Origin of the sequence: Pseudomonas sp. KBS0707 (genome assembly GCF_005937945.2) — a bacterium.
GTDB lineage: Bacteria > Pseudomonadota > Gammaproteobacteria > Pseudomonadales > Pseudomonadaceae > Aquipseudomonas > Aquipseudomonas amygdali.
This window is the reverse complement of the sequence record NZ_CP041754.1, coordinates 5809387-5867057: the sequence shown is the minus strand read 5'-3', so window position 1 is coordinate 5867057 and position 57671 is coordinate 5809387. Positions and strand designations below refer to the sequence as shown.

Genomic DNA, 57671 nt, shown 5'->3' with positions numbered 1-57671 from the left:
AGGTAGAACAGTCGACCTACAACTTCGAACACGCCAACGTCGACAAACTGTTCGAACTGTTCGATTTCTATGAGAGCGAAGCCGCACGTCTGATCGAGCTGGAGCTGCCGTTGCCGGGCTATGAAATGGTCCTCAAGGCCTCGCACACCTTCAACCTGCTGGATGCCCGCCGCGCGATTTCCGTGACCGCGCGTCAGCAATACATCCTGCGCGTGCGCACGCTGGCCCGCTCGGTGGCTCAGGCCTACCTGCAGGCCCGCGCCCGTCTCGGTTTCCCGATGGCGCCGCCCGATCTACGCGATGAAGTGTTGGCCAAGCTGGAGGCAGCGCAATGAGTGCTCAAGATTTTCTGGTTGAACTGGGCACTGAAGAACTGCCACCCAAGACCCTCGTTTCCCTGGCAGATGCATTTCTGGCCGGTATTGAAAAAGGCCTGTCGGGCGCAGGTCTGACCTACAGCGCCAAACAGGTCTACGCTGCACCGCGTCGCCTGGCCGTGCTGATCACCGCGCTGGCCACACAACAGCCGGATCGCAGCGTCAACCTCGACGGCCCACCGCGTCAGGCAGCCTTCGATGCGGACGGCAACCCGACGCAGGCAGCACTGGGCTTCGCCAAGAAGTGCGGCGTCGACCTGAGCGAAATCGATCAGAGCGGCCCGAAACTGCGCTACAGCCAGACCATCCTCGGCAAGCCGACCACGTCGCTGCTGCCAACCATTGTCGAAGACTCGCTGAACGACCTGCCGATTGCCAAGCGTATGCGCTGGGGTGCCCGCAAGGAAGAGTTCGTGCGTCCGACCCAGTGGCTGGTGATGCTGTTCGGTGATCAGGTGGTTGACTGCACGATCCTTGCCCAGAGCGCGGGTCGTCATTCTCGTGGTCATCGCTTCCATCACCCGCAAGACGTGCGTATTTCTTCGCCTGCCGGGTACCTCAGCGACCTGCGCGCCGCGCACGTACTGGCCGACTTCAATGAACGTCGGCAGATCATCAGCAAGCGCGTCGACGAGCTGGCCACCCAACAGGAAGGCACCGCCATCGTGCCGCCAAGCCTGCTGGACGAAGTGGCCGGTCTGGTCGAGTGGCCGGTTCCGCTGGTGTGCTCTTTTGAAGAACGTTTCCTGGAAGTACCTCAGGAAGCGCTGATTACTACCATGCAGGACAACCAGAAATACTTTTGCCTGCTGGATGCCGAAGGCAAGTTGCTGCCGCGCTTTATCACCGTGGCCAACATCGAGAGCAAAGACCCGGCGCAAATCGTTGCCGGTAACGAGAAGGTGGTTCGTCCACGCCTGACTGATGCCGAGTTCTTCTTCAAGCAGGACAAGAAGCAGAAGCTGGAAACCTTCAACGATCGTCTGAAAAACGTCGTGTTCCAGGCACAATTGGGTAGCGTGTTCGACAAAGCCGAGCGCGTCTCGAAACTGGCTGCCTACATCGCCCCGCGCATCGGCGGCGACGCCCAGCGTGCGGCACGGGCTGGCCTGCTGTCCAAGTGCGACCTGTCGAGCGAGATGGTCGGCGAGTTCCCGGAAATGCAGGGCATTGCCGGTTACTACTACGCCAAGGCGGACGGCGAACCTGAAGATGTTGCGCTGGCGCTCAACGAGCAGTACATGCCACGTGGCGCGGGCGCCGAACTGCCGACAACGCTGACTGGCGCTGCGGTGGCCATCGCCGACAAACTCGACACGCTGGTCGGTATCTTCGGTATCGGCATGCTGCCCACCGGCAGCAAAGACCCCTATGCGCTGCGTCGTGCTGCGTTGGGTATCCTGCGTATTCTGATCGAGAAGAAGCTCGACCTGAACCTGGTCGAAACGGTGAAATTCGCAGTCACGCAGTTTGGCGCGAAGATCAAGCCTGCCGGTCTGGCGGAGCAGGTACTCGACTTCATCTTCGACCGTCTGCGTGCGCGTTATGAAGACGAAGGCGTCGATGTGGCTGTGTACCTCTCGGTACGTGCGCTGCAACCTGCTTCGGCGCTGGATTTCGATCAGCGTGTTCAGGCGGTCCAGGCTTTCCGCAAACTGCCACAGGCCGCTGCACTGGCCGCGGTGAACAAGCGCGTATCGAACCTGTTGAGCAAGGCCGAGGGCAGCATTGCCCAGACCGTCGAGCCCAAGTATTTCGACAACGCCAACGAGTTTTCGCTGTACTCGGCTATTCAGCAGGCTGACCACGCGGTCCAGCCGATGGCTGCCGAGCGTCAATACAGCGAATCGCTGGCGCGTCTGGCGATGCTGCGTGAGCCGGTCGATGCATTCTTCGAAGCGGTAATGGTCAACGCGGAAGACGCCAATGTGCGCGCCAACCGTTATGCCTTGTTGTCGCGTTTGCGCGGCCTGTTCCTTGGCGTTGCCGATATCTCGCTGCTGGGCTGAGAAGGAGTCGATGGTGAAACTGCTGATACTTGATCGAGACGGAGTCATCAACCATGACTCCGATGCTTACATAAAGTCAGTGAAGGAGTGGGTGCCCATTCCCGGCTCGATCAAGGCTATCGCAGATCTGAGCAAGGCCGGCTGGACGGTGGCCGTCGCCACTAACCAGTCGGGCATTGCCCGAGGTTATTATGATCTGGCCACGCTGGACGCCATGCATGAGCGCTTGCGCAAGCTGGTGGCAGAGCAGGGTGGCGAGGTCGGTTTGATCGTCTACTGCCCGCATGGGCCAGACGATGCCTGTAGCTGCCGCAAGCCCAAACCCGGCATGCTGCAGGCCATCGTCACTCATTACGCAGTAGACCCCAAAGGTCTCTGGTTCGTGGGCGACAGTAAAGGTGACCTACAGGCCGCTTTGGCCGTCGATTCTCAGCCTGTGCTGGTGATGACCGGCAAAGGCCGCAAGACGATGGAAGGCGGAGTGCCGGCAGGCACGTTGATTTTTGACGATCTGGCGGCAGTTGCCGCAGAACTTATCCACAACAGCGCTCACTGAACAGTCAGCTCTTCAGGTTCAGGGCGCTCAAGGAGCGGGCACCTGCCCGTACGGTAAACGTAACTATGTCGATCATGCAGGCAATCAGGACCTTCTTTTTCTACCTGTTGCTGGGCACCAGCTCGCTGTTGTGGTGCACGTTGAGTTTTTTCATTGCGCCTTTTCTGCCGTTCAAAGCCCGCTATCGCTTCATTAACGTCTATTGGTGCCGCTGCGCCATCTGGCTGACCAAGGTGTTTCTGAACATCCAGGTTGAAGTGACTGGCGCCGAAAACGTACCGACCCCCCCCTGCGTGATCATCTCCAACCATCAGAGCACCTGGGAGACTTTCTTCCTGTCGGCGTACTTCGAGCCGATGAGCCAGGTCCTCAAGCGTGAGCTGCTGTATGTGCCGTTCTTCGGCTGGGCCATGGCGATGCTGCGCCCCATTGCCATTGACCGTGATAACCCTAAAGCCGCACTGCGGGAAATCGCCAAGAAAGGCGACGAACTTCTAAAGGATGGCGTCTGGGTGCTGATATTCCCGGAGGGTACACGCGTACCTTATGGCCAAGTCGGAAAATTCTCTCGCGGCGGTACTGCGTTGGCGGTAAACGCTGATCTGCCAGTCCTGCCTGTCGCGCATAACGCTGGCAAATACTGGCCTCGAGATGGCTGGGCGAAAAAGCCAGGCACTATTCAGGTAGTGATTGGCGAACCGATGTACGCAGAAGGTACAGGCCCGCGCGCCATTGCTGCGTTGAATGACCGTGTGCAGGCCTGGAATGAGGAAGCGCAGCGCGCGATGGGCTCGCCTGTTACACCAGCAGCAAGTCCTGAAAAAGTCCCGGCGTGATTTTGTGGATAACCTGTGTACAGTTTTTCTTAAATCCGTCAAAAACCCTGGCTAACTCTTTAATTCGTATACATATTTTTTCAGGCTATAAAAACCGGAAAAACGTGCATAAGTTTTGGTGATGTATCAAAAACCGACCTCAAAAAGGTCGGTTTTTTTTGCGTGGGTTAACGCCCGAGGCGAAGCCAACTTCGCTTAGGCCAACGTACCGCTCCAATATTTCTGAAAGGGCAGAAGGGTGGCCGGATCCATTAATGCGTCGAATAGTCACTGATGTCCCAAAACTGTGGTGTTCCACGTGGAACACCGGTCGTAAGTTTTCTCAGCTTCAACACGCACACAGTTGTTGACGGTGCCCACGCTGATTTAAGCACGGCAGTCGCTGTGGAACAAGCCTGGCGGCTTCGATTGCCCCAGTTGCTCCTGGCCGGACCCAAAGAAACCGCACACGTTTGAATACTGTGAGAACGGTGCAAAAGCGCTGGCCTGGGAATCGACCAAAAAACGCGTGACGCCTGAGTTTTTCGCCCGGCATACGGTCAGCGAACTGGCGACCTGGAGCGATCACGAGCTGGAAGCAAAAGGCCGTATCACCGAGCCGATGCGCTACGACGCAGCCACTGACAAATACCTGCCCGTCACCTGGGACGAGGCGTTCGCCGAGATCGGCGCAGAGCTGCGCGGCCTGAGCGATCCGTGGAAGCTGGAGCTGTACACCTCCGGGCGCACGTCGAACGAAGCCGCCTTTCTGTATCAGCTGTTCGGTCGGCTGTACGGCATGGCCAACTTCCCTGACTGCTCGAACATGTGCCATGAAACCACCACTGCGGCGCTGCCCGAGTCGATCGGGGTCGGCAAGGGCACCACGACGCTGGAAGATTTCGAGAACGCCGACGCGATTTTCATCATTGGTCAGAACCCCGGAAGCAACAGCCCGCGCATGATGTCCGAGCTGCATGCGGCCGCAAAACGGGGTGCCAGCATCATCTCGTTCAACCCGCTGCGGGAAAGGGCGCTGGTATGCTTTGCGGCGCCGCAGGACCCGCGCGACATGCTCAGCCTTCATGGCGTAGAGATCAGCTCGCAGTACCATCAGGTGAGAATCGGCGGCGACATGATCGCCCTGCAAGGCGTTTGCAAGGCCGTGATCGAAGCCGACGACGTGGCCCACCGTGAAAACCTGCCGCGCGTCCTCGATGTGGCGTTCATTGAAGAACACACCCATGGTTTTGAGCAGTACGCCGATTATTGCCGACAGTTGCCCTGGGACACCATCGAGCGCCATTCGGGCCTGACGCGCCAGGCCATCGAAGAGGTGGCTGCGGTTTATAAGCGCTCGAAGGGGGTCATCTGCTGCTGGGGGATGGGCATCACTCAGCACAAGCGTGGCGGTGATGCCATGCAGCAGATCATCAACCTGCTGCTGTTGCGCGGCAACATCGGCAAGCTCGGTGCGGGGGCTTGCCCGGTGCGTGGGCATTCCAACGTACAGGGCGACAGGACGATGGGCATCTATGAAAAGGCCGGCGAACCGTTTCTGGCCAGCATGAGCAAGGTGTTCGGTTTCGAAGCGTCCAGAAAAAAAGGCCATGCCGTGGCCCAGACCTGCGAAGCCCTGTTGCGTGGCGAGGTGGAAGCACTCATTTCCATGGGCGGTAATTTATTCCGCGCCATCCCGGACACCGATGTGATCTGCCCGACCGTCAGCCGTTTGAAAATGACGGTGCTGGTCAACACCAAACTCAACCGCAGCGCGACGGTGCATGGTCAGAAGGCCTTTCTGCTGCCATGCGTGGCGCGTTCGGAACGCGACCTGCAGAACAGGGCAGCCTGCGGCTGCAAATCGCCCGTTCTTACGATCGCGTAGCAGCAGAAACATCGATTTGAGCTTTGCCATGAGGCCCGTTATTGACCATCATGAAGCCTGCTTACCCACCGCTGCTGCTTCAGATGAGTCCTGCCTACACACCTCGACCGCTCAAAAACCTCTTCACCGCTAACCAGTGCTGGGCACACCTCCTCGAGGAGGGCGGCTTACGCGACATCGAAGTCGAGTCCGTCACCAAAATGCTCGCCTGCGGCACCTCGATACTGGGCGTCAAACACTACACCTGCGGCAACCACAGCTGCCCGCACGTCAAATACCTGTGCAACACCTGCCATTGCCGGGCCTGTCCCTCCTGCGGCAAAAAGGCCACCGACCAGTGGATCACCGTGCAAAACAACCGTCTGCCCGACTGCCCCTGGCAGCATCTGGTGTTCACGCTGCCCGACACGCTATGGCCCCTGTTCTTCTACAACCGCTGGCTGCTCGATGCGCTGTTTCGGCTGGCGGCCGATAACCTGATCTACGCCGCCAAGCGGCGCGGTTTGCGCGTCGGGATTTAAGGGGCGCTGCACACCTATGGCCGGCGGCTCAACTGGCATCCCCACGTCCACCTGTCGGTGACCGCGGGCGGCCTGGATGAGCAGGGCGTCTGGAAAAATCTGTCGTTCCACAAAGAGGCCCTGCGGCGGCGCTGGATGTGGCTGGTGCGCGATTACCTGCTGGGACAGCCGCTTTCGCAACTGACGATGCCGCCGCCGCTGGCCCACATCCTCTGTGAAAGCGACTGGCGCCGTTTGATACTGACCGCTGGTGGCCAGCACTGGCACATCCACTTGTCGAAGAAGACGAAAAACGGCCGAAAGACCGTCAATTACCTGGGCCGCTACCTGAAAAAACCGCCCATCTCGGGCAGTCGTCTGGCGCATTACACCAACGGGGCCACGTTGAGCTTCACCTACCTGGATCACCGCACACAGACCTATCAGCAGGAAACGCTGAGCCAGGCCGACATGCTTTTCCGGGTGGTGCAGCACATCCCGGAGAAGCACTTTCGGATGATCCGGTATTTTGGATTTCTGGCCAATCGGGTCTGCAGGCAGTACCTGCCAAAGGTCTATGAAGCACTGAAGATGGCGACGCCAGGACCGACACCGAAGCTGTATTTTGTGCAGATGGCCAAAGCCTTTCTAAACGTCGATCCGTTCCGCTGCGTGCTGTGTGGCGCGCGGATGGTATACACGGCGGCAATCAGCGGGCTGACGGTGCAGGGACTGAACCTCAACGCTCAGGCGATTGCGCAGATGAGGTACGTGAAGCCCTGACAGGGCCTAGGTGCGTCCGCACCTAGGCTTCGCGGTGAAATAACCTGCATTAATACTTGTTGATAGGGATTTTCACTGCATAAGTAACGCATCAGCGTCTTCCTACCCATCGCTTTGAAGGCATGACGCCTCCGTCATAGCGTCAGCCTGATGCATAGGCATTTTGAAATTCCTATGCATGAACAGGGCAGCCTGCGGCTGCAAATCGCCCGTTCTTACGATCGCGTAGCAGCAGAAACATCGATTTGAGCTTTGCCATGAGGCCCGTTATTGACCATCATGAAGCCTGCTTACCCACCGCTGCTGCTTCAGATGAGTCCTGCCTACACACCTCGACCGCTCAAAAACCTCTTCACCGCTAACCAGTGCTGGGCACACCTCCTCGAGGAGGGCGGCTTACGCGACATCGAAGTCGAGTCCGTCACCAAAATGCTCGCCTGCGGCACCTCGATACTGGGCGTCAAACACTACACCTGCGGCAACCACAGCTGCCCGCACGTCAAATACCTGTGCAACACCTGCCATTGCCGGGCCTGTCCCTCCTGCGGCAAAAAGGCCACCGACCAGTGGATCACCGTGCAAAACAACCGTCTGCCCGACTGCCCCTGGCAGCATCTGGTGTTCACGCTGCCCGACACGCTATGGCCCCTGTTCTTCTACAACCGCTGGCTGCTCGATGCGCTGTTTCGGCTGGCGGCCGATAACCTGATCTACGCCGCCAAGCGGCGCGGTTTGCGCGTCGGGATTTAAGGGGCGCTGCACACCTATGGCCGGCGGCTCAACTGGCATCCCCACGTCCACCTGTCGGTGACCGCGGGCGGCCTGGATGAGCAGGGCGTCTGGAAAAATCTGTCGTTCCACAAAGAGGCCCTGCGGCGGCGCTGGATGTGGCTGGTGCGCGATTACCTGCTGGGACAGCCGCTTTCGCAACTGACGATGCCGCCGCCGCTGGCCCACATCCTCTGTGAAAGCGACTGGCGCCGTTTGATACTGACCGCTGGTGGCCAGCACTGGCACATCCACTTGTCGAAGAAGACGAAAAACGGCCGAAAGACCGTCAATTACCTGGGCCGCTACCTGAAAAAACCGCCCATCTCGGGCAGTCGTCTGGCGCATTACACCAACGGGGCCACGTTGAGCTTCACCTACCTGGATCACCGCACACAGACCTATCAGCAGGAAACGCTGAGCCAGGCCGACATGCTTTTCCGGGTGGTGCAGCACATCCCGGAAAAGCATTTCCGGATGATCCGGTATTTTGGTTTTCTGGCCAATCGGGTCTGCGGGCAGTACCTGCCAAAGGTCTATGAAGCACTGAAGATGGCGACGCCAGGACCGACACCGAAGCTGTATTTTGTGCAGATGGCCAAAGCCTTTCTAAACGTCGATCCGTTCCGCTGCGTGCTGTGTGGCGCGCGGATGGTATACACGGCGGCAATCAGCGGGCTGACGGTGCAGGGACTGAACCTCAACGCTCAGGCGATTGCGCAGATGAGGTACGTGAAGCCCTGACAGGGCCTAGGTGCGTCCGCACCTAGGCTTCGCGGTGAAATAACCTGCATTAATGCTTGTTGATAGGGATTTTCACTGCATAAGTAACGCATCAGCGTCTTCCTACCCATCGCTTTGAAGGCATGACGCCTCCGTCATAGCGTCAGCCTGATGCATAGGCATTTTGAAATTCCTATGCATGAACGTCGCTCCTCGTTTCACTCAGAAATCTGCCACCTTGCCCCAGGCTGAACCGTGGAAACGGTCTGGATGATAAGGTTTAGGGTCGACGATAGGGGCGACACCGCTGACAATGTGAGCGATCAAATGACCTGCTCCTGGTCCAATACCGAAACCATGGCCACTGAACCCGGCGGCCAGCACCAGCCCGGGCAGGCTGGCGATTTCGCCTATTCCCGGCACACCATCAGGGGTGCTGTCGACATAACCGGCCCAGGCTGCGTTGACCGATGATTGCTTGAGAGCGGGGACCATCGCCACCGCGCGCTTGTAGGTCAACTCCACCGCAGATGTATCTACCTTTGGATCGAGTATGCGCATTTTCTCCATAGGTGTCGGCTGGTCGAGACGCCACCTGCCACGGCCCTCGTGACCTGAGCGCAAGCCTTCCAGACCTCCCGGCGCCAGATTGCGCCAACGGCGCCCAAACATGGGCAGAAACTGCGCAGCAAACCCGAACAGCTGTGGGGTAGGATCAACCCTTCCACGGCCACTGATTGCCAGGGTGTAGCTACCGTCATGACGGCGAGTCATGGAAACATTTGAAGTATGCAATGCGGGCACCAACTCACCGGTCGGCGGGGAAACTGACATCACCGTCTGGCGAATAGTGGCCTGGGGAAAACTAATACCGTACTGGCGACAGAATGAGGAAGCCCACGCGCCTCCGGCAAGTACCGCGAGCCGGGTACGAATGGTGCCGTTCTCGGTGACCACGGCAGACAATCGCCCACCTTCGGTTTCCAGCCCCCGAGCGGCGCAACCTTGATGCACGGTGCCGCCCAGCGCCATGATCGCTCGCGCAACAGCTGGTGCTGCACGAGATGGATCGGCAGTACCATCCGTAGGCGCATAGACTCCGCCCTTCCATTGCTTGCCTGTAGCCTTTCCGCGTTCAGCAGCCTGCTGGGCGGTCAACATGTAAGTCTGGACACCTACAGTACGGGCAAATTCTCCCCAGCGTGCCCATCCCGCAAGTTCTTTCTCGTCGTTGCTCAAGTAAAGCAGGCCGCAGCGGGTGAAGCCTGTCTGCTCGCCGCTCTGCTTGGCAAACTGCTCCCACAGGTCCAGGCTTTTGGTTGCCATCGGCAGCTCCCGGGCATCCCGATTCTGCTGCCGGCACCACCCCCAATTACGACTCGATTGCTCGGCACCGATACGGCCTTTTTCAACCAGAGCGACCTTCATGCCGCGCAGGGCGAGGTAGTAGGCGGTGAAGCTGCCTATTATGCCGCCGCCAATTACAACTACATCTGCCTCCAAGGGAAGCTTGGGGGAGGTCTCGACGGGGATCAGAGGTGCGGGCATTTTTGCTATTCCTGCCAATATCGTAGTAATACGTGCAGCCTTGAGCGGCTGCGATATTGATCAGGTTAATCGGTCAGCGAAATCATCTGCGCTGAAGTTCTCCGCGCAAACGTACGGATCGACTGTTTTGGCCACTATAAACGGCAGATTCATTCAACGTTCATCGTGGCCAAGTCCATAAGATCGTTGCGACACAGGATAGGCCTGAAAGACACTCAAATGAAAAAGGCCAACCCTGGGGTTGGCCTTATCAAGCCGAAATCACCATGGCGGGATAACGGCTAGCTTTTCTGTGAAGCTACATGTCCATCAGAAGTCCAGGTTGGACACTGCCAGCGCATTGCTCTCGATGAAGTCACGACGTGGCTCGACCGCATCACCCATAAGGGTGTTGAAGATCTGGTCAGCGCCAATGGCGTCTTCGATGGTCACTTTCAGCATACGGCGCACACTTGGGTCCATCGTGGTTTCCCACAATTGGTCCGGGTTCATTTCACCCAGTCCTTTGTAGCGCTGGATGGTGTGGCGCTTGGTGCTTTCGGCCATCAACCAGGCGAGGGCTTCCTTGAACTCGGTGACAGGCTTCTTGCGCTCGCCACGTTGTACATAGGCACCTTCTTCCAGAAGTGTGCTGATCTGCAGTCCCAGAGCGGTAACGGTCTTGTAGTCATTGCTGCCGAAGAAGTCACGGTTGAAGGTGACGTAGTTCGACAGACCATGAGAGATCAGTTCTACCTCTGGTAGCCAGACGTTACGTTCACGGTCTTCACGCAGGCTGGCCTTGTAGACCAGACCCGATTTCTCGCCGGTGCGCAGACGCGCGTCGAATAGTGCCAGCCAGGCCTGCATGCCCTCGTGGTCGGACAGTTGGTCCAACGAGATCGGCGGCAGGTAGACGAAGTGTTCGGTCAGTTCCTGTGGATAAAGACGCGACAGACGCTTGAGAGTCTTCATGACCATGCGGAAGTCATTGACCAGTTTCTCCAGCGCAGTACCAGAGATGCCCGGTGCCGATTCGCTGAGGTGCAGGCTGGCGTCTTCGAGGGCCGATTGGGTCATGTACTCTTCCATGGCCTCGTCGTCCTTGATGTACTGCTCCTGCTTGCCTTTCTTGACCTTGTACAGCGGTGGCTGAGCGATGTAGATGTAGCCACGCTCGATCAGCTCAGGCAACTGACGGAAGAAGAAGGTGAGCAGCAGGGTACGGATGTGCGAGCCGTCGACGTCAGCATCGGTCATGATGATGATGTTGTGATAACGCAACTTGTCGATGTTGTACTCTTCACGGCCGATGCCACAGCCCAGCGCGGTGATCAAAGTGCCCACTTCCTGGGAAGAGATCATTTTGTCGAAACGCGCTTTTTCAACGTTCAGGATCTTGCCCTTGAGTGGCAGGATCGCCTGGGTTCTACGGTTACGCCCCTGCTTGGCTGATCCGCCAGCAGAGTCCCCTTCCACCAGGTACAGTTCGGAGAGGGCAGGGTCCTTCTCCTGGCAGTCGGCAAGCTTGCCCGGCAAGCCAGCGATATCCAGTGCACCTTTGCGGCGAGTCATCTCGCGAGCCTTGCGCGCTGCTTCGCGGGCACGGGCTGCGTCGATCATCTTGCCAACAACTGCTTTGGCTTCGTTCGGGTTTTCCAGCAGGAAGTCGGAGAAGTACTTGCCCATCTCTTGTTCCACTGCAGTTTTGACTTCGGACGAAACCAGTTTGTCCTTAGTCTGCGAGCTGAATTTCGGATCAGGTACTTTGACCGAAATGATCGCAGTCAAACCTTCACGCGCATCGTCGCCGGTGGTCGCGACCTTGTGCTTCTTGGCCAGACCTTCCTGCTCAATGTAGTTGTTCAGGTTACGCGTCAGAGCGGAACGGAAGCCCACCAAGTGAGTACCACCGTCACGCTGTGGGATGTTGTTGGTGAAGCACAACAGGTTCTCGTTGAAGCTGTCGTTCCACTGCAGGGCAATTTCGACACCGATTCCATCATCACGCTGGATGTTGAAGTGGAACACTTCGTTGACCGGCGTTTTGTTGGTGTTCAGGTATTCAACGAAGGCACGCAGACCGCCTTCGTATTTGAACAGTTCTTCTTTGCCGCTGCGCTCGTCCTTGAGGACAATGCCAACACCGGAGTTCAGGAACGACAGTTCACGAATTCGCTTGGCCAGAATGTCCCAGCTGAAGTGGATATTCTTGAACGTGTCAGCAGAAGGCTTGAAGTGGATCTGAGTACCGGTGGTATCACTTTCACCGACGATTTTCATCGGCTCCTGTGGAACACCATGCACGTAGGTCTGTTCCCAGATCTTGCCGCTACGACGAACCGTCAGCAGCAGAAGCTCTGAAAGGGCGTTAACAACCGACACACCTACACCGTGCAAGCCGCCGGATACTTTGTAGGAGTTGTCATCGAACTTACCGCCAGCGTGGAGCACGGTCATGATGACCTCGGCTGCCGACACGCCTTCTTCTTTATGCACGTCTACCGGAATACCGCGGCCGTTGTCGCGCACGGTGATAGATTCGTCTGGATGGATGATAATGCTGATGTCGTCGCAATGGCCTGCCAATGCTTCGTCGATCGAGTTATCAACCACCTCGAACACCATGTGGTGCAGACCGCTGCCATCGTCTGTATCACCGATGTACATTCCGGGACGCTTGCGTACGGCATCAAGTCCTTTCAGCACCTTAATGCTGGACGAGTCGTACGTTTGGTTTTCGCTCATGCAATCACTCCCGATGGTCGTGGGTCTGGGTGATACGGCCTTGTTCCACGTGGAACAAAGCGACTGGCGTTTCCGTCTGCCAGCCTTCCCTCAAAAATTCTTGATCTACACAGGTGATAAACACCTGGCAGCGTAATTCTTCCAGCAAGCGGCAAAGCGCGCGTCGATGGTTGTCATCCAGTTCGGAGGGCAAGTCATCCACCAGGTAAATACACTGGCCGCGACGGACCTGGCTGACCAGGTGTCCCTGAGCAATACGCAATGCGCAGACCACCAACTTTTGCTGACCGCGAGACAATATATCCGCCGCGTTATGAGCGCCTAATCTAAGGCGCAGGTCAGCTCGTTGTGGTCCAGCCTGGGTGTGGCCCATTTGCTGATCACGATGCAGGGAAGAGGCGAGCACTGTACTCAGCTCTTTTTCCTTGTCCCATCCTCGGTAATAGCTCAGGGTCAAACCTTCAAGCTCAACAAGTTCGCTCAAAGTCTGTTCAAAAACGGGCTTCAATGCCTTGATATAGGCGCGACGGAATTCATCTATTTCGTCACTTGCATAGCACAGCTCTCGGTCCCATGCCGCCTGTGAAGCGGCGTCAAGTGTACCATGCCGAAGCCACGAGTTTCGCTGCTTGAGGGCCTTCTGCAGGCGCTGCCAAGTGACCATAAAGCGAGGTTCCACGTGGAACACTCCCCAGTCCAAAAACTGCCTGCGTATCTTCGGTGCACCTTCCAGCAATCTGAAGCTGTCCGGATTGATCAGTTGCAGCGGCAATATTTCAGCAAGCTGAGCGGCACTTCTCGCATTCTGCCCGTCAATACGAATCTGGAATTCGCCTTGTCGGTCGCGCGAAACTCCGAGATTGCTGTGACCACCTTGCGCAAGATCGACCTGTCCAAAGACGGTGCAAGAGGGCTGCACGTACTGGATAACAGGGAGCAGGCGACTGCTACGAAACGAACGCGCGATCCCCAGCAGGTGGATGGCTTCCAGAACACTGGTTTTGCCACTGCCGTTTGCGCCGTAGAGGATATTGATACGCGGGGAGGGGGAGAGGGTCACCGGGTGCAGATTGCGCACCCCGGTGACCGAGACGCGACTAAGAGACATCTAGGTTGCGCTGGACATGAAGTTACAGACGCATCGGCATGACAACGTAGGCGGAATCGTCGTTATCCGACTCTTGCACCAAGGCGCTGCTATTGGAGTCCGACAGAATCAGGCGTACCTGCTCGGTCGTCATCACACCCAACACGTCGAGCAGATAGCTCACGTTAAAACCTATCTCCAGCGAATCGCCGTTGTACTCGACGCTGATTTCTTCCTCTGCCTCTTCCTGCTCTGGGTTGTTGGCCTGAATTTTCAATTGACCACTGGCCAATTGCAGGCGGATACCGCGGTACTTCTCGTTGGACAGAATTGCGGTGCGACTGAACGCTTCGCGCAATGCCTGACGGTCACCCAGCACCAGTTTGTCGCCGCCTTTGGGCAACACGCGCTCGTAATCCGGGAATTTGCCATCGACCAGTTTGGAAGTGAAAGTGAACTCGCCGGTAGTCGCGCGGATGTGATGCTGACCCAGAACGATGCTGACCATACCGTCCTGCTCAGTCAGCAGGCGCGCCATCTCGAGAATACCTTTGCGCGGGACGATCACCTGATGACGATCGGCATGTTCGATATCGGCAGACATCGAGCACATCGCCAGACGGTGACCGTCAGTGGCGACGGCGCGCAAAATACCGGCACTCACTTCAAGCAGCATGCCGTTGAGGTAGTAGCGAACATCCTGCTGGGCCATCGCAAAGCTGGTGCGTTCAATCAGGCGGCGCAACTTGCTCTGCACCAGATTGAAGGTCAGCGAGCCCGGGCCTTCTTCCACTGTCGGGAAATCATTGGCAGGCAACGTGGACAGAGTAAAACGGCTACGACCTGCCTTGACGATCAGCTTGGAGTCATCGAGTTTGATATCGATCAGCGCGTCATTGGAAAGGCTTTTGCAAATGTCCATGAGCTTGCGCGCAGGAACCGTGATTTCTCCAGGTTCGGCGGGCTCTTCCAGCTGGACGCGGCCAACCAGTTCGACTTCCAGATCCGTACCGGTCAGCGACAGTTGCTGACCTTCGACGACCAGAAGCACATTGGAAAGAACCGGCAAGGTCTGGCGGCGTTCTACCACGCCGGCGACCAATTGCAGGGGTTTCAACAGGGCTTCGCGTTGAATGGTGAAATGCATGGTCTAGTCCCTTGCCTTAATAAGCTGCACTGGCGTTATCACGTAGTCAGAGTGCGCAGCAGGTTCTTGTAGTCCTCGCGGATATCCGCATCGGATTCCTTGAGCTCGTTGATCTTTCTGCAGGCGTGCAAGACAGTCGTATGGTCCCGACCACCAAATACGTCACCGATTTCCGGAAGACTGTGGTTGGTGAGTTCCTTGGAAAGCGCCATTGCAACCTGGCGAGGCCGGGCAACAGAACGGGAACGACGCTTGGACAGCAGATCGGAGATCTTGATCTTGTAGTACTCGGCGACAGTACGCTGAATGTTATCCACACTCACCAGCTTGTCCTGCAACGCCAGCAAATCTTTCAGCGATTCGCGAATCAGTTCGATGGTGATGTCGCGGCCCATGAAGTGCGAGTGAGCGATGACACGCTTGAGCGCGCCCTCCAGCTCTCGAACGTTGGAGCGAATCCGCTGGGCAATGAAGAACGCCGCGTCATGAGGCAGATCGACCTTGGCCTGATCCGCTTTCTTCATGAGGATAGCCACGCGGGTTTCCAGCTCCGGAGGCTCGACAGCAACTGTCAGACCCCAGCCGAAACGCGACTTGAGCCGTTCTTCAAGGCCTTCGATTTCTTTCGGATAGCGGTCGCTGGTCAGAATGACCTGTTGCCCGCCCTCCAGCAGCGCGTTGAACGTGTGGAAAAACTCTTCCTGTGAACGTTCCTTGCGAGCAAAAAATTGAATGTCATCGATCAGCAATGCATCGACTGAACGGTAAAAGCGCTTGAACTCGTTGATTGCATTGAGCTGCAAGGCCTTGACCATGTCTGCGACGAAGCGCTCCGAGTGCAGGTAGACAACCTTGGCGTTCGGATTCTTCTTCAGCAGGTGGTTACCCACAGCATGCATCAAGTGAGTTTTACCAAGACCTACACCACCATAAAGGAACAGCGGGTTATAGCCGTGCTTGGGATTATCGGCAACCTGCCAGGCTGCAGCGCGTGCCAGCTGGTTGGATTTACCCTCGACAAAATTCTCGAAAGTGAACGTGCGGTTCAGGTAACTGGTGTGCTTGAGCGCGCCTTCGACCTGCACGGTACGTTGCTCCGCACGAGCGGGCGCCTGTTGCGAGCTGGCACCAGCCATTGGGTCGAAGCTGTCGCGTGAAGGCTCGTCGTGTGCTGCAACGTTCTGAACCGGTGCAGGCACCGCGACAGCAGCAGCCGGAGTAGCCATGGCGGGTGCAGACGATGAGACGCTGCTGACCGAATTGGCAGACAGCGCCTGGGACGCCGCGGCAGCTAATGGCGCATTCGGAGCGGCACGTGGTGCAGAGCTGCGCTTGCTTCCTATTAATAAGGAAAGGGCAGGCGCCATGCCTTGGCCATGCTCGCCAAGAAGCTCCAGCAAACGGCCGAGGTATTTTTCGTTGACCCAATCGAGAACAAAACGATTCGGTGCGTACACACGCAACTCGTCGCCTTCGGCTTCGACCTGTAGCGGACGGATCCAAGTGTTGAATTGCTGGGCAGGCAGCTCATCGCGCAAAAGCTCCACGCACTGCTGCCAAAGTTCCACTGACACGGATATCCCCTGAGTTGAAAGCCGGTGAGGCAAAAACAGCCGCCATTGTAACGATCCGCAGACGACTTATCCACATGTAGGTTGCTCACAGGCAGCTATAAATCAACGATTTATGCAGTGGTCACACGACAAACGGTCAAATCGTAAGCTCTGTGGATAACCCATCTTCAGCCCATTGCATAAGTCAGGGCTAAACTCTGTGCATAACTCGCCTGTGGATAAACCCGCATTCCATGCACAGCTTTTCCGACCGTGTGGCACAGGCAAAGCACCGCTTCTGGACAACCTTTATTTTCGCTGTACATACTGAATTACAAGGGCTATAGGATGTTATCCACAGAAAACGGCTACGTAAGAGTTATAAGCTTTATAAAGAAGCTTTAAATACTCTCTTCTTTTTATTTCTATAACTGACACGAGCCCGACTGCTCCAAATCGAGTGCCAGCGGGAAATTACCTATAAAAGACGCGTATGAAGAAAAGCTGGTTGGAAATTGACCTGCGGGACTGCTTTCTCTAGAATCCCCGGTCTCTTAAAACGGGGGCCATTCCGGCCCGTAGTGGACGAACCAGGTAACACGCCATGAAACGTACTTTCCAACCCAGCACTATCAAGCGCGCCCGCACCCACGGTTTCCGTGCACGCATGGCCACCAAAAACGGCCGCGCAGTCCTTTCGCGTCGTCGTGCCAAAGGCCGTAAGCGTCTGGCAGTTTGATAAATCGGCACAGGAGGTGAGTCGAGACTTCAGTCGGGAAAAGCGTTTGCTGACTCCCCGGCATTTCAAGGCAGTCTTTGACTCCCCTACCGGCAAGGTTCCGGGGAAAAATCTCCTGCTCCTTGCGCGCAACAACGACCTTGATCATCCCCGTCTGGGGCTGGTGATAGGTAAAAAGAGCGTCAAGCTCTCCGTCGAGCGCAATCGCTTGAAACGCCTGATGCGCGAATCATTTCGCCAACACCAAGACAGTTTGGTCGGTTGGGATATCGTTATCGTCGCGCGTAAAGGTTTGGGTGACGTAGAAAACCCTGAACTGATTCAGTATTTCGGCAAGCTCTGGAAACGTCTGGCGCGTAGCCGACCCATTCCGGAAGAAAAATCCGAACCTGCAGGGGTAGACAGTCCAGATGCGTAAACTGGCACTCGTTCCGATCCAGTTTTATCGCTATGCCATTAGCCCGCTGATGGCCAGTCACTGTCGTTTCTACCCCAGTTGCTCCTGCTACGCGTATGAAGCCATCGAAAATCATGGCCTTTTGCGCGGTGGCTGGCTGTCAATTCGTCGCCTGGGTCGCTGTCACCCATGGAATCCCGGTGGTTATGACCCGGTTCCAGCTGTCCCCACCTCCCGTTCTTCTTCGATGGCCGAGTAATCATGGATATTAAACGCACGATCCTGATCGTCGCCCTGGCAATCGTGACCTACGTCGGGGTTCTGAAATGGAACCAAGACTATGGCCAGGCTGCCATGCCGACCCAGAATGTTGCAGCCAGCACCACCGCACCGGGTATTCCGGATACGGCTGCTGGTACTAATGGTTCTGCAAGTGCCGATGTTCCAAGCGCAAGCGCTACGGCCAATACGGCTGCAGCACCTCTTGAAACTCCGGCCGTAGCCAGCAAAGACCTTATCCACGTCAAGACCGATGTGCTCGATCTGGCGATCGATCCGGTGGGTGGCGACGTCGTTCAGCTTCGTTTGCCTCTGTACCCGCGTCGTCAGGATCGTCCTGACGTTCCGTTTCAGTTGTTCGACAACGGCGGCGAGCGTACTTTTCTGGCACAAAGCGGCCTGACCGGGACCAATGGTCCTGATGCACGCGCTGCCGGTCGTCCGGTTTACACCTCCACACAAAAGACTTATCAACTGGCTGACGGCCAGGACACGATGGTCGTGGATCTGAAGTTCTCGGAAAACGGCGTCAACTACATCAAGCGCTTCACCTTCAAGCGCGGTCTGTACGATCTGGTCATGACTTACGTTGTGGATAACCAGAGCGCACAACCCTGGGCCGGTAATCTGTTCGCGCAATTGAAGCGTGACGCCAGCTCCGATCCTTCTTCGACGACTGCTACCGGTACAGCCACCTATCTGGGTGCTGCCCTGTGGACTGCGGCCGAGCCGTACAAGAAAGTGTCGATGAAAGATATCGACAAGGGTCAGATCAAGGAAACGGTCCAGGGCGGTTGGGTGGCATGGCTGCAGCACTACTTCGTGACTGCGTGGATTCCGGATCACAACGCCACCAACGCTGTTCAGACCCGTAAAGACAGCCAGGGCAACTACATCATCGGCTTCACCAGCCCGACTCTGTCGGTTGCACCCGGTGCACAAGGTGAAACCAGCGCTACCCTGTATGCAGGTCCAAAAAGCCAGGCGGTACTCAAAGAGTTATCCCCAGGTCTGGAGCTGACCGTCGATTATGGTTTCCTGTGGTTCATTGCCCAGCCTATCTTCTGGCTGCTGCAACATATCCACGCCATTCTCGGTAACTGGGGCTGGTCGATCATTGTTCTGACCATGCTGATCAAAGGCCTGTTCTTCCCGTTGTCCGCAGCCAGCTACAAGTCGATGGCACGCATGCGCGCCGTGGCTCCCAAGCTTGCACTGCTGAAGGAACAACATGGCGATGATCGCCAGAAGATGTCCCAGGCAATGATGGAGCTGTACAAGAAAGAAAAGATCAACCCGCTGGGTGGATGCTTGCCGATTCTTGTCCAGATGCCGGTTTTCCTTTCGCTGTACTGGGTACTCCTGGAAAGTGTGGAAATGCGTCAGGCTCCCTGGATCCTGTGGATAACCGACCTGTCGATCAAGGACCCGTTCTTCATCCTGCCGATCATCATGGGCGCGACAATGTTCATCCAGCAGCGTCTGAACCCGACTCCGCCGGACCCGATGCAGGCCAAGGTCATGAAAATGATGCCAATCATTTTCACGTTCTTCTTCCTGTGGTTCCCTGCCGGTCTGGTTCTGTACTGGGTTGTGAACAACACCCTGTCGATCGCTCAGCAGGCTTACATCACTCGCAAGATCGAAGCGGCTACCAAGAAAGCAGCTGCCTGATCTAACCTGTGAATAAGTTCTACAAGACGCCCCCTCGTGGGGCGTTTTGCTATCCGTCATTTGTCCGGGAGCCGGAGCATGAACGTTCCTCGTGAAACCATTGCCGCCATTGCCACAGCCCAAGGGCGGGGCGGTGTTGGTATTGTCAGGGTGTCAGGTCCTCTGGCGGGCAGGGCCGCCGAAGCCATTATCGGTCGGACCCTCAAGCCACGATTTGCCCATTACGGACCTTTTGTCGATGATGCCGGACAGGTACTCGATGAAGGGATCGCGCTGTATTTTCCGGGACCCAACTCGTTTACCGGCGAGGACGTGCTGGAACTTCAGGGCCACGGCGGTCCCATCGTTCTGGACATGCTGCTGCAGCGCTGCCTGCAACTGGGCAGCAGACTGGCTCGTCCGGGCGAGTTCAGTGAGCGCGCCTTTCTCAATGACAAGCTGGATCTTGCCCAGGCAGAAGCCATTGCCGACCTGATCGAGGCGAGTTCTGCACAGGCAGCGCGCAATGCACTGCGCTCGTTGCAGGGCGCTTTTTCGCGGCGTGTGGATAACTTGACCGAGAAGTTGATCAGCTTGCGGATCTATGTGGAAGCTGCAATCGACTTCCCCGAGGAGGAAATCGACTTCCTTGCCGATGGCCATGTCCTGAATATGCTCGATGACGTGCGTGCTGAGTTATCCACAGTGTTGCGTGAAGCGGGGCAGGGTGCCCTGTTACGCGACGGGATGACCGTTGTGATTGCCGGGCGTCCCAATGCAGGCAAATCCAGCTTGCTGAATGCTCTGGCGGGCAGAGAAGCGGCCATCGTCACCGAGATCGCCGGCACTACGCGCGATGTGTTGCGTGAACATATCCACATCGACGGGATGCCGTTGCATGTCGTAGACACAGCAGGCCTGCGTGATACCCAGGATCAGGTAGAAATGATCGGCGTGCAGCGCGCACTCAAGGCCATCGGTGAAGCTGACCGGATTCTGCTGGTTGTGGATGCAACGGCACCCGAGGCTGCCGACCCGTTTGCTCTGTGGCCGGAGTTCCTTGAGCAACGTCCGGATCCGGCGAAAGTCACGCTGATCCGCAACAAGGCAGATTTGAGTGGAGACCCCATCGATCTGCAAACCAGCGTAGATGGCCACGTCACTATCAGCCTGAGCGCCAGGTCAGGGGGCGCGGGGCTTGAACTGCTGCGTGAGCACCTCAAGGCCTGCATGGGCTATGAGCAAACCTCGGAGAGCAGCTTTAGCGCACGTCGACGCCACCTTGAGGCACTGCGCCATGCCAGCGACTCGCTGGAGCACGGCAGGGCTCAACTCACCCTGGCAGGTGCTGGAGAGCTACTGGCCGAAGACCTCCGTCAGGCACAACAAGCGCTTGGCGAGATTACCGGCGCATTCAGCTCCGACGACTTGCTTGGCAGAATCTTCTCCAGCTTCTGCATTGGCAAGTGACTACCGCTGAATGAAGTCAGGCGTGACCCGCACCGGGGTCATGCCTTTTCAGGCATCACAAGACGCTTTTTAGCCGCGTCGTTATCCACACGGTCTGCCATTTCCCCACTACCGCTCCCCACATGCTGAATTTGCCGAACAAAAATCCTCGGCGAAGCGATTTTCTGCGCCTGATTTTTGCTGACTGGGCGTTTTTATGCGGATTAAGCCCTGTGAATAACTGCCCTTCAGCTCGGTGGGTAAGCAGGGTGCAAACCTGAAGATAAACTGCCCTGTGGACAAGTGGCTATCTTATCAACAGGCTCAAGTCAGTTATCCAAACCCCTCATCCCTACATGAACACAGACTTTTGATTCTCTGTACATATTGAATATAAAGGCTTGTAGAGATATATCCACAGAAATCATGCTCAGTAAGAATAAACATAAAAACAAGGCTTTATAAACTTTCTTTCCTTTTTATTTTCTTTATTCGTGAGTTTTCCATAGCTGGTTAAATTTTGTCCAACGGGTTTCATTCAGGTGGGGTAAGTCCCTATACTTGTCAGCTATCCCAATTTCTCATCGACAACAGGCACGAGGTGCGTGGTGGATTTCCCTTCCCGTTTTGAAGTGATCGTCATCGGTGGCGGTCATGCCGGTACCGAGGCCGCACTGGCGTCGGCGCGCATGGGTGTCAAAACCCTGCTGCTGACGCACAACGTGGAAACGCTCGGCCAGATGAGCTGCAACCCGGCCATCGGTGGCATTGGCAAAAGTCACCTGGTCAAGGAAATTGACGCCCTTGGCGGTGCGATGGCCATGGCTACTGACAAGGGTGGCATCCAGTTCCGTGTGCTGAACAGTCGCAAGGGCCCGGCTGTACGGGCTACTCGTGCTCAGGCAGATCGCGTGCTGTACAAGGCAGCCATCCGCGAAACCCTGGAAAATCAGCCGAACCTGTGGATATTTCAGCAAGCCTGCGATGACCTGATCGTTGAACAGGATCAAGTGCGCGGCGTCGTGACCCAGATGGGTATGCGCATATTTGCCGATTCAGTGGTGTTGACCACAGGTACGTTCCTTGGCGGACTTATCCACATCGGTATGCAAAATTATTCGGGCGGTCGGGCAGGTGATCCTCCTTCGATCGCACTGGCGCAAAGACTGCGTGAACTGCCGCTGCGCGTCGGCCGCCTGAAAACCGGGACCCCGCCACGGATTGACGGACGTTCTGTGGATTTTTCGGTGATGACCGAGCAACCAGGTGACACACCGATTCCGGTCATGTCGTTCCTGGGCAACAAGGAACAGCATCCGCCGCAGGTCAGTTGCTGGATTACGCACACCAACGCGCGGACTCACGAAATCATTGCGTCCAACCTCGATCGCTCGCCGATGTATTCGGGCGTGATCGAAGGTATTGGTCCGCGTTACTGCCCGTCGATCGAAGACAAGATCCACCGGTTTGCCGACAAGGAAAGCCATCAGGTCTTCATCGAGCCGGAAGGATTGACCACGCACGAGCTGTACCCGAACGGTATCTCCACGTCGTTGCCATTTGACGTGCAACTGCAGATCGTCCAGTCGATTCGCGGCATGGAGAATGCACACATCGTTCGTCCTGGTTACGCCATCGAATACGATTATTTCGACCCGCGTGATCTGAAATACAGCCTGGAAACCAAGGTCATCGGTGGTTTGTTCTTCGCAGGCCAGATCAACGGCACGACCGGTTACGAAGAGGCCGGTGCCCAGGGTTTGCTGGCCGGGACCAATGCTGCACTGCGCGCTCAAGGTCGCGACAGCTGGTGCCCGCGTCGGGATGAAGCGTATATCGGGGTTCTGGTCGATGACCTGATAACGCTTGGTACGCAAGAGCCTTACCGGATGTTCACGTCTAGGGCCGAATACCGGTTGATCCTGCGTGAAGACAACGCGGACCTGCGACTCACCGAAAAAGGCCGCGAACTGGGTCTGGTCGACGATGCCCGCTGGGCTGCGTTCTGCACCAAACGCGAAAGCATCGAGCTGGAAGAACAGCGCTTGAAAAGTACCTGGGTGCGCCCGGGTACCGCGCAGGGCGATGCGATTGCAGAGCACTTTGGCACGCCACTGACCCACGAATACAATCTGCTCAACCTGCTGACCCGTCCGGAAATCGACTATGCCAGTCTGATTGCCATTACCGGGCAGGGCTGCACTGACCCTCAGGTAGCCGAGCAGGTCGAGATCAAGACAAAATACTCCGGTTACATTGACCGCCAGCAGGACGAAATCGCCCGTCTGCGCGCCAGTGAAGACACGCGTCTGCCGGAAGACATCGATTACGCCGCGATATCCGGCCTGTCGAAAGAAATCCAGAGCAAGCTGGGGATAACTCGGCCAGAAACACTCGGACAGGCTTCACGCATTCCTGGCGTTACGCCGGCGGCTATTTCGCTGTTGATGATCCATTTGAAAAAACGCGGCGCGGGCCGTCAGTTGGAGCAAAGCGCTTGAGTTCTATGGTCACCCCGCAACACGCCCAAGAGTTATCCACCGGTGCCCGGGAATTGGGGATCGACCTCAGTCCGGCGCAGCACGAGCAATTGCTGGCGTATCTGGCGTTGTTGATCAAGTGGAACAAGGCCTACAACCTGACTGCGGTACGCAACCCGGACGAAATGGTATCGAGGCATCTGCTCGACAGTCTCAGTGTGGTGCCCTTCATCGAAGGTACGCGCTGGATCGACGTTGGCAGCGGCGGTGGGATGCCCGGCATTCCCATGGCCATCCTGTTTCCGGAGGGCAAAGTGGCGCTGCTGGACAGCAATGGCAAGAAAACCCGGTTTCAGACCCAGGTCAAACTGGAGCTGAAACTGGACAATCTTGAAGTTATCCACAGCCGTGCAGAAAGTTATCAGCCCGAAGTGCCTTTCGACGGGATCATCTCCCGTGCATTCAGCAGCCTGGAAGACTTCACCGGCTGGACGCGTCACATGGGCGACGTCAATACACGCTGGCTGGCAATGAAAGGGCTGCATCCTGATGATGAGCTGGTAGCATTGCCCTCGGATTTTCACCTCGATAGCGCACACGCCTTGACCGTTCCGGGTTGCCAAGGCCAACGCCATCTGCTGATACTGCGCCGCACGGCATGACGGGGAACACAAGCAAGAATGGCTAAGGTATTCGCGATAGCGAACCAGAAAGGTGGGGTCGGCAAGACCACCACATGCATCAACCTCGCTGCGTCGCTGGTCGCGACCAAACGCCGTGTGCTGTTGATCGATCTCGATCCCCAGGGCAATGCGACCATGGGCAGCGGTGTGGATAAACATAATCTGGAAAACTCGGTCTATGACCTGTTGATCGGCGAATGCGATCTGGGCGAGGCCATGCAGTTTTCCGAACACGGCGGGTATCAACTGCTTCCGGCCAACCGTGATCTGACGGCGGGTGAAGTGGTTCTGCTGGAAATGCAGATGAAAGAGAGTCGTCTGCGCAATGCGCTGGCGCCGATCCGCGAAAATTACGATTACATTCTGATCGACTGCCCACCTTCGTTGTCGATGCTGACCCTGAACGCGCTGGTTGCGGCAGACGGGGTAATTATCCCCATGCAGTGCGAGTATTTCGCGCTCGAGGGTCTCAGCGACCTTGTGGATAACATCAAGCGCATCGCTGAACTGCTCAATCCGCAGCTGAAAATCGAAGGTTTGCTGCGCACCATGTATGACCCGCGTCTGAGCCTGATCAACGATGTTTCGGCACAGCTCAAGGAACACTTTGGCGAGCAGTTGTACGATACGGTGATCCCGAGGAACATCAGGCTGGCCGAGGCGCCGAGTTTCGGCATGCCGGTGCTGGCGTATGATAAATCGTCTCGCGGTGCGCTGGCCTATCTGGCCCTGGCAAGTGAACTGGTTCGTCGTCAACGTCGCGGCGCAAAAACCGCTCAGCCAACCTAAGGAATTCCCATGGCCGTCAAGAAACGAGGTCTCGGACGTGGGTTGGACGCACTTCTGAGCAGTCCAACCGTCAGTTCGCTGGAAGAGCAGGCCGTCAAGGCTCCGCCAAGTGAGTTGCAGCATGTGCCGCTGGACCTTATCCAGCGCGGCAAGTATCAGCCGCGCCGCGACATGGATCCTCAGGCGCTCGAAGAACTGGCGCAGTCGATCAAGTCACAGGGTGTGATGCAGCCGATCGTGATTCGGCCTATCGGCGACAACCGCTTTGAAATCATCGCCGGTGAACGCCGTTGGCGTGCCAGCCAGCAGGCAGGTGTCGAGACAATCCCGGCGATGGTCCGTGATGTTCCGGACGAGACCGCGATTGCGATGGCGTTGATCGAGAACATTCAGCGCGAAGACCTCAACCCTATCGAGGAGGCCATGGCGCTACAGCGCCTGCAGCAGGAGTTTCAACTGACCCAGCAGCAGGTGGCGGATGCCGTCGGCAAGTCGCGTGTCAGTGTGGCCAACCTGTTGCGCCTGATTGCCTTGCCTGAAGCCATCAAGACCATGCTGTCCCACGGCGACCTGGAAATGGGGCATGCACGCGCCTTGCTCGGTCTGAGCGAAGATCGGCAGGTCGAAGGTGCGCGACATGTTGTCGCACGCGGGCTTACCGTGCGCCAGACTGAAGCACTGGTCAGGCAGTGGCTGAGCGGTAAGCCGGAGGCTGCCGAACCAGTCAAGGCCGACCCTGATATCAGCCGCCTCGAACAGCGTCTGGCCGAGCGTTTAGGCTCTGCGGTGCAGATTCGCCACGGACAGAAGGGCAAAGGCCAATTGGTCATCCGATACAACTCGCTGGATGAGCTGCAAGGAGTGCTCGCTCACATCCGCTGAAACAATTGCTCTGTAGCGTATAGTCGGAAATCACTACCCGACTGTTGAATAGGGGCTGAACCGCCCCTATACTCTGCGCGCATTTTGTCGGCACAAATTATGCCAAGTTATTGATTATGGCGACCGACATCGAAGGAGCAGTTGCGATGGAATCCCGCATGCCAGACCGCTTGCCGTTCTATCGCCTGGCGGTTTTTCCGCTATTGCTGGCTCAATTGATCGTGCTGCTCATGGCCGCATTGGTGCTATGGCAGTGGCAAGGAGTCGTTGCAGGATATTCGGGACTCTGTGGAGGCCTGATAGCCTGGCTACCCAATTTATACTTTGCTCACAAGGCATTCCGGTTTTCCGGGGCCAGAGCAGCGCAAGCCATCGTGCGGTCGTTCTACGCCGGCGAGGCAGGCAAACTGATTTTCACGGCAGTGCTTTTTGCATTGACGTTCGCAGGTGTGAAGCCACTGGCACCGCTGGCGGTATTCGGTGTGTTCATGTTGATCCAGGTGGTCAACTGGTTCGCTCCCCTGCTTACGAGAACAAGACTTTCGAGACCTTAGGGCGTTTGAGGCAACCATGGCAGAGCAAACAGCTTCGGGCTATATCCAGCACCACTTGCAGAACCTTACATTCGGGCACCTGCCCAATGGCGAATGGGGCTTTGCCCACACCGCAGCAGAAGCCAAGGAAATGGGTTTCTGGGCCTTCCACGTCGATACCCTCGGCTGGTCGGTTGCGTTGGGTCTGATTTTCGTTCTGATCTTCCGCATGGCGGCCAAGAAGGCAACTTCCGGTCAGCCTGGCGCACTGCAGAACTTCGTCGAAGTTCTGGTCGATTTCGTCGACGGCAGCGTGAAAGACAGCTTCCACGGCCGCAGCGCGGTTATCGCACCACTGGCGCTGACCATTTTCGTCTGGGTTTTCCTGATGAACGCGGTCGACCTGGTACCGGTGGACTGGATTCCGCAGCTGGCGATGCTGATTTCGGGCGACGAGCACATTCCGTTCCGTGCCGTTCCGACTACTGACCCGAACGCCACGCTGGGCATGGCCCTGTCTGTGTTCGCACTGATCATTTTCTACAGCATCAAGGTCAAGGGCATCGGCGGTTTCATCGGCGAACTGACCCTTCACCCGTTCGGCAGCAAGAACCTGTTCGTTCAGGCGCTGTTGATCCCGGTCAACTTCCTGCTGGAATTCGTGACGCTGATCGCCAAGCCTATTTCTCTGGCTCTGCGTCTGTTCGGCAACATGTATGCTGGCGAGCTGGTCTTCATTCTGATCGCCGTGATGTTCGGCAGCGGTCTGTTGTGGCTCAGCGGTCTGGGTGTAGTGCTGCAGTGGGCGTGGGCTGTTTTCCACATCCTGATCATCACCCTGCAAGCGTTCATCTTCATGATGCTGACCATCGTCTACCTGTCGATGGCTCACGAAGATAACCATTGAGATTCGTCTCAGGACGTGTCTGATGACCGTCTCGCCATCGGCGGGACGGTGCCCGCAAGGGCTGATGTAGAAACGATTTTGTTTTACCGCTTCAATTAAAAAAACCTAACCAATACGACGTAAAAGTCGGGAGGAAAGATGGAAACTGTAGTTGGTCTAACCGCTATCGCTGTTGCACTGTTGATCGGCCTGGGCGCACTGGGTACTGCAATCGGTTTCGGCCTGTTGGGCGGCAAATTCCTGGAAGGCGCTGCGCGTCAGCCGGAAATGGTTCCAATGCTGCAAGTTAAAATGTTCATCGTTGCGGGCCTGCTCGACGCCGTGACCATGATCGGTGTTGGTATCGCTCTGTTCTTCACCTTTGCGAACCCCTTCGTTGGTCAACTCGCTGGCTGATCACTCGAATTTTCGAGTTGATTGGTGTGATGGACAACGAACGAGCGAGGTGTTGGCGTGAACATTAATGCAACCCTGATTGGCCAGTCCGTTGCGTTCTTCATTTTTGTGATTTTCTGCATGAAGTTCGTGTGGCCTCCGGTCATCGCGGCTTTGCACGAACGTCAGAAGAAGATCGCGGATGGACTGGACGCTGCTTCCCGAGCAGCTCGCGACCTGGAGCTGGCCCAAGAGAAAGCGGGTCAACAACTGCGCGAAGCTAAGGCTCAAGCAGCTGAAATCATTGAGCAAGCCAAGAAACGCGGTACTCAGATCGTCGACGAAGCCCGTGAAACGGCACGCGTTGAAGCTGACCGTGTGAAGGCCCAGGCTCAGGCCGAGATCGAGCAGGAACTGAACGGTGTCAAAGACGCCTTGCGCGCCCAGTTGGGCAGCCTGGCAGTCAATGGCGCAGAGAAGATTCTGGGTGCCACAATCGATCAAAACGCGCACGCGGAGCTGGTTAACAAACTGGCTGCTGAAATTTAAGCGAGGGCGATCATGGCAGAACTGACCACGTTGGCCCGACCTTACGCGAAGGCGGCCTTCGAGCACGCGCAGGCCCACCAGCAGCTGGCCAATTGGTCAGCCATGCTCGGCCTGGCTGCTGCGGTGTCGCAAGACGACACCATGCAGCGCATGCTCAAGGCCCCGCGACTGACGAGCGCACAAAAGGCCACCACTTTTATTGAAGTGTGTGGCGAAAAGTTCGATGCCAAGGCACAGAATTTCATTCACGTCGTTGCTGAAAACGACCGCCTCCCGCTTCTGCCGGAGATCGCCGAACTGTTCGACCTGTACAAGGCCGAGCAGGAAAAATCGGTCGATGTGGATGTCACCAGTGCTTTCGCATTGAACCAAGAACAGCAAGACAAACTCGCCAAGGTTCTCAGTGCACGGCTCGGCCGGGAAGTGCGCCTGCATGCTGCGGAGGATGCCTCTCTCATAGGGGGTGTCGTAATCCGCGCCGGCGACCTGGTTATCGATGGCTCAGTTCGTGGCAAGATCGCGAAACTAGCCGAAGCATTGAAATCTTGAGTTTGAAGGGGCAGCAGAGCAATGCAGCAACTCAATCCTTCCGAAATAAGTGAAATCATCAAGGGTCGCATCGACAAGCTCGATGTAACCTCCCAAGCCCGTAACGAAGGCACAGTCGTCAGCGTGTCTGACGGTATCGTGCGGATTCACGGTCTGGCCGACGTAATGTACGGCGAGATGATCGAGTTTCCGGGCGGCGTCTACGGTATGGCGCTGAACCTTGAGCAAGACTCCGTGGGTGCCGTTGTACTGGGCGCTTACACGACTCTGGCTGAAGGCATGAGTGCCAAGTGCACTGGCCGCATCCTCGAAGTTCCGGTTGGTAAGGAACTGCTGGGTCGCGTTGTCGATGCACTGGGTAACCCAGTTGACGGCAAAGGTCCGCTGAACAACACCGAGACCGATGCGGTCGAGAAAGTTGCTCCAGGCGTGATCTGGCGTAAGTCGGTAGACCAGCCTGTACAGACTGGCTACAAGGCTGTCGATGCCATGATTCCTGTCGGGCGTGGCCAGCGTGAGCTGATCATCGGTGACCGTCAGATCGGTAAAACCGCTCTGGCCATCGACGCAATCATCAATCAGAAGAACAGCGGCATCTTCTGCGTCTACGTAGCAATCGGTCAGAAGCAATCGACCATCGCCAACGTTGTTCGCAAGCTCGAAGAAAACGGCGCACTGGCTAACACCATCGTCGTGGCTGCAAGTGCTTCCGAATCCGCTGCGCTGCAATTCCTTGCACCGTACTCGGGTTGCACCATGGGCGAGTTCTTCCGCGACCGCGGTGAAGACGCGCTGATCGTTTATGACGATCTGTCCAAGCAAGCAGTGGCTTACCGCCAGATTTCCCTGCTGCTGCGCCGTCCACCAGGCCGTGAAGCTTACCCAGGCGACGTGTTCTATCTCCACTCCCGTCTGCTGGAGCGCGCATCGCGTGTTTCCGAAGAGTACGTAGAGAAGTTCACCAATGGCGCAGTGACCGGCAAAACCGGCTCGCTGACCGCACTGCCGATCATCGAAACCCAGGCTGGCGACGTTTCCGCGTTCGTTCCGACCAACGTGATTTCCATCACCGACGGTCAGATCTTCCTGGAATCGGCCATGTTCAACTCCGGCATCCGTCCGGCTGTGAACGCCGGTGTTTCGGTATCCCGTGTGGGTGGTGCCGCTCAGACCAAGATCATCAAGAAGCTTTCCGGTGGTATCCGTACCGCTCTGGCTCAGTACCGTGAACTGGCGGCATTCGCCCAGTTTGCTTCTGACCTGGACGAGGCGACCCGCAAGCAACTTGAGCATGGTCAGCGCGTTACCGAGCTGATGAAGCAGAAGCAATACGCACCAATGTCGATCGCTGACATGGCGCTGTCGCTGTATGCCGCTGAGCGTGGGTTCCTGACTGACGTCGAAATCGCCAAGATTGGCAGCTTTGAACAAGCGCTGATTGCTTACTTCAACCGCGATCACGCCGATTTGATGGCGAAGATCAACGTGAAGGGTGACTTCAATGACGAAATCGATTCTGGCATGAAAGCCGGCATCGAGAAGTTCAAGGCCACCCAAACCTGGTAAGCCGCAGCGGGGGCCGCAAGGCTCCCGCTTGCTAACCTGATAGGTGTTACATGGCAGGCGCAAAAGAGATTCGCAGTAAGATTGCGAGCATCAAAAGCACGCAAAAGATCACCAGCGCCATGGAAAAAGTGGCGGTCAGCAAAATGCGCAAGGCTCAAATGCGCATGGCTGCTAGCCGTCCTTACGCGGAGCGCATTCGTCAGGTGATTGGTCATCTGGCAAACGCCAACCCGGAGTACCGCCACCCGTTCATGATCGAGCGCCCTGTGAAGCGGGTCGGTTATGTCGTAGTGAGCAGTGACCGTGGTCTGTGTGGTGGATTGAATACCAACCTGTTCAAGACTCTGGTCAAGGACATGGCGGTGAACCGTGAAAACGGTGTAGAGATCGATCTGTGCGTGGTCGGCAGCAAAGGTGCGGCATTTTTCCGCAACTTCGGCGGTAACGTCGTCGCTGCGATCAGCCACCTGGGCGAAGAGCCGTCGATCAACGACTTGATCGGCAGCGTCAAGGTGATGCTGGATGCCTACCTGGATGGCCGTATTGATCGCCTGTCCGTGGTATCCAACAAGTTCATCAACACCATGACCCAGCAACCAACAGTGGAGCAATTGATTCCGCTGGTGGCAACCCCGGATCAAGGGCTCAAGCACCACTGGGACTATCTCTACGAACCCGATGCCAAAGAGCTGCTAGACGGCCTTATGGTTCGCTACGTGGAATCGCAGGTGTACCAGGCGGTGGTCGAGAACAACGCAGCTGAACAAGCAGCGCGGATGATCGCGATGAAGAACGCCACAGACAACGCCGGTGATTTGATCAGCGATTTGCAGCTGATCTACAACAAGGCGCGTCAGGCAGCGATCACCCAAGAGATCTCGGAAATCGTCGGCGGCGCTGCCGCGGTTTAACGGTTCAAATATTAGAGGAACCAGCTAATGAGTAGCGGACGTATCGTTCAAATCATCGGCGCCGTGATCGACGTGGAATTCCCACGCGATAGCGTACCGAGTATCTACAACGCGCTGGAAGTTCAAAGCGCGGCAGGAACCACCCTGGAAGTTCAGCAGCAGCTGGGCGACGGTGTGGTTCGTACCATTGCGATGGGCTCCACCGAGGGCTTGAAGCGTGGTCTGGAAGTAACAGACTCTGGCGCAGCCATCTCCGTACCGGTCGGTAAAGCGACTCTGGGCCGGATCATGGACGTGCTGGGCAACCCGATCGACGAAGCAGGCCCGATTGCCACCGAAGAGCGCTGGGGCATTCACCGTCCTGCACCGTCCTTCGCTGAGCAGGCTGGCGGCAACGACCTTCTGGAAACCGGCATCAAGGTTATCGACCTGGTTTGCCCGTTCACCAAAGGCGGTAAAGTTGGTCTGTTCGGTGGTGCCGGTGTCGGCAAGACCGTAAACATGATGGAACTGATCCGTAACATCGCCATCGAGCACAGCGGTTATTCCGTGTTCGCCGGTGTGGGTGAGCGTACTCGTGAGGGTAACGACTTCTACCACGAGATGAAGGATTCCAACGTTCTGGACAAAGTGGCACTGGTTTACGGTCAGATGAACGAGCCGCCGGGTAACCGTCTGCGCGTAGCACTGACCGGCCTGACCATGGCCGAGAAGTTCCGTGACGAAGGTAACGACGTTCTGCTGTTCGTCGACAACATCTATCGTTACACCCTGGCCGGTACCGAAGTATCCGCACTGCTGGGCCGTATGCCTTCCGCAGTAGGTTACCAGCCGACCCTGGCTGAAGAGATGGGCACTCTGCAAGAGCGCATCACTTCCACCAAGAATGGTTCGATCACCTCGATCCAGGCCGTATACGTACCAGCGGACGACTTGACTGACCCGTCGCCTGCGACCACGTTTGCCCACTTGGACGCCACCGTCGTACTGTCCCGTGATATCGCTTCCCTGGGTATCTACCCTGCGGTAGATCCACTGGACTCGACTTCGCGCCAGCTGGACCCGAACGTCATTGGTCAGGAACACTACGACACCGCTCGCGGCGTTCAGTATGTGTTGCAGCGTTACAAAGAGCTGAAAGACATCATCGCGATTCTGGGTATGGACGAGCTGTCGGAGACCGACAAACAGTTGGTTAACCGTGCTCGTAAAATCCAGCGCTTCCTGTCCCAGCCTTTCTTCGTGGCAGAAGTCTTCACCGGTGCTTCGGGTAAATACGTTTCCCTGAAAGACACCATTGCTGGCTTCAAAGGCATCCTCAACGGTGACTACGACCACCTGCCAGAACAAGCGTTCTACATGGTCGGCGGCATCGAAGAAGCGATCGAGAAAGCCAAGAAACTGTAATCCCGGCGCCCGGAAACGGGCGCTAATTAGGTTGAGGCAAGCAAATGGCTATGACAGTCCATTGCGACATCGTCAGCGCGGAAGGGGAAATTTTCTCCGGTCTGGTCGAGATGGTGATTGCGCACGGCAACCTGGGTGATCTCGGTATCGCTCCAGGCCACGCGCCGCTGATCACTGATCTGAAGCCGGGCCCGATCCGCTTGATCAAGCAGGGTGGGGAAGCCGAGGTGTTTTACATCTCCGGTGGTTTCCTTGAGGTTCAGCCGAACATGGTCAAGGTGCTTGCCGATACTGTGCAACGTGCTGCCGACCTGGATGAAGCTTCTGCTCAGGCTGCCGTACTGGCTGCCGAGAAGGCTCTGAACGAGAAAGGCGCAGATTTCGACTACGGCTCTGCAACTGCTCGTCTGGCCGAGGCTGCAGCTCAGCTGCGCACCGTTCAGCAAATTCGCAAGAAGTTCGGCGGCTAACCCCGCTGCATTCGATGCGCGATTGAGAAAAAGGGTAGCCTCGGCTACCCTTTTTCTTTTTTCAGATTTCCTCTTTCAAGTCAGCCCGCCTTCGGCCCGGTTGCCGCTCAGTTGGTAGTCCTATCATGTCCCTCGATATCGTTATTCTCGCTGCTGGCCAAGGTACCCGGATGCGTTCCGCCTTGCCCAAGGTCCTGCATCCCGTGGCTGGCAACTCCATGCTTGGTCATGTTATCCACAGCGCACGTCAGTTATCCCCAAATGGAATACACGTCGTGATAGGACACGGCGCTGATGCTGTTCGTGAACAGCTGGCAGCCGATGACCTGAATTTCGTGATGCAGGACAAGCAACTGGGCACAGGCCACGCTGTTGCTCAGGCTCTGCCTGCGCTTACGGCTGAGACCGTGTTGATTCTTTATGGCGATGTGCCGTTGATTGAGGTGGAGACGCTTACGCGCCTGCTCAAACTCGTCAATCCGCAGCAACTGGGCCTGTTGACTGTCACCCTGGACGACCCCACCGGTTACGGCCGCATCGTTCGCGACCAGCAGAATCGTGTCTGCGCGATTGTCGAGCACAAGGATGCGAACGATGTACAGAAGGCAATCACCGAAGGCAACACTGGCATTCTCGCGGTGCCTGCCAAGCGTCTCGCTGACTGGCTGGGGCGGCTGTCCAACAACAACGCCCAAGGCGAGTATTACCTCACAGACGTAATCGCCATGGCCGTCAATGATGGGCTGATTGTTGCTACAGAGCAGCCTTACGGCGCAATGGAAGTGCAGGGTGCCAATGATCGCAAACAGCTCTCCGAGCTGGAGCGCCATTACCAGTTGCGCGAAGCCCGCCGGTTGATGGCGGGTGGTGTAACCCTGCGTGACCCTGCGCGATTCGATGTGCGCGGCGAAGTCAGCGTCGGCCGCGATGTGCTGATCGACATCAACGTGATCCTTGAAGGCAAGGTAGTCATCGAGGACAACGTGGTCATCGGCCCTAACTGCGTCATCAAAGACAGCACCCTGCGCAAGGGGGTCATCGTCAAAGCCAACAGCCACATCGAAGGCGCAATTCTGGGCGAGGGCAGCGATGCCGGCCCGTTTGCACGTCTTCGCCCTGGCAGTGTGCTGGGCGCCAAAGCGCATGTGGGTAACTTTGTTGAACTCAAGAATGCGAACCTGGGCGAGGGTGCCAAGGTTGGTCATCTGACTTACCTGGGAGATGCCGAAGTCGGCGCACGCACCAATATCGGTGCCGGTACCATCACCTGTAACTACGATGGTGCCAACAAGCACAAGACGACGTTAGGCACAGACGTGTTCATTGGTTCTAACAACTCACTGGTCGCGCCTGTGGATATCTTTGACGGTGCGACGACCGCAGCCGGTTCGACCATCACGCAGAACGTGCCCACTGAACAACTCGGCGTGGCTCGCGCCCGCCAACGCAACATCGAAGGCTGGAAGCGTCCTGTGAAAATCAGGAAAGACTGAGTTATCCACAGCCCGGAAAAATGATGTTCTGTGGGAGCGGACTCGTCCGCGAAAGCCATCCCCCGTCCTGGAATCTATGTAAATAGTTTTCGCGGACGAGTCCGCTCCCACAAAATGCATTCCGGGTTGGTCCAACTGGCCTATGCATACTTCTGAGAGCGGAGCACTGGAGCGAGAGTTACAGGAATCTCGTTCCTCATGGTCCATTGAAAATGCCCTGCCAAACCCTCTGGCCTTGACCAAGCCCAAAAAATAGGTTTTGATTGCCTTCGTTATCTTTCGAAACGAAACTTAAGGCTGTCATGTCGAAGCGCAATACACCACAACGTCGCCACAACATTCTTGCCCTGCTCAATGAGCTGGGTGAAGTTAGCGTCGACGATTTGGCCAAACGCTTTGAAACTTCTGAAGTTACGATTCGAAAGGATCTGGCAGCCCTCGAAACCAATGGTTTGCTGTTGCGCCGTTACGGGGGCGCAGTGCCGCTCCCTCACGAGCTGATCAGCGAAAGCAGCCAGCCGGTTTCCCGTTACAAACAGGCCATTGCCCGCGCTGCGGTTTCCCGAATTCGCGAGCACGCCAGAATTATTGTCGACAGTGGCAGCACCACGGCTGCGTTGATCCCTGAACTGGGCCAGCAACCTGGTCTGGTGGTCATGACCAACTCACTGCATGTGGCGCGAGCCCTTACTGAGCTGGAACACGAACCGGTCCTGTTGATGACTGGCGGAACATGGGATCCGCACTCGGATTCTTTTCAGGGGCAGGTCGCTGAACAGGTACTGCGCTCCTACGATTTCGATCAGTTGTTCATCGGTGCCGACGGCATCGATCTGACTCGTGGCACCACCACCTTCAACGAGCTGCTGGGCTTGAGCCGGGTCATGGCGGAAGTCGCCCGGGAAGTCGTTGTCATGGTCGAGGCCGACAAGGTCGGTCGCAAGATCCCCAATCTGGAGCTGCCCTGGAGCAGTATCCACACCCTTATTACTGATGATCGTCTGTCCAGCGAGGCTCGCGATCAGATACAGGCCCGCGGCATCAATCTGATTTGTGCTGCTGTCAGCTAGGAGATAACCATGTGTGGAATCGTCGGCGCCGTTGCTGAACGTAATATCACGGCCATTTTGCTCGAAGGCCTCAAGCGTCTTGAGTACCGCGGTTACGACAGCGCGGGCGTGGCTGTTTTCACCAACGAAGGCACCCTTGAGCGCCGACGTCGCTCGGGCAAGGTCAGTGAGCTGGAACAGGCGCTGGCAGGCGAGCCGCTGATCGGCCGTCTGGGCATCGCCCACACCCGTTGGGCGACCCACGGTGCACCATGTGAACGTAACGCTCATCCACACTTCTCGGCCGACACGCTGGCAGTTGTCCACAACGGCATCATCGAGAACCACGAAGCGCTACGTGAACAGCTGAAAAGCCTGGGTTACGTCTTCGCATCCGATACCGACACTGAAGTCATCGTTCACCTGCTGCACCACAAGCTCAAGGACACGTCAGATCTGGCGGTTGCCCTGAAGGCTGCCGTGAAAGAATTGCACGGTGCCTATGGTCTTGCCGTGATCAACGCTGCACAACCGGATCGCCTGCTGGCCGCCCGCAGTGGCAGCCCGCTGGTTGTCGGCATGGGCCTGGGTGAAAACTTCCTGGCCTCCGATCAACTGGCGCTGCGTCAGGTGACCGACCGTTTCATGTACCTGGAAGAAGGCGATATCGCCGAGATCCGTCGCGACAGCGTGCAGATCTGGAACGTCGACGGTGTGTCGGTCGAGCGTGAAGTGGTGCAATACCATGAAGGCGCTGAAGCCGCTGACAAGGGCGAATACCGTCACTTCATGCTCAAGGAAATCCACGAGCAACCCAAGGTCGTGCAGCGCACCCTCGAAGGTCGCCTGGGGCAACAGCAAGTGCTGGTCCACGCATTTGGTCCACAGGCTGCCGAACTGTTCGCCAAAGTACGCAACGTTCAGATCGTGGCGTGTGGCACCAGCTACCACGCAGGCATGGTCGCGCGTTACTGGCTTGAAGGCCTGGCCGGCATTCCTTGCCAGGTGGAAGTGGCCAGCGAGTTCCGCTACCGCAAGGTCGTGGTTCAGCCGGACACCTTGTTCGTTTCGATCTCGCAATCCGGCGAAACCGCCGACACACTGGCAGCGCTGCGCAACGCCAAGGAACTGGGCTTTCTGGCCAGCCTGGCGATCTGCAACGTCGGCATCAGCTCACTGGTACGTGAATCCGACCTGACCCTGCTGACCCAGGCTGGCCCGGAAATCGGCGTGGCATCGACCAAAGCCTTCACCACCCAACTGGTCGCCTTGCTGCTGCTGACCCTGTCACTCGGCCAGGTCAAAGGTTCGTTGGAAGAGGGCGTTGAAGCACAACTGGTCGAAGAACTGCGCCGTCTGCCAACCCGACTCGGTGAAGCCCTGGCAATGGACGGCACCATCGAGAAAGTCGCCGAGCTGTTCGCCGAGAAACACCACACCTTGTTCCTCGGTCGTGGCGCGCAATTCCCTGTAGCAATGGAAGGCGCACTCAAGCTCAAAGAAATCTCCTACATCCACGCCGAAGCCTATCCGGCTGGCGAGCTGAAACACGGCCCGCTGGCGCTGGTCGATGCCGACATGCCGGTCGTCACCGTCGCGCCGAACAACGAGCTGCTGGAGAAACTCAAATCCAACCTGCAGGAAGTACGCGCCCGCGGCGGCGAACTGATCGTGTTCGCGGATGAGCTGGCTGGGCTCAAGAACGGCGAAGGCACTCACGTCATCGCCATGCCGCACATCATCGACGCCCTGGCACCGATTCTGTACACCATTCCGTTGCAGCTGCTTTCGTATTATGTGGCGGTGTTGAAAGGGACGGATGTGGACCAGCCGAGGAACTTGGCGAAGTCGGTGACGGTGGAGTGAGTTATCCACAGGGGTGAGTTTTGGTGGTTTTAGAGAGTTAGAGATGTCGCGGGAGTCGATGGGTCTGTCTCACTGAAGGCGCTGGATCGTAGCTTTGACGCAACTTTAAGCCGGCCGATGAAAGCTGCTCACAGAGCTGTCGAGCACTTCTGCGCCGGTCTGCTTTGACAGCTGCGGGAAGTTGGACTAACTACTAGCAGTACTCAACAACCCAAGCGGAAAGGAATTTTTGCATGAGCATCAAGCCAGGACCTAAACGCACCAATGAAGATGGCACTCCGGATAAAAGGCAGCGAGTCACTCCTGAAAAGCAAAAGGAACACCCGGACCTGAAACCCCATAAGCACAAAAAGGGCGAGTAGGGAAGAAAAGCAGCTCTTGAGAGCTGCTTTTTTCAAGGTGCTCAAGATTTCAAGTCGCTGCGTTCGAGATAGGCTGCGGAAACTCTATCTTCCATACAATGCCGTGTCGAGGTTGCCAAGCTAAGTACTACTATCTCAACGCGTCTCTCTGTCGCTATGCTGACCGGATTTGAAGGGTGGCATGGTATGTGGGTTTGGCGTGAGACGAGGGAAAAGTGGCTGCTTGCCGCTGCACTGGTTGTTCTGGGAGGCATCGTCCTGATCAACCTGAGGTTGGATGTCTGGCACTGGCTTAAAGGGAGCGAGGCTGCTGCATTTCTGGCTGCCGAGGCTACTGGCAGTGTAACCAGTGACCTGCTCGTGGGGCTGTTTTCTGCGTATGTGTTCTACGTGGTCATCGAGCTCATACCTAGCTATAGGCGGGAGAGGTTAACGCTAACTCCTCTGAATTTGATTGTCGCTTCAGTTATTGATGCTTACGAACGCACTCGGGTGTTTGGGCATGAAACCCCGATTACATCTATTGATGTTTCCATCCTGGCTCTGCACAGCCTCAATGCCCACAAAAGTTCTGTAGTGACGAATGCGCAAATCCTGAAGCTTAAATTTGCGATGGAAACTGCTCATTCTAGGTATCCAGACTTCCAGCACTGCCTGACGCTGGCCGCTTCTATTTCACCTGACCATGCTCTCGACTGGCTGGTTCTTACAGACAAAGTACGACTACTGGCAGACCAGTATGGTTCATGGCCTCTGCATCCTTTTCCTGAAAATCTGGGTAGTGAGCTAAGCGAGCAGCAGTGTCGTGACCCAGCATGTTTAGCTGCTTTCGATAAGTATCAGCGAGACATGCAACTCATGTCTGGCACTCTTAAGCTTCGAGTGCTAGAAGTCATTGAGGCGTCGATTTTTTGGATGCAAAGGCAGGCCTCATAGCCCTAACCACGTAAAGCGTTTTGGCAGGCGCTTACATTTTTCATATAGATGGAAATTAGTAGCTCCCATGTCAAAATTTTATACGCCTGATACCGAAGAGAAGACCGTTACTCTAATTATAGAAAGCTATGAGGTTTCGCCTGAATATGCCCAGCGTTTAGCTGTAAATGTCCTTGACGGAATTGAATCGCATGGTGGAAACCCAGAGGACTGGGAAATGGTAAAAGAGGCAGTACGCTTAGTAGTGGCTGCCTGGATCAATACTGGTGCAACGGAAAAAGGATGCGGCTGCGAGGCGAGCAATTGAGGTTACAGGGGGGCTTCACATAAGTGTGGTGACCAATTGACCTTAGGACGCTTAGATCTAACGCTCGCTCTAGGGCGGTCTTGCGACCGCGCGTTGGCTCGCTTCTCAATGGTAGCCATCGGGGATGCCACGCTTGAGGTCCTCGGCGAAGGTGGCAATCACCCGCAAAGCAGTGTCGCCCAAGCGCGGGTTTTGAACGGACGGAAGTTGTGAGTTTGGCGGGAGTATCAGTTTTTTTGTGTTCGGGCTGGTTAGGGCCTGCCGTCAGGCAGGCCCTTGTTTTACCAGCTCGGTCTGGTAAATCGGTCTCCGTACAGGATCGCAAATTGATTCATTGCCACTTTCCAGTCGTGTGCCGCATGACCCCAGTTGGCGGTGATGTTGCGCAACCCAAGCCATATCAGTTTCGTCGCAGCCTCATCGGTCGGGAAGTGCCCTCGAGTCTTGATGATCTTGCGTAACTGGGCATTGATGCTCTCGATGGCATTGGTCGTGTAAACCACTTTGCGAATGCCCGCCGGAAAAACAAAAAACGGTATAACCCGATCCCAGGCGCGACGCCATGCAGCAACTACAGTCGGATACTGCTTGCCCCAGGGGCCCGCTTCAAAGGCGTTAAGCTCTTGCTCAGCCACATCGGCATTGATCGCCTGGTAGATCGGCTTGAGTGCTTTGGCCAGTGCCCGACGTTTATCCCAAGCGGCATAGTCCAAGCTGTTGCGGATCAGATGCACGATGCAGGTTTGCAGCGTCGTGGCAGGAAAAACCGCCCCCAACGCCTCCGGTATTCCTTTGAGGCCATCCGTGACGGCGATCAGAACATCTTCAACGCCACGAGTCTTGAGGTCGTTGAACACCTTCATCCAAAACTTGGCACCCTCGGTGCTCTCGATCCATATACCCAGAATGTCGCGCGTGCCATCAGGTAATACCCCCAGCGCCAGATAAATAGCCTTGTTGCACACTAACCCCTCGTCCCGGATTTTGACCCGTAACGCATCGAAGAAGATCACCGGATACATCGGTTCCAAGGGTCGTTGCTGCCAAGCGCCCACCTCTTCCATGACCGCATCGGTGACTGAGCTGATGAAGTCATGGGACACGTCAGTTCCATACTGCTCAGATAGAAAAGCGCGGATCTCACGCACCGTCATGCCCCGGGCGTACATGGCAATTATCTTGTCGTCGAAGCCTGTAAAACGTCGTTCGTGCTTGGGAATCAGGATCGGGGCGAAGCTACCATCGCGGTCTCTGGGGATATCCAGGCGAAGCGGCCCGTCGTCGGTCAGAACCGTCTTGCTGCTTTTGCCATTGCGCTGATTGGTCGACTCCTCAGGGCGCTCCGCGCCCTGAGGATAACCAAGGTGGTGACCCAGCTCGGCGCCTAGCGCACGCTCGATCAGAGCCTTCTTGAACGCCATGGACGCGTCTTGAATGGCTTCGGCGCTCATCGGGCCTTTAACAAACTGCTCGATCAGCTCTTGGGGAATCGAGGGCAACTCCCTCGCTGTTGCATTGGCGGACTTCTTTTTGGTCGGCATACATGCACCTCTAGCTACATGTTATGCCCGAACACAAAATTTCTGACAGTCTCAGTTTGGCCTATAAATCACATACTCAAGAATTTAATACACCGCATGCCAGTTCACCGGTTGACCATTCTGCATGCCCCGTCTGGAGTCACTTGGCAAACCACCGACGACGCGTTCACAATGCAGGGTGTTGAAGCGAATTGGAATATCAGCCTTGAAGGTGGCTGGGGCGCATGGCACGAGACTATTTCTTCCTTTGAGCCCCAAGCATCTGCATTCGCGTGTGTTGGCCATCGGCCTCCTCCACAAAGCACCGCCCTAAGTCTTGCCGAAGCAGCTTTTTTAAGACCATACTCGATGCATAGGAATTTCAAAATGCCTATGCATCAGGCTGACGCTATGACGGAGGCGTCATGCCTTCAAAGCGATGGGTAGGAAGACGCTGATGCGTTACTTATGCAGTGAAAATCCCTATCAACAAGCATTAATGCAGGTTATTTCACCGCGAAGCCTAGGTGCGGACGCACCTAGGCCCTGTCAGGGCTTCACGTACCTCATCTGCGCAATCGCCTGAGCGTTGAGGTTCAGTCCCTGCACCGTCAGCCCGCTGATTGCCGCCGTGTATACCATCCGCGCGCCACACAGCACGCAGCGGAACGGATCGACGTTTAGAAAGGCTTTGGCCATCTGCACAAAATACAGCTTCGGTGTCGGTCCTGGCGTCGCCATCTTCAGTGCTTCATAGACCTTTGGCAGGTACTGCCCGCAGACCCGATTGGCCAGAAAACCAAAATACCGGATCATCCGGAAATGCTTTTCCGGGATGTGCTGCACCACCCGGAAAAGCATGTCGGCCTGGCTCAGCGTTTCCTGCTGATAGGTCTGTGTGCGGTGATCCAGGTAGGTGAAGCTCAACGTGGCCCCGTTGGTGTAATGCGCCAGACGACTGCCCGAGATGGGCGGTTTTTTCAGGTAGCGGCCCAGGTAATTGACGGTCTTTCGGCCGTTTTTCGTCTTCTTCGACAAGTGGATGTGCCAGTGCTGGCCACCAGCGGTCAGTATCAAACGGCGCCAGTCGCTTTCACAGAGGATGTGGGCCAGCGGCGGCGGCATCGTCAGTTGCGAAAGCGGCTGTCCCAGCAGGTAATCGCGCACCAGCCACATCCAGCGCCGCCGCAGGGCCTCTTTGTGGAACGACAGATTTTTCCAGACGCCCTGCTCATCCAGGCCGCCCGCGGTCACCGACAGGTGGACGTGGGGATGCCAGTTGAGCCGCCGGCCATAGGTGTGCAGCGCCCCTTAAATCCCGACGCGCAAACCGCGCCGCTTGGCGGCGTAGATCAGGTTATCGGCCGCCAGCCGAAACAGCGCATCGAGCAGCCAGCGGTTGTAGAAGAACAGGGGCCATAGCGTGTCGGGCAGCGTGAACACCAGATGCTGCCAGGGGCAGTCGGGCAGACGGTTGTTTTGCACGGTGATCCACTGGTCGGTGGCCTTTTTGCCGCAGGAGGGACAGGCCCGGCAATGGCAGGTGTTGCACAGGTATTTGACGTGCGGGCAGCTGTGGTTGCCGCAGGTGTAGTGTTTGACGCCCAGTATCGAGGTGCCGCAGGCGAGCATTTTGGTGACGGACTCGACTTCGATGTCGCGTAAGCCGCCCTCCTCGAGGAGGTGTGCCCAGCACTGGTTAGCGGTGAAGAGGTTTTTGAGCGGTCGAGGTGTGTAGGCAGGACTCATCTGAAGCAGCAGCGGTGGGTAAGCAGGCTTCATGATGGTCAATAACGGGCCTCATGGCAAAGCTCAAATCAATGTTTCTGCTGCTACGCGATCGTAAGAACGGGCGATTTGCAGCCGCAGGCTGCCCTGTTCAAGCGTGTCGGCAAGCCTGGTGGTATCAAGGATGACGCTGTATCCCGCAATCCCTACTTTTTTATCAACCTGCTGAGCATAAAAACGCATCGAACATCCCTTTTCAAATGACGGTCATGGGCACACTCAGATGGTGACTTATGACCTTTAATTGGTGAGGCTATCGGAGACGTGGCGTGAAGGGAAGTCTCCTCACGGACGGGAGTAATAAAACCAACCTGTAATCCCGGCGTCTGATCAGTCGCGGGATTGCATCTGCTTCTTGTCGACACGAACGCGATCAGGCAGCAAACCGTGCCATATCCGAAGCCAGCCGCAATTGACATTGCTTTGGGTATCCCGTCTTGCGCATTTTCACTCTTCCTGCTGTGTCGGCAGGCGTGTGACGAGCTTCTTCATATAGGCTTATGGATCATGGCCGTTTAGCCGCGTCAATTGGATCAAACTGGTAGAATTAGGTTAGCTAAATGCCATCCACGAGAAGCCACATGAACCCAGAATTTACTCAAGAAGAGATGCGACGAGCGCTCTTCGGTAGCCCCGCGGTAGCAGAAAAAGTCAGTGACACGCCGGCAGACACGTCCCAATCGGATATTGAGCCCGCTAGACCAACGAACATGCATCAGAAGAAAAAGATCGCTAATACGTTCACGCCTCGATTGAAGGTAACTCTGCGCGTTGGCAATGAGTTTGAAGGCAAGACCTACGAGATGGTCCATGAGGCGGATACCTTGAGCACCCTACTGGCAGAGCAAGAAGCGGTTAGAGCAGCCAAGGCAAATATCGATACGTGGAAGTGGTGTCGGTCAAATCAATGTAAAAGGTCAACCAATGCTAGGTAATCGTTCCATTGATTTTCGAAAAGCCGTATCTATTTTCAATCCTCCACCTCACACCAAGAGCCGGATGCGAAACGCTAGGGAGCTTACAGAAAGGCTGGTGGCGATAGTCAGTGGCAGGATTTAGCCGTATGTCCAAACTTTATTCCAAATAAAAATTCTTCAGATTTGAGCTTAGGTACAAACTTTATTCCAAAGATCGCTTTCGGTAGGTACGAAAAATCAATGACTTAAGCCGATTTTACGTACAAATTTTATTCAAAAGAGACAGTGGTATTTGTGAATTAGAACCTTCGCACGCCGCCGTTCTTCCCCACGATTCCCTGAATACATGAACATCGCTGGCTTAGGTCCCTGAAAAGCACCGGTCCGGAGTGTTCTGCATCTGCAGTGATGGGCCTTAAAGGGCCTATCACCGCGCCGCGTTACCTAAGTAGGGATGTCGCGGAAGACGTCATGGCCCAATGCTCCTGAGCACTTTTCGCTCAAGCTGCCCATGGCCTGTCGCTTTATCCACGCTCCGCCATCAAGCCATTCAAAAACCCCGTAAGCGCCTGCGTATCCAGCTGTCCGCGCTCGATGAAAGAGCGGGCCAGCCCTTCCATCGCGCCGTACAGAAACTCCGCAATACTGGAACCGGCGCTCAGGCGTCTAACGCCTAGACGCTGCAATTCGTCGGGCGCCGACAGCCCATCGCGGGCAAGCAGGTTCACCGGTAGTGTGGAGGTGTTGCACAGTGTGGAAATCTCGGCGGGTGTGACCATACCTGCGGCGAAAATGCCGTTGGCTCCTGCCTGTGCATAAAGCGCTGCACGCCGGATGATTTCATCCAGACGCTGGGAGGCGGGCACCAGGTTTTTCAGATAGACGTCACTGCGCGCATTGATGAATAGATTAACGCCGTGTTTGTTGGCGACTTCTCGGGCAACTTCGATTTTGCGCACAAGTACCTCCGGTGGTGCGCTACCGTCTTCGATGTTGATACCCACGGACCTGAAGCGACAACTGCTTCGACAACCCTGGCAACGTGCTGGAGGTCGTCGGAGTAACCGGCCTCAATGTCTACGGTCAGGGGGACGTGCAGTATTCGCGTCATGGATTCAACGCTGGCCGCCAGCCGCGTAAGGGGGAGCTGATTGCCATCGGTGTAACCATGCGCCCAAGCCATGCCCGCACTGCTGGTGGCGATCGCGGCGGCACCCAATGACTCTACGACTTTTGCGCCGCCTGCATCGCTGACATTGGCCAGGATCAAAAGGCCATTCTTGTGCAACTCATGAAAAACATTGTCCAGTGGTTTCATAACACTTCCTGTCTGAAAGTTGCCATCTGTTGACCTTGGCAGGCAAGCGACTGGAAATAGAAAGCCTGCCTTCGTACAGATAGTCCGTTGTTCTCGACCGCCTTTGCCATCAACTCAGGACTCAGGCCATGAGGCAGATCTGTCAGTTGATGAATAACAGCCCATGGCTGTATGCGGACCAACTCTTCGTTTAAACGCTCGGCGTCATAGACATCGACCACTACTGCCGTAGCACCTGTGGCCTCAATGTCCTTCACTTTTTCGGCGCGACGGGTAGCGCCATACACGCTGTAGTCCGCAGCCACCAAGAGCTTGAGCAGGGCTTTGCCGATTACACCGGATGCGCCGGCTACAAAAACTTTACGCGACATTGCACTCATATCCTTGAGGTTTCATTGGGACGGATGCAGGCCGGCGGCCAAGACTTCACTCAAGCATCTTGGCCGCTGCGCTTGAATCCCCCAGGGGCTAAAAAACATAAAACAGACCATGACAAGAGTGCTGTGTCAGAACAGCTTGCTTGTCGTGTTCGAGTTGTTAAATCTTGCCCCTTGGGCTCACATTGAAGTGCGTGCACGACGCGCGAACATAGCATTGAACATACGCTGACCGTAGAGGCCGACGGCCAGGCCGAGTACGATCAACACCACTGCCAGTACTTTGCTCACCGGCACGCTTTCGTTGAACACCATTACCGAGCCGAGCATGCCGAAGATAGGCACCAGCAGAGACAGCGGCGCCACTGTGGAAACCGGATAGGTTTTGAGCAGCGAGTTCCAGATCCAGTAAGCGAACAGCGTGTTGGGATAGACCTGAAACAGGATCGACAACACGGCAGTCGTATTCACCTGACTGACAAACGCGGTGTAGCCGGCGCTGCCGTTCACCGCGTAATCGAGGGCGAACAGCGGAATCGGTGCAAACGCGCTGGACCAGACCAGAAAGCCGAAAACATCCTTGGTGCTGGCCTTCTTGTTGATGATGTTGGCAACGCTCCAGGATGCCGCGCCCACCAGCACCAGCAATACGCCGGTGAGGCTCACCGAACCGTCACTGATCTTGATGATGCACAACAGCCCCGCGAGGGCGATCAACATGCCCAGCACCTGGAAGCGGGTCAGCGCTTCCTTGAACACCCAACCGCCGAGCAGGATGGTGAAGAACGCGCTGAACTGCAGCACCAAGGACGCGATGCCCGCCGACAGCCCTGCCTTGATACCCAGGTTGACCACGCCCCACAGACCAATGCCGAACACCAGGCCATAGCCGATGATGTAGCGCCACGGCACGTCGGGTTTACGGATGAAGAAAATCGCCGGTAATGCACAGAGACTGAAGCGTATACCCGCCAGGATGAGCGGATCGACGGTGGCCAGTCCGAGTTTGATCACCGAGAAATTCACACCCCAGATTGCCGTTATCAATACAGCCAACACTACGTGCAGTGGTTTCATGGATTATTTGCCTTGGTGAAGGTGGTCGTCCGCGACGCGGCAGCCCAGCGGGATGATGTTCTTGCCACCGGCTTCCCACTGTTTCACGCCATCCGTTAACTGACGATCGCGAGAAGTTTATTAAGGGTTGAACGTTATGTGGACGTCAGTTCCAGGTAGGTCCAGTACAGCAGGGCAACTGCGCTGATGGCGGCACCCAAACTACAAACGGCGACCCAGCCAAAGTGTGCATATGTATAAGTCGCAGCGATGGCACCCAGACCACTGCCTACCGAGTAGAAACACATGTAGGCACCCACCAGTCGGCTTTGCGCATCGGGGCGTGCGGCAAAGATCAGGCTCTGATTGGTGACATGGACGGCTTGCACGGCGAAATCCAGTAACACCACACCCACCACCATGGCGAATAATGAGTGTTCAACGAACGCCGTCGGCAGCCAGGACAAGGTCAACAGTGCCAGCGCGATGCCCGTGGTGCGATTGCCGAGCCCTTGGTCGGCGAGCCGTCCGGCCCGTGCCGCTGCCAGCGCACCGGCCACACCGGCGAGTCCGAACAAACCAATCTGGGTGTGTGACAGCGACAACGGCGGTGCGCTGAGCGGCAGTACCATCGACGTCTACAACACACCGAATGCGGCGAAGATCAGCAGGGCGAAGGTGCCCCGGACACGCAATGTGCGTTCGGTCAGGTACAACTGGAACACCGATCGCAGCAATTGCCAGTAGCCGCCTTTCGCCGGTGGCGTGGTGGAGGCAGGCATGGCGCGCATCAGCACCAGTACCATGCCGATCATCAGGGCGGCCGAGACAAAATAAACGCCGCGCCAGCCGGCCAGATCAGCCACTGCACCGGAGACGAAGCGGGCCAGCAGAATTCCCAGCACCACGCCACTGGTCACGGTGCCGACGGCTTCGCCACGTTGCTCGGGACTCGCCAGCGAAGCGGCGTAGGCAACCACCACCTGCACCACGACTGCCATCAGGCCAACGAGCACCATCGAGCCGAGCAACATGCCCCAATCCAGCGACAGACCCACTGCGCACAGGGCCAGAGCTGACAGCAGCATTTGTGTAAGGATAAGTTTCTTGCGATTGAGCAAATCACCCAGCGGAACGATGAACAACAATCCGACGGCATAACCTGCTTGTGTCGCGGTCACTACGACACCAATCGTGCCCGGCGAAACCGACAGGCTGGCAGCCATCGATTCCAGCAAAGGCTGGGCGAAGTAGACGTTTGCGACCGCCATGGCGCAGGTAATTGCAAAAAGAAAAGTTTGATAGCGACTAAGCTTGGGGGTGTCCCGGGGTTGGGGAGCTTGCGTGTACCCACCGCTGGATTTTTCGGCTTCGATTTCCATCTTTACCGGGGCACGAGACTTGAACGGCATCGCTCCATCCTTGGAATATGTGGTTGCAAAAGAAAACCTTATGTGAACTTTTAACAAACGAGGTTGTTAAATGCAACCACATGTGTAAAACATTTTCGTCTGACGTTAGAACTTTTTACATTTCCTGCTACCTCGCCTCCAGGAGCCCCATGGCCAAACAGCAATTATTGGCGCAGAGCGAATGCCCTGTCGCCCGCACGCTTGAAGTAATCGGAGATCGCTGGGTTTTAATGATCATCCGCGACGCGTTCGACGACGTTCGCCGCTTCAGTGAATTTCAGAAACGTCTTGGTCTCGCCAAGAACATCCTCACGGTCAAGCTCAAAATGCTCGTGGAGTTGGGCGTATTCAACATTCAGCCGGCCTCCGACGGCAGTGCCTACAAAGAATATGTGCTGACTGATATGGGCCGCGCGGTGTTCCCCATCGTCGTCAGCATGCGCCAGTGGGGGGAGCGTTACTTGTTCAACGCAGGGGAGAGCTACTCGGTGCTGCTCGACAATGAATTGTCGGAGCCAGTAGAAACCATCGCCGTACGTTCCAAGGCGGGCAAGGTGCTGGCCCCGGCCGATTGTCATCGTCGGGTCGTCAAGCGCTGGAGTTGACGCGAGTCGATAGCAACCGATCGCTGATCAAGTTGCTCTGTGATGATGTTGGCGGTTACAAAGCCAGCTTCGAACTGACGTTACCGAAACCGCAAGCCCTTCATAACGATTCCCTCACCACAAGCGGGCAATCTACCGGCTGGGCACCCGAGACTTCGAGGCCATCGATCAAGTACCGGGCGGCATTGCGACCGATCTCGTAATACGGCAGTTGCACCGTGGTCAGCGCGGGGATGAACAGTTCGGAAATGCCGATCATATTGTCATAGCCCAGCACGGCGACATCACCGGGGATTTTCAGGCCACGGCCCAGCAGCAGTTGGTAGGCACAAAAGGCTATGCGGTCATTGCCGCAGATCAGAATATCGAACTGCGGACGGCCATCAATCATGTGCCGTTCAAGGATGGCTGCGGTTTCCCCATAGGCGTCATGCTCGGAGAGGTCGTATTGCAAGAGTTCGCCGGTAGCCAGGCCGAATGCCTGGCAGGCACGCTGCATACCCGCCTGGCGAATTTTCCAGGCCAGGCTCTTTTTTGGCAGATTGATAAACAACGGACGTCGGTAGCCCTGGCTGAACGCATGGTGCAAGGCGCGGTACTGCCCTGTTTCGTCGTCCGGCACATAACTGACGAGGCTGCTGTCATCGGCTACGCAGTTGGCGAGCACCAGCGGTTTGCTTTTCAAGCGCTGGGGAATAGTCACTTCGCGCAACCCCATGGTGCTGAAGATCAACCCGTCAGGTCGGTGGGACAGCATCAGGTCCACGTTCTGGTCGGTGGGCGGGTTGCTTAGCAGGTTGAGGATAAATACGTTCCAGCCTGCCTGCTGTGCGGTCTGCTCGATGGACAGCAGCAGCTCTACCGCAAACGGCGTTGTCGCGGTGTCCAGCGCAAACACTCCGATGGTTCGTGTCTGCAAGTTGTCGCCGCGAATCCTGCGCGCTGACAGGCTGGGTACGAATTGAAGCTCGTCAATCGCGCTACGGACTCGCTGATACGTCTCGGGGCTCAGTTTTTCCGGATTATTGAGCGCCCGGGATACCGTCATCAGGGACACACCGGCCAATCGTGCAACGTCTTTAACTGAGGTCATGCAAGGCGGGGCCTGTCAGGTTGACTGATAATTATCATGCTACAGAGGCCTGATTTTTTTCGCGACTTCAATGATTTACCTGTAAGCATCCCGAAGAGAGTTCCCATGCGTTGGCAATGCACACCCGGCCTCCTGTTCCGTTGGCAATAAGCTTGACCCCCAGGCTGTCGGTCTGTGGATAAAGGCGACTACTGAAGCTGAAGCTGCCGTTTTGATCAAACACTTCAATGGACGAGCGATCCAGGAAGACTCGCAATTCAAGCCGCTCCTGTTGTGGGTCTATTGCTACGCTGCGTTGACCGCTGACGTGGGTGCCCGACTGATCGCGGTCCAGTATCAAACGTTTTAGCGACGCGTCGTAGTAAAGCAGAGTTTGCTCCTTGCCATCTGAACTGCAACGCAACGCCACTCCCAGGTGACCTTCGGTGCAGTCGAGCAGGTCCAGGTGCACGTGGATTTCCAGCAGATCGCCGTGTACGTCAGTCAGCCACTGAGTGCCCGCTTCGCTCCACCAGGGAGTGCCTGGCAATGACGCATTGCGCAGCGCTGTCAGTTCGCGTGCGGGGTGCACGCAAAGGCGATCGTCGCGCAGTTCGAGTTCGCGTGGCAGGCCGAGCATTCCGCGCCAGAGATGGGTTGCTGTGGGGGTCGGGCTTTCCCACATATCGAGCCACGCCCACACCAGACGTCTGCCATCGGCAGCCACGAGGGTCTGCGCAGCATAAAAGTCATGGCCGTTATCCAGTTCGATAAAAGGCCCGCCGTTGAACTGCCTCTGGCTGTCGATTTGGCCCACTCGGTAGCCGGTATGAAACTTGTTCAGTCGCTCGTAGCCCTGGGCTGGCATGCCTTGGGGGGAGTAAAGCAGTACATCGCGTCCATCAAGGCGAAACAGGTCGGGGCATTCCCACATATAACCATCACCTTCGTTGCCGCTGGATACATAGCTCACGAATTCCCACGCGTGCAGGTCCACAGACCGATACAACGGCAGCAACGGCCTGTCGCCCAGACGCGCACCGGCAATCAGGTACCAGTGGTCATCCTGCTGCCAGACCTTCGGATCACGGAAATGAATGATCGTGTCTTGCGGCGGGCTGTCGATGACGGCACCGTGTTTGACGAAGTTGATGCCGTCGAGACTGGTGGCCAGGCACTGCACCTGACGGATCAAAAGCTCGTCGCCTACCTCACCCAGCCAGGTGTGCCCGGTGTAGATCAGTGCCAGGGTGTCGCCACACACCACTGCGCTGCCGGAAAAACAACCGTCCTGGTCGAAGTCATCACCGGGTGCCAGGGCAATGGGCAGGTGCTGCCAATGGACCAGATCGGCACTCTTTGCATGGCCCCAGTACATCGGGCCCCATTTCGCGTCGAACGGGTGGTGCTGATAGAACACGTGATATTCGCCACGAAAGTACACCACCCCGTTAGGGTCGTTCATCCAGCCCGCAGGCGGGGCCAAGTGATAACCGGGTCGATAGTCGTGGATCACCTGCGCCAGGCTATCCTTCAACGCATGGTGCGCGCGCTCCAGTGTGTTGGACATTGGACCGTTCATGGCATTCACAGAAAAACTCATAGGGAACCCGCTTGTACGAAGTGCGGCGTGGTGTCGTGTGTCAGGTGTTGGTCGGCGTCAGAGTGGCGTTTCAAGGCCAGGCCATCGGCGTCGAACACGTGCAGATTTTCGGTATCGAACTGCAGCGCGACCCGGTCGTCCACCTGCCATCCGGCTTTTGCCTCGCAACGGCAGATCAAGGGTTCGTTCTCGCCTGTAGCCAGATGCACGTAGACCTCGCTACCCAGGTATTCGACACTGGTCACGGTGACGCCAGTGCCACTGTTCGCTGCACTTAGAGATATGTGTTCCGGACGGACACCCAGGGTCAATTGCGCGTCGTCGGCCAGGTTCGAGCTGTCGAAGGGCAGGGATGTCATGCCCAGTGCCGGGATATCGATCAGGCTGTTGCGGCTTGGTGCGTGCAAGCGGACTGGCAGAAAATTCATTCTTGGCGAGCCCAGAAAACCGGCGACGAAGAGGCTGGCGGGGCGCTCATAGAGTTCGCGTGGTGAGCCAACCTGTTCGACCTGACCGCCGTTGAGGACGACAATTTTGTCAGCCAGGGTCATGGCCTCTACCTGATCGTGAGTGACGTAGATCATGGTCGAGCCCAGCCGTTTGTGGAGCCGGGCGATTTCGTTGCGCATCTGCACCCGCAACGAGGCATCGAGGTTGGAGAGTGGTTCATCGAACAACAAAATGTCCGGTTCCCGCGCCATGGCTCTGCCCATTGCAACACGCTGGCGCTGCCCACCGGACAGCTCCCTGGGCTTGCGTTGCAGCAGTTTTTCCAGTTGCAGGATCTGTGCGGTTTTCAGTACGCGTTCGCGCAGGCTGCCTTTTTCAGTCTTGGCCAGCTTGAGACCGAAACTGATGTTGTCGTAGACGCTCATGTGCGGGTACAGAGCGTAAGACTGAAAGACCATGCCGACGCCACGCTCGCGCGGTTCCAGGTCATTGACCCGGCGTCCGTCGATCAGCAGGTCGCCACCACAGATCGAATCCAGCCCCGCGATCAAGCGCAGCAGCGTCGACTTTCCGCAGCCCGAAGGGCCAACGAACACAACGAACTCACCCGCAGCGATTTCCAGGCTGACATCGCGCAGAATGCGCGTGCCGCCCAATTGCTTGTTGATGTTGGCTAGCTTCAATTTCATCACGATGCTGTTCCTTGTCAGTTGTGTGCATCAACCTTTCAACGCGCCGGCAGTGAGGCCGGAAACGATGCGGCGCTGGAAGATCAGCACCAGAATCACCAGTGGGACGGTCACCAGCACCGACGCCGCCATCAACAGGCCCCAGGGCAATTCGTGGGAGCTGCCACCCGAAATCAGGGCGATGGCGACCGGGACCGTTCGTTGCGCGTCTGTCAGGGTGAAGGTCAGGGCAAACAGGAACTCGTTCCACGCGGCAATAAAAGCCAGCAGGCCGGTTGTGACCAGTGCGGGCCACAGCAGCGGCAACAGCACGCGGGTCAGCGTGACCCAGGGCGATGCGCCATCCATGATTGCCGCTTCTTCCAGCTCATGCGGCAGTTGCCCCATGAACGTGGTCAGCACCCAGACGGTGAAGGGCAGGGTAAAAATCGTGTAGCTCAGGATCAGTGCCCATGAGGTGTTATAGAGACCCAGTGCACGGATGACTTCAAACAGCCCCGACAGCACCGCGACCTGAGGAAACATCGAGACGCCGAGCACCATCATCAGCACCGTGCCGCGGCCTCGGAACTTGACCCTGCCCAGGGCGTAGGACGCCGTCAGGCCCAGGAACAGCGCCAGCGCTACCACACTCAGCGCAACCACCAGCGAGTTGGCGATGGCCTGCAGGAATGACGCCTGACCGAGGACCGCTGCGTAATTGGAGAAGTCGGCTTCGGTGATCCAGTAGCTCACTTCAAACAAGGCACTGGACGGCTTCAGCGATGTCACGATGGCGTAGTAGAAAGGGAATATGGCGTAGAGCAGCAAGATCCCGATCAGGCACCAGAAACCCACACGTAGCAGGGCTTTCTTCAGTTGGCGCAGGTTCATGAACGCACCTTCAGTTGGCGACGGCCGAGGTACAGATAAAGCATGGCAATCACTGCCACGACCAGAAACAGCAGGGTGGAGGCGGCGCTGCCGTAGCCGACGTCCTGGAACTCCACCAGGTGCTGGCGGGCATAGACCGACATGCTCATGGTGCTCGAGGAATTGGAGGTCAGGACATAGATGACGTCGAACACCCGCAGTGAGTCGAGGATGCGAAAGATCGCCGCGACTAGTAAGGCCGGCATCAGCAACGGCAACGTGACACGCCAGAACACCCGCACCGGATGAATGCCGTCAACCCTGGCAGCTTCGTAGCAATCGCTTGGCAGCATCTGCAGGGCCGCCAGCATCAGCAAGGTGACGAAGGGGACGGTCTTCCAGACGTCGACGATAATGACAGCCCACATCGACAGATCCGCATCTGCCGTCCAGGCCAGCGGCGCGTCGATCAGGCCCAGGCTCAGCATCATATGGTTGATGATGCCGAACTGGTCATTGAGCATCCATGACCAGATCTTCGCCGAGACGATAGTCGGAATCGCCCAAGGGATCAGGATCAACGCACGGACCAGCGCGCGGCCGGTGAACTTGACGTTCAACAGCAACGCCACCATCAGTCCCAGGACCATTTCCAGACCTACCGACACCACGGTGAAATGCAAGGTGTTGCGCACCGCGTTCCACCATTGCGGATCGACCAGAACGCCTGACCAGAGTGTGCCGTCGTAGAGCAGATAATTGCTCAGGCCAATGAATGAGCCGCCTTCAGTGTCCGACAGGTCGGCGTCGGTAAGGCTGAACCAGAATGTGCGAAGTAACGGCCAGGCCGCCACCAGCGTCAGGCACACCAGCATGGGCGTCAGAAACAGCCAGGCGGCACGTAACCTGCGACGCTGTACGGGCGTTTCCCGGGTAATCAGGACGTCGTCACCGGGAAAGTCGATAGAAGAGGACGGCATGTTGATCTCCTTACGTGTGGCTTACCAGTTCCGACGTTTGATGCGCGTCAGGTCGCGTTCCAGGTCGAGCAGTGCCTGATCGACCGGCAAATCGCCCGCCAGCACGCTGTGCACACGATCAAAGAACGCGTTGGAGACGCGTGGGTAGCCGTTGGCGGTGATGGCGGCAGGGCGCATAACCCCATTGCTGAGGATGCCGTGCAACTGGGTGTAGTAAGGCATCGCCGCGAGCAACTCGGGGTCGGTATAAAGTGACTCGATAACCGGGTTGTAAGCGCCTGCCAGGGCACGCTGTTTTTGCTGCTGGGCACTGGTCAGGTAGGCAACCAGTTCTGCCGCCAGTTTGGGGTTGCGGCTGTAGCGCGAAATCGCCAGGCCCCAGCCTCCGAGCGTTGAAGCGTGGGTGCCGTTTGCGCCGCCACTGGGCAGGGGCGCGACGCCGACCTTGTCTTTTATCGCGCTGTCCTTGCTTTGCACCAAGGCCCAGACGTAAGGCCAATTGCGCATGAACAGCGCATTTCCTGACTGGAATACGCCACGGCCTTCTTCCTCGGTGTAGTTAAGTACGCCGGGCGGTGAGATCTCGCCGATCCAGCTTTTTGCCAGGGTCAGCGCGACTCGTGAGGCCTGGCTGTTGACCACAATGTCTCCGCGCGGGTTGACCAGTCCGCCGTCCGGCTGGCTGCTGATCCATTCCAGGGCGTTGCACGTCAGGCCTTCATAGGCGCGCCCCTGGAACACGTAGCCCCACATAGTGGCATTCCCCGCATCGCGTTCGGCTTTTTGCACTTTTTTGGCGGTAGCGGTCATGTCCTCCCAGGTCTGGGGGACCGGCTGTTGGTACTTGTCGAGCAGATCCTTGCGGTAATACAGCAGCCCCGAGTCGGTAAACCAGGGCATCGACACCAGCCGGCCGTCGACGGTGGCGTTGTCAACCTGTGCCTGGAAATAGCCTTGTGTCGCATTTGCCGGAAGCAGTTCGCGCAGATCCGTCAGGTGTTTGGCGAGCATCCCCGGCCACACCATGTCGATTTGAATGATGTCGATGTCGGTGGACTTGGCACTGAGGATCTGCTGGTAGAACGACAGGCGTTCGGTTGCCGAGTTAGGCGTGGAAACCACTTGAACGTTGTTGCCGGTCTGTTTTGACCAGCTATCGACTGCCTCCTTGCACAGTTGCAATTCAGCGCCGACGGCCCCGCACGAGATCGTCAGATCGGCTGCGTTCGACAGCGCAGAAAACCCGGCAGACAGGGTGAGCAGCGCGGCGGGAAGAAGAGATTTCAGCTGTTTCATAGAGCCCTCTTTATTTTTGTTTTTATAAAAGTTAATGTTAACATCGTCAATGTAACAGCGTATTTTCGATGTGGCACCCTTTTTTCTCCGATTTGCACAATTTTTTGCTGAAGGAAAAAGGCTCGGCCAACGTCACGAAAACAATAAAAACAAAACAGGAAGTCCACATGCAGAACGCATCAAGATGGCTACTCGCAGGGGTACTCGGCACCTCGACAACCGTCTCTCAGGCCGCGACTCTGGAAGAGCGGATGGCCGCATTCGAAGCCCGTGCCAGCGCTGCGGAAAAACGTGCAGCCGCAGCCGAACAGCAAACCCAGGCGCTCGCCAGGGAGCTTCAGCAACTCAAACTCTCGACCCCCGTTGCGCAGCCTGCCGCACCCACTTCTGCGTCCACCGTTGCGGCCAGTTCACAGCCGGCTCTGGATGATCGCGTGGCAAAACTCGAAGCCCGCCAGCAAAGCATGGAGAAGCCAGGCAGTGCCGGACACCTCACCGACGGGTTCAGCTTCAAGGGCTACGCTCGCTCCGGTCTGTTGATCAACGACGGTTTGGGCGGCGGTCGCGGTGGGCCTTATACAACCCCCGCAGGTTCAGTCGGTGGAGCGGTCGGGCGGCTGGGTAACGAAGACGACACCTACATGCGCTTCGATCTGTCGAAAGAAATCTACGCGCAGAACGGCACGCGCTCCAAGTTCACCGTCTCCATCGCCGACGGCGTTGAAAGCTATAACGACTGGACGGCCACCGAAAGCAGCCTGAACGTGCGTCAGGTATTTACCGAACTCGACCATATCGCCGCCTTCAAGGGGAATTCGGTGTTCGAGAACGCCACACTGTGGGCCGGCAAGCGCTTCGACAGGGATAATTTCGATATCCACTGGCTGGACTCGGACGTGGTCTTCCTGGCCGGTACCGGTGGCGGTATCTACGATGTGCAGATGACCAAGGACTGGCGCTCGAACTATTCCTTGATTGGACGTAACTACGGAGATTTCAGTGAGGGCGGCGTCGATGCCGATGTGGAAAGCTACATCCTGACCTCCAACCAATTCTTCGCCAATGGTCAGTGGCAGTGGATGTTCAACGCCATTGGCGCAAAGAAAAACGACGTCGGTACGCGCACTAATCAAGCGGGTTTTGCGCCCGCAGATTCAGGCCTGCACACCATGTTGGCCAATCACCAGAAAGACTTTTTCGGCAGGGAAGGCTTCTTCAAGACGGCGTTGCTCTATGGGCAGGGCCTGGGTGCGCAGGTCAAGGACATTGGCGCGGATGGCGAACTGATCGACGATGCCCGCGCGGTGCGTCTGGCCATGTACGGCGAGACACCTATCGCGCCGGGATGGCGCATCGGCCCGAGCCTGCTGGCCGAACAGAGCAAAGACCGCTACGTCAAAGGCGACGATTACCGCTGGCTCACGCTGAACATGCGCCTGGCCAACGAGATCAACAGTAACTTCGAGATGGCCTACGAGCTGAGTTGGCAAACCATGGACCTTGACCCCAAAGGCTACCTGCAACGCAATGCGGTCGACGGCAACTTCTGGAAATTCACGGTTGCGCCAACCTTCAAGCCGGACATGGGTGACCTGCTAACGCGTCCCGAATTGCGAGTGTTCGCAAGCCTCATGAACTGGTCTTCGGACCTGGACCGCTACAGCACAACCGGCAACTTCGGCAAAACCGACTTCAACTCCGGTGGTGTCTGGCAATTTGGCATTCAGATGGAAACCTGGTTTTAGTGAGGTATTTCAGAAGTGCCAGTGAACAGTCAGGCTCAGTGCGATGCTGCGTGAGTGTCATGAGAAATTACCCGTCTACCTATCGAGTGGTTTCTTCAACCGCGCTTCATCATGAAAATAAAAAACAGCCCTCCCAACAATGCGGTCGCGATACCTATAGGCAGATCCTCTGGCGCGATAAGCGTGCGGGAGACGACATCCACCCAGATCATCAATAAAGCACCCAGAAGCGTGGCGACGGGCAACAGTCGTCGATGTTCTGAGCCCACCAGACGTCTGGCGATGTGCGGCACCATCAGGCCGACGAAACCTATGGAGCCGCACAGCGCAACCAGCACGCCGGTCATCAGTGAGGCGATCAGGAAAACCAGCAGGCGCACGTTGCGTACTTGCAGACCAAGGCTTGTGGCGGTCTGATCGCCGCCCATCAATGCGTTCAGGGAACGACCCAGCCCTTGCAAAAGAACCCAGCCAGACAGAACCGTGATCAGTGGCACAACGAGCAGCTCCCAGCGCGCCAGCCCCAGCCCGCCGAGCATCCAGAACAGCACTGAGGAGCTGGCGCGGTGATCGCCCAGAAACAACGACAGGTTAGCGATCGCCATCATTACAAAGGACACGGCCACGCCGCCGAGCAGCAGGCGTTGGCTGTCCAGGCGGCCTTTGTGGCTGGCCAGCCACAGCACCAGGCACAGGCTGACCAGCGAGCCGACAAACGCAGCCAGTGGCAATGTCAGCGTGCCAAGCACTTCTCCTACATGCATGACCACGATAACTGCGCCTAGTGTCGCGCCCGAGGTCGCGCCCAGCAGGTGAGGGTCTGCCAGCGGGTTGCGCGTCGCTGCTTGCAGGACGCTGCCGATCAGAGCCAGTCCCGCG

Annotated in this window: 45 protein-coding genes and 8 pseudogenes (2 of these 53 only partly in view); 34 read left to right on the top strand and 19 right to left on the bottom strand. The window is 56.9% G+C overall.

Annotated features, from left to right (window positions below; all coding sequences use genetic code 11):
• The 7 genes and pseudogenes from glyQ to FFH21_RS28260 form a co-directional block, all read left to right on the top strand.
• Positions 1-335, top strand: partial view of a glycine--tRNA ligase subunit alpha gene (gene glyQ / locus FFH21_RS28300; RefSeq protein ID WP_002551326.1) — the 3' portion only. Its footprint begins 613 nt before the window's first position; 335 of the gene's 948 nt are visible here — the last part of the coding sequence; its start codon lies off the left edge, out of view; the stop codon is at positions 333-335.
• On the top strand, positions 332-2386 hold the full coding sequence (glyS, locus tag FFH21_RS28295; RefSeq protein ID WP_002551325.1) for a glycine--tRNA ligase subunit beta: 2055 nt from the start codon (positions 332-334) through the stop codon (positions 2384-2386). Before glyQ ends, glyS begins: the two co-directional genes overlap by 4 nt.
• A 10-nt stretch (positions 2387-2396) precedes the next feature.
• Positions 2397-2942 carry a D-glycero-beta-D-manno-heptose 1,7-bisphosphate 7-phosphatase gene (gmhB, locus tag FFH21_RS28290; RefSeq protein ID WP_011167285.1) on the top strand — a complete coding sequence of 182 codons (546 nt, stop codon included), beginning with the start codon at positions 2397-2399 and terminating at the stop codon, positions 2940-2942.
• Positions 2943-3007: 65 nt separating this feature from the next.
• A complete protein-coding gene (locus tag FFH21_RS28285) occupies positions 3008-3778 on the top strand; it encodes a 1-acyl-sn-glycerol-3-phosphate acyltransferase (protein ID WP_011167284.1) in 771 nt (256 codons plus the stop codon).
• A gap of 388 nt (positions 3779-4166) precedes the next feature.
• Positions 4167-5609: pseudogene (locus FFH21_RS28280) on the top strand (FdhF/YdeP family oxidoreductase); the annotation flags it as partial.
• 86 nt (positions 5610-5695) lie between these two features.
• Positions 5696-6928, top strand: a pseudogene (locus FFH21_RS28275) (IS91-like element IS801 family transposase).
• A gap of 279 nt (positions 6929-7207) precedes the next feature.
• Positions 7208-8440 (top strand): annotated as a pseudogene (locus tag FFH21_RS28260) (IS91-like element IS801 family transposase).
• A 201-nt stretch (positions 8441-8641) separates the two neighbouring features.
• On the opposite strand, the gene FFH21_RS28250 reads toward FFH21_RS28260, so the two are convergent.
• The 5 genes from FFH21_RS28250 to dnaA all read right to left on the bottom strand — a co-directional run bounded on the left by FFH21_RS28250 (position 8642) and on the right by dnaA (position 16502).
• Positions 8642-9967 (bottom strand): FAD-binding oxidoreductase, encoded by a 1326-nt coding sequence (locus FFH21_RS28250; protein WP_004660314.1) that lies wholly within the window; start codon positions 9965-9967, stop codon positions 8642-8644.
• Between the two features lie 309 nt (positions 9968-10276).
• Positions 10277-12694 carry a DNA topoisomerase (ATP-hydrolyzing) subunit B gene (gene gyrB / locus FFH21_RS28245; protein WP_004660471.1) on the bottom strand — a complete coding sequence of 806 codons (2418 nt, stop codon included), beginning with the start codon at positions 12692-12694 and terminating at the stop codon, positions 10277-10279.
• A gap of 4 nt (positions 12695-12698) precedes the next feature.
• Positions 12699-13802, bottom strand: coding sequence for a DNA replication/repair protein RecF (recF, locus tag FFH21_RS28240; protein WP_011167281.1), 1104 nt, complete (start codon positions 13800-13802; stop codon positions 12699-12701).
• A 22-nt stretch (positions 13803-13824) separates the two neighbouring features.
• Positions 13825-14928, bottom strand: a complete 1104-nt coding sequence (gene dnaN / locus FFH21_RS28235) for a DNA polymerase III subunit beta (protein ID WP_003367826.1) — start codon at positions 14926-14928, stop codon at positions 13825-13827.
• A 38-nt stretch (positions 14929-14966) separates the two neighbouring features.
• On the bottom strand, positions 14967-16502 hold the full coding sequence (gene dnaA / locus FFH21_RS28230) for a chromosomal replication initiator protein DnaA (protein WP_004666651.1): 1536 nt from the start codon (positions 16500-16502) through the stop codon (positions 14967-14969).
• A gap of 583 nt (positions 16503-17085) precedes the next feature.
• Between dnaA and rpmH the strand changes: the two genes are divergently transcribed.
• The 24 genes from rpmH (at position 17086) to FFH21_RS28115 (ending at position 39112) form a co-directional block, all read left to right on the top strand.
• Complete coding sequence (gene rpmH, locus FFH21_RS28225) at positions 17086-17220, top strand: 50S ribosomal protein L34 (RefSeq protein ID WP_002551315.1); 135 nt, start codon at positions 17086-17088, stop codon at positions 17218-17220.
• Between the two features lie 16 nt (positions 17221-17236).
• A complete protein-coding gene (gene rnpA, locus FFH21_RS28220; RefSeq protein WP_011169944.1) occupies positions 17237-17638 on the top strand; it encodes a ribonuclease P protein component in 402 nt (133 codons plus the stop codon).
• Entirely contained in the window at positions 17631-17876 is a 246-nt protein-coding gene (yidD, locus tag FFH21_RS28215; protein ID WP_002551313.1) for a membrane protein insertion efficiency factor YidD, read from the top strand. Before rnpA ends, yidD begins: the two co-directional genes overlap by 8 nt.
• Positions 17877-17878: 2 nt before the next feature.
• Positions 17879-19570, top strand: coding sequence for a membrane protein insertase YidC (gene yidC, locus FFH21_RS28210; RefSeq protein WP_011169942.1), 1692 nt, complete (start codon positions 17879-17881; stop codon positions 19568-19570).
• Positions 19571-19648: 78 nt separating this feature from the next.
• Positions 19649-21019 (top strand): tRNA uridine-5-carboxymethylaminomethyl(34) synthesis GTPase MnmE, encoded by a 1371-nt coding sequence (gene mnmE, locus FFH21_RS28205; RefSeq protein ID WP_004660485.1) that lies wholly within the window; start codon positions 19649-19651, stop codon positions 21017-21019.
• A 587-nt stretch (positions 21020-21606) separates the two neighbouring features.
• Positions 21607-23499: a tRNA uridine-5-carboxymethylaminomethyl(34) synthesis enzyme MnmG gene (mnmG, locus tag FFH21_RS28200; RefSeq protein WP_011169941.1), complete on the top strand. Its 1893-nt coding sequence runs from the start codon at positions 21607-21609 to the stop codon at positions 23497-23499.
• On the top strand, positions 23496-24140 hold the full coding sequence (gene rsmG, locus FFH21_RS28195; RefSeq protein ID WP_041924686.1) for a 16S rRNA (guanine(527)-N(7))-methyltransferase RsmG: 645 nt from the start codon (positions 23496-23498) through the stop codon (positions 24138-24140). Before mnmG ends, rsmG begins: the two co-directional genes overlap by 4 nt.
• Before the next feature lie 18 nt (positions 24141-24158).
• Positions 24159-24950 (top strand): ParA family protein, encoded by a 792-nt coding sequence (locus FFH21_RS28190; protein WP_002555991.1) that lies wholly within the window; start codon positions 24159-24161, stop codon positions 24948-24950.
• A gap of 9 nt (positions 24951-24959) precedes the next feature.
• The gene (locus FFH21_RS28185) at positions 24960-25832 is read left to right on the top strand and encodes a ParB/RepB/Spo0J family partition protein (RefSeq protein WP_002555990.1); all 873 of its coding nucleotides are present in this window, start codon (positions 24960-24962) and stop codon (positions 25830-25832) included.
• A 146-nt stretch (positions 25833-25978) separates the two neighbouring features.
• A complete protein-coding gene (locus FFH21_RS28180; RefSeq protein ID WP_002555989.1) occupies positions 25979-26386 on the top strand; it encodes a F0F1 ATP synthase subunit I in 408 nt (135 codons plus the stop codon).
• 16 nt (positions 26387-26402) lie between these two features.
• A complete protein-coding gene (atpB, locus tag FFH21_RS28175) occupies positions 26403-27272 on the top strand; it encodes a F0F1 ATP synthase subunit A (RefSeq protein ID WP_002555988.1) in 870 nt (289 codons plus the stop codon).
• A gap of 138 nt (positions 27273-27410) precedes the next feature.
• Positions 27411-27668 (top strand): F0F1 ATP synthase subunit C, encoded by a 258-nt coding sequence (gene atpE / locus FFH21_RS28170; RefSeq protein WP_002555987.1) that lies wholly within the window; start codon positions 27411-27413, stop codon positions 27666-27668.
• A gap of 57 nt (positions 27669-27725) precedes the next feature.
• The gene (locus tag FFH21_RS28165; protein ID WP_002555986.1) at positions 27726-28196 is read left to right on the top strand and encodes a F0F1 ATP synthase subunit B; all 471 of its coding nucleotides are present in this window, start codon (positions 27726-27728) and stop codon (positions 28194-28196) included.
• 12 nt (positions 28197-28208) lie between these two features.
• Complete coding sequence (locus FFH21_RS28160) at positions 28209-28745, top strand: F0F1 ATP synthase subunit delta (RefSeq protein ID WP_003315956.1); 537 nt, start codon at positions 28209-28211, stop codon at positions 28743-28745.
• Positions 28746-28766: 21 nt separating this feature from the next.
• The gene (atpA, locus tag FFH21_RS28155) at positions 28767-30311 is read left to right on the top strand and encodes a F0F1 ATP synthase subunit alpha (protein ID WP_002555984.1); all 1545 of its coding nucleotides are present in this window, start codon (positions 28767-28769) and stop codon (positions 30309-30311) included.
• A gap of 50 nt (positions 30312-30361) precedes the next feature.
• On the top strand, positions 30362-31222 hold the full coding sequence (gene atpG, locus FFH21_RS28150; RefSeq protein ID WP_003367855.1) for a F0F1 ATP synthase subunit gamma: 861 nt from the start codon (positions 30362-30364) through the stop codon (positions 31220-31222).
• 27 nt (positions 31223-31249) lie between these two features.
• A complete protein-coding gene (atpD, locus tag FFH21_RS28145) occupies positions 31250-32629 on the top strand; it encodes a F0F1 ATP synthase subunit beta (RefSeq protein ID WP_011169939.1) in 1380 nt (459 codons plus the stop codon).
• Between the two features lie 44 nt (positions 32630-32673).
• On the top strand, positions 32674-33099 hold the full coding sequence (locus FFH21_RS28140) for a F0F1 ATP synthase subunit epsilon (protein ID WP_002555981.1): 426 nt from the start codon (positions 32674-32676) through the stop codon (positions 33097-33099).
• 125 nt (positions 33100-33224) lie between these two features.
• Positions 33225-34592, top strand: coding sequence for a bifunctional UDP-N-acetylglucosamine diphosphorylase/glucosamine-1-phosphate N-acetyltransferase GlmU (glmU, locus tag FFH21_RS28135; protein ID WP_011169938.1), 1368 nt, complete (start codon positions 33225-33227; stop codon positions 34590-34592).
• Between the two features lie 302 nt (positions 34593-34894).
• Positions 34895-35662 carry a DeoR/GlpR family DNA-binding transcription regulator gene (locus FFH21_RS28130; protein WP_004660501.1) on the top strand — a complete coding sequence of 256 codons (768 nt, stop codon included), beginning with the start codon at positions 34895-34897 and terminating at the stop codon, positions 35660-35662.
• Between the two features lie 9 nt (positions 35663-35671).
• Positions 35672-37507, top strand: a complete 1836-nt coding sequence (gene glmS, locus FFH21_RS28125) for a glutamine--fructose-6-phosphate transaminase (isomerizing) (protein WP_004660503.1) — start codon at positions 35672-35674, stop codon at positions 37505-37507.
• A gap of 233 nt (positions 37508-37740) precedes the next feature.
• Positions 37741-37869 carry a hypothetical protein gene (locus FFH21_RS30755; RefSeq protein ID WP_023094431.1) on the top strand — a complete coding sequence of 43 codons (129 nt, stop codon included), beginning with the start codon at positions 37741-37743 and terminating at the stop codon, positions 37867-37869.
• Positions 37870-38055: 186 nt separating this feature from the next.
• Positions 38056-38805: a hypothetical protein gene (locus FFH21_RS28120; RefSeq protein ID WP_004667248.1), complete on the top strand. Its 750-nt coding sequence runs from the start codon at positions 38056-38058 to the stop codon at positions 38803-38805.
• A 67-nt stretch (positions 38806-38872) separates the two neighbouring features.
• Entirely contained in the window at positions 38873-39112 is a 240-nt protein-coding gene (locus FFH21_RS28115) for a hypothetical protein (RefSeq protein ID WP_116894627.1), read from the top strand.
• 281 nt (positions 39113-39393) lie between these two features.
• Here FFH21_RS28115 and FFH21_RS28105 read toward each other — a convergent pair whose 3' ends face one another.
• The 3 genes and pseudogenes from FFH21_RS28105 to FFH21_RS30280 form a co-directional block, all read right to left on the bottom strand.
• On the bottom strand, positions 39394-40653 hold the full coding sequence (locus FFH21_RS28105) for an IS256-like element ISPsy17 family transposase (RefSeq protein ID WP_004666928.1): 1260 nt from the start codon (positions 40651-40653) through the stop codon (positions 39394-39396).
• 528 nt (positions 40654-41181) lie between these two features.
• Positions 41182-42414 (bottom strand): annotated as a pseudogene (locus tag FFH21_RS28095) (IS91-like element IS801 family transposase).
• A 30-nt stretch (positions 42415-42444) separates the two neighbouring features.
• Positions 42445-42603: a hypothetical protein gene (locus FFH21_RS30280; protein WP_178114227.1), complete on the bottom strand. Its 159-nt coding sequence runs from the start codon at positions 42601-42603 to the stop codon at positions 42445-42447.
• Between the two features lie 398 nt (positions 42604-43001).
• Here FFH21_RS30280 and FFH21_RS28085 point away from each other — a divergent pair.
• Positions 43002-43333, top strand: a pseudogene (locus FFH21_RS28085) (hypothetical protein).
• Between the two features lie 528 nt (positions 43334-43861).
• On the opposite strand, the pseudogene FFH21_RS28080 reads toward FFH21_RS28085, so the two are convergent.
• The 4 genes and pseudogenes from FFH21_RS28080 to FFH21_RS28065 all read right to left on the bottom strand — a co-directional run bounded on the left by FFH21_RS28080 (position 43862) and on the right by FFH21_RS28065 (position 47500).
• A pseudogene (locus FFH21_RS28080) lies at positions 43862-44655 on the bottom strand (isocitrate lyase/phosphoenolpyruvate mutase family protein).
• A gap of 86 nt (positions 44656-44741) precedes the next feature.
• Positions 44742-45026 (bottom strand): annotated as a pseudogene (locus tag FFH21_RS28075) (NAD-dependent epimerase/dehydratase family protein); the annotation flags it as partial.
• 186 nt (positions 45027-45212) lie between these two features.
• A complete protein-coding gene (locus FFH21_RS28070) occupies positions 45213-46109 on the bottom strand; it encodes an EamA family transporter (protein WP_011169935.1) in 897 nt (298 codons plus the stop codon).
• 134 nt (positions 46110-46243) lie between these two features.
• A pseudogene (locus tag FFH21_RS28065) lies at positions 46244-47500 on the bottom strand (MFS transporter).
• A gap of 149 nt (positions 47501-47649) precedes the next feature.
• On the opposite strand from FFH21_RS28065, the gene FFH21_RS28060 reads away from it, so the two are divergent.
• Complete coding sequence (locus FFH21_RS28060; protein ID WP_011169933.1) at positions 47650-48105, top strand: helix-turn-helix domain-containing protein; 456 nt, start codon at positions 47650-47652, stop codon at positions 48103-48105.
• A gap of 100 nt (positions 48106-48205) precedes the next feature.
• On the opposite strand, the gene FFH21_RS28055 is transcribed toward FFH21_RS28060, so the two are convergent.
• The 6 genes from FFH21_RS28055 to FFH21_RS28030 form a co-directional block, all read right to left on the bottom strand.
• A complete protein-coding gene (locus FFH21_RS28055) occupies positions 48206-49198 on the bottom strand; it encodes a LacI family DNA-binding transcriptional regulator (RefSeq protein ID WP_011169932.1) in 993 nt (330 codons plus the stop codon).
• Positions 49199-49265: 67 nt separating this feature from the next.
• On the bottom strand, positions 49266-50780 hold the full coding sequence (locus FFH21_RS28050; protein ID WP_041924685.1) for a glycoside hydrolase family 32 protein: 1515 nt from the start codon (positions 50778-50780) through the stop codon (positions 49266-49268).
• Entirely contained in the window at positions 50777-51922 is a 1146-nt protein-coding gene (locus tag FFH21_RS28045) for an ABC transporter ATP-binding protein (RefSeq protein ID WP_272913190.1), read from the bottom strand. Before FFH21_RS28045 ends, FFH21_RS28050 begins: the two co-directional genes overlap by 4 nt.
• Positions 51923-51949: 27 nt before the next feature.
• Complete coding sequence (locus FFH21_RS28040; protein ID WP_004666631.1) at positions 51950-52792, bottom strand: carbohydrate ABC transporter permease; 843 nt, start codon at positions 52790-52792, stop codon at positions 51950-51952.
• Positions 52789-53751: a carbohydrate ABC transporter permease gene (locus FFH21_RS28035; protein WP_004660636.1), complete on the bottom strand. Its 963-nt coding sequence runs from the start codon at positions 53749-53751 to the stop codon at positions 52789-52791. The genes FFH21_RS28040 and FFH21_RS28035 overlap by 4 nt, the downstream gene beginning before the upstream one ends.
• Before the next feature lie 21 nt (positions 53752-53772).
• On the bottom strand, positions 53773-55047 hold the full coding sequence (locus tag FFH21_RS28030; RefSeq protein ID WP_004666630.1) for an ABC transporter substrate-binding protein: 1275 nt from the start codon (positions 55045-55047) through the stop codon (positions 53773-53775).
• Between the two features lie 167 nt (positions 55048-55214).
• On the opposite strand from FFH21_RS28030, the gene FFH21_RS28025 reads away from it, so the two are divergent.
• Entirely contained in the window at positions 55215-56792 is a 1578-nt protein-coding gene (locus FFH21_RS28025) for a carbohydrate porin (RefSeq protein ID WP_011169930.1), read from the top strand.
• A 95-nt stretch (positions 56793-56887) separates the two neighbouring features.
• Here the strand turns inward: FFH21_RS28025 and FFH21_RS28020 are convergent, their stop codons facing one another.
• A protein-coding gene (locus FFH21_RS28020; RefSeq protein ID WP_004667166.1) for an iron ABC transporter permease crosses the window boundary here: on the bottom strand, positions 56888-57671 show its 3' portion. 257 nt of this gene lie beyond the right edge of the window; the window shows 784 of its 1041 coding nt (coding positions 258-1041); the start codon falls outside the window, past its right edge; the stop codon is at positions 56888-56890.

What these genes read in the sequence shown, in the direction of transcription:
- FFH21_RS28190 (WP_002555991.1), top strand. Translation starts at nt 24,159, where the DNA reads ATGGCTAAGGTATTCGCGATAGCGAACCAGAAAGGTGGGGTCGGCAAG.
- FFH21_RS28120 (WP_004667248.1), top strand. Translation starts at nt 38,056, where the DNA reads ATGTGGGTTTGGCGTGAGACGAGGGAAAAGTGGCTGCTTGCCGCTGCA.
- glmU (WP_011169938.1), top strand. Translation starts at nt 33,225, where the DNA reads ATGTCCCTCGATATCGTTATTCTCGCTGCTGGCCAAGGTACCCGGATG.
- FFH21_RS28070 (WP_011169935.1), bottom strand. Translation starts at nt 46,109, where the DNA reads ATGAAACCACTGCACGTAGTGTTGGCTGTATTGATAACGGCAATCTGG.
- FFH21_RS28185 (WP_002555990.1), top strand. Translation starts at nt 24,960, where the DNA reads ATGGCCGTCAAGAAACGAGGTCTCGGACGTGGGTTGGACGCACTTCTG.
- FFH21_RS28115 (WP_116894627.1), top strand. Translation starts at nt 38,873, where the DNA reads ATGTCAAAATTTTATACGCCTGATACCGAAGAGAAGACCGTTACTCTA.
- yidC (WP_011169942.1), top strand. Translation starts at nt 17,879, where the DNA reads ATGGATATTAAACGCACGATCCTGATCGTCGCCCTGGCAATCGTGACC.
- FFH21_RS28030 (WP_004666630.1), bottom strand. Translation starts at nt 55,047, where the DNA reads ATGAAACAGCTGAAATCTCTTCTTCCCGCCGCGCTGCTCACCCTGTCT.
- FFH21_RS28130 (WP_004660501.1), top strand. Translation starts at nt 34,895, where the DNA reads ATGTCGAAGCGCAATACACCACAACGTCGCCACAACATTCTTGCCCTG.
- FFH21_RS28025 (WP_011169930.1), top strand. Translation starts at nt 55,215, where the DNA reads ATGCAGAACGCATCAAGATGGCTACTCGCAGGGGTACTCGGCACCTCG.
- FFH21_RS28160 (WP_003315956.1), top strand. Translation starts at nt 28,209, where the DNA reads ATGGCAGAACTGACCACGTTGGCCCGACCTTACGCGAAGGCGGCCTTC.
- FFH21_RS28035 (WP_004660636.1), bottom strand. Translation starts at nt 53,751, where the DNA reads ATGCCGTCCTCTTCTATCGACTTTCCCGGTGACGACGTCCTGATTACC.
- glyS (WP_002551325.1), top strand. Translation starts at nt 332, where the DNA reads ATGAGTGCTCAAGATTTTCTGGTTGAACTGGGCACTGAAGAACTGCCA.
- FFH21_RS28055 (WP_011169932.1), bottom strand. Translation starts at nt 49,198, where the DNA reads ATGACCTCAGTTAAAGACGTTGCACGATTGGCCGGTGTGTCCCTGATG.
- atpB (WP_002555988.1), top strand. Translation starts at nt 26,403, where the DNA reads ATGGCAGAGCAAACAGCTTCGGGCTATATCCAGCACCACTTGCAGAAC.
- FFH21_RS28180 (WP_002555989.1), top strand. Translation starts at nt 25,979, where the DNA reads ATGGAATCCCGCATGCCAGACCGCTTGCCGTTCTATCGCCTGGCGGTT.
- FFH21_RS28285 (WP_011167284.1), top strand. Translation starts at nt 3,008, where the DNA reads ATGTCGATCATGCAGGCAATCAGGACCTTCTTTTTCTACCTGTTGCTG.
- rpmH (WP_002551315.1), top strand. Translation starts at nt 17,086, where the DNA reads ATGAAACGTACTTTCCAACCCAGCACTATCAAGCGCGCCCGCACCCAC.
- FFH21_RS28250 (WP_004660314.1), bottom strand. Translation starts at nt 9,967, where the DNA reads ATGCCCGCACCTCTGATCCCCGTCGAGACCTCCCCCAAGCTTCCCTTG.
- gyrB (WP_004660471.1), bottom strand. Translation starts at nt 12,694, where the DNA reads ATGAGCGAAAACCAAACGTACGACTCGTCCAGCATTAAGGTGCTGAAA.
- mnmE (WP_004660485.1), top strand. Translation starts at nt 19,649, where the DNA reads ATGAACGTTCCTCGTGAAACCATTGCCGCCATTGCCACAGCCCAAGGG.
- FFH21_RS28050 (WP_041924685.1), bottom strand. Translation starts at nt 50,780, where the DNA reads ATGAGTTTTTCTGTGAATGCCATGAACGGTCCAATGTCCAACACACTG.
- dnaN (WP_003367826.1), bottom strand. Translation starts at nt 14,928, where the DNA reads ATGCATTTCACCATTCAACGCGAAGCCCTGTTGAAACCCCTGCAATTG.
- gmhB (WP_011167285.1), top strand. Translation starts at nt 2,397, where the DNA reads ATGGTGAAACTGCTGATACTTGATCGAGACGGAGTCATCAACCATGAC.
- atpE (WP_002555987.1), top strand. Translation starts at nt 27,411, where the DNA reads ATGGAAACTGTAGTTGGTCTAACCGCTATCGCTGTTGCACTGTTGATC.
- yidD (WP_002551313.1), top strand. Translation starts at nt 17,631, where the DNA reads ATGCGTAAACTGGCACTCGTTCCGATCCAGTTTTATCGCTATGCCATT.
- FFH21_RS28140 (WP_002555981.1), top strand. Translation starts at nt 32,674, where the DNA reads ATGGCTATGACAGTCCATTGCGACATCGTCAGCGCGGAAGGGGAAATT.
- FFH21_RS30755 (WP_023094431.1), top strand. Translation starts at nt 37,741, where the DNA reads ATGAGCATCAAGCCAGGACCTAAACGCACCAATGAAGATGGCACTCCG.
- atpA (WP_002555984.1), top strand. Translation starts at nt 28,767, where the DNA reads ATGCAGCAACTCAATCCTTCCGAAATAAGTGAAATCATCAAGGGTCGC.
- FFH21_RS28105 (WP_004666928.1), bottom strand. Translation starts at nt 40,653, where the DNA reads ATGCCGACCAAAAAGAAGTCCGCCAATGCAACAGCGAGGGAGTTGCCC.
- FFH21_RS28040 (WP_004666631.1), bottom strand. Translation starts at nt 52,792, where the DNA reads ATGAACCTGCGCCAACTGAAGAAAGCCCTGCTACGTGTGGGTTTCTGG.
- atpD (WP_011169939.1), top strand. Translation starts at nt 31,250, where the DNA reads ATGAGTAGCGGACGTATCGTTCAAATCATCGGCGCCGTGATCGACGTG.
- FFH21_RS28060 (WP_011169933.1), top strand. Translation starts at nt 47,650, where the DNA reads ATGGCCAAACAGCAATTATTGGCGCAGAGCGAATGCCCTGTCGCCCGC.
- recF (WP_011167281.1), bottom strand. Translation starts at nt 13,802, where the DNA reads ATGTCTCTTAGTCGCGTCTCGGTCACCGGGGTGCGCAATCTGCACCCG.
- FFH21_RS30280 (WP_178114227.1), bottom strand. Translation starts at nt 42,603, where the DNA reads ATGCGTTTTTATGCTCAGCAGGTTGATAAAAAAGTAGGGATTGCGGGA.
- atpG (WP_003367855.1), top strand. Translation starts at nt 30,362, where the DNA reads ATGGCAGGCGCAAAAGAGATTCGCAGTAAGATTGCGAGCATCAAAAGC.
- glmS (WP_004660503.1), top strand. Translation starts at nt 35,672, where the DNA reads ATGTGTGGAATCGTCGGCGCCGTTGCTGAACGTAATATCACGGCCATT.